Source organism: Bacteroidales bacterium MB20-C3-3, assembly GCA_035609245.1.
Lineage (GTDB): Bacteria > Bacteroidota > Bacteroidia > Bacteroidales > UBA932 > Bact-08.
Map to the genome: position 1 here is coordinate 2,075,618 of CP141202.1, position 57,671 is coordinate 2,133,288.

49 protein-coding genes and 5 tRNA genes (2 of these 54 running past the window's edge) are annotated in these 57,671 nt (G+C 40.6%); 10 read left to right on the forward strand and 44 right to left on the reverse strand.

The window, feature by feature from the left end; translation table 11 throughout:
* Positions 1-585, forward strand: the end of a protein-coding gene (locus tag U5907_09445; GenBank protein ID WRQ32799.1) for a M64 family metallopeptidase. 1,413 nt of this gene lie to the left of the window's left edge; the window shows 585 of its 1,998 coding nt (coding positions 1,414-1,998); the start codon falls outside the window, past its left edge; its stop codon occupies positions 583-585.
* 76 nt (positions 586-661) lie between these two features.
* Here the strand turns inward: U5907_09445 and rpoC are convergent, their stop codons facing one another.
* From rpoC to dxs, 16 genes are all read right to left on the reverse strand, one after another.
* The gene (gene rpoC, locus U5907_09450) at positions 662-4,921 is read right to left on the reverse strand and encodes a DNA-directed RNA polymerase subunit beta' (protein ID WRQ32800.1); all 4,260 of its coding nucleotides are present in this window, start codon (positions 4,919-4,921) and stop codon (positions 662-664) included.
* 38 nt (positions 4,922-4,959) lie between these two features.
* On the reverse strand, positions 4,960-8,778 hold the full coding sequence (gene rpoB, locus U5907_09455) for a DNA-directed RNA polymerase subunit beta (protein WRQ32801.1): 3,819 nt from the start codon (positions 8,776-8,778) through the stop codon (positions 4,960-4,962).
* 103 nt (positions 8,779-8,881) lie between these two features.
* Positions 8,882-9,256, reverse strand: a complete 375-nt coding sequence (gene rplL, locus U5907_09460; GenBank protein ID WRQ32802.1) for a 50S ribosomal protein L7/L12 — start codon at positions 9,254-9,256, stop codon at positions 8,882-8,884.
* Positions 9,257-9,293: 37 nt separating this feature from the next.
* Positions 9,294-9,818, reverse strand: a complete 525-nt coding sequence (rplJ, locus tag U5907_09465) for a 50S ribosomal protein L10 (GenBank protein WRQ32803.1) — start codon at positions 9,816-9,818, stop codon at positions 9,294-9,296.
* A gap of 12 nt (positions 9,819-9,830) precedes the next feature.
* Entirely contained in the window at positions 9,831-10,532 is a 702-nt protein-coding gene (gene rplA / locus U5907_09470; GenBank protein ID WRQ32804.1) for a 50S ribosomal protein L1, read from the reverse strand.
* Positions 10,533-10,546: 14 nt separating this feature from the next.
* Positions 10,547-10,993, reverse strand: a complete 447-nt coding sequence (rplK, locus tag U5907_09475; GenBank protein WRQ32805.1) for a 50S ribosomal protein L11 — start codon at positions 10,991-10,993, stop codon at positions 10,547-10,549.
* 13 nt (positions 10,994-11,006) lie between these two features.
* Positions 11,007-11,561, reverse strand: a complete 555-nt coding sequence (gene nusG, locus U5907_09480; protein WRQ32806.1) for a transcription termination/antitermination protein NusG — start codon at positions 11,559-11,561, stop codon at positions 11,007-11,009.
* Between the two features lie 2 nt (positions 11,562-11,563).
* Positions 11,564-11,758: a preprotein translocase subunit SecE gene (gene secE, locus U5907_09485; protein ID WRQ32807.1), complete on the reverse strand. Its 195-nt coding sequence runs from the start codon at positions 11,756-11,758 to the stop codon at positions 11,564-11,566.
* Positions 11,759-11,841: 83 nt separating this feature from the next.
* Positions 11,842-11,912, reverse strand: a tRNA-Trp gene (locus U5907_09490).
* A gap of 50 nt (positions 11,913-11,962) precedes the next feature.
* The gene (tuf, locus tag U5907_09495; GenBank protein ID WRQ32808.1) at positions 11,963-13,150 is read right to left on the reverse strand and encodes an elongation factor Tu; all 1,188 of its coding nucleotides are present in this window, start codon (positions 13,148-13,150) and stop codon (positions 11,963-11,965) included.
* A 43-nt stretch (positions 13,151-13,193) separates the two neighbouring features.
* Positions 13,194-13,265: transfer RNA gene (locus U5907_09500), tRNA-Thr, on the reverse strand.
* 8 nt (positions 13,266-13,273) lie between these two features.
* Positions 13,274-13,346 (reverse strand) — tRNA-Gly (locus U5907_09505).
* Positions 13,347-13,359: 13 nt separating this feature from the next.
* Positions 13,360-13,442, reverse strand: a tRNA-Tyr gene (locus U5907_09510).
* Between the two features lie 27 nt (positions 13,443-13,469).
* Positions 13,470-13,543: transfer RNA gene (locus U5907_09515), tRNA-Thr, on the reverse strand.
* A 106-nt stretch (positions 13,544-13,649) separates the two neighbouring features.
* Positions 13,650-14,954 carry a ferrous iron transport protein B gene (gene feoB, locus U5907_09520; GenBank protein ID WRQ32809.1) on the reverse strand — a complete coding sequence of 435 codons (1,305 nt, stop codon included), beginning with the start codon at positions 14,952-14,954 and terminating at the stop codon, positions 13,650-13,652.
* Positions 14,935-16,821 (reverse strand): 1-deoxy-D-xylulose-5-phosphate synthase, encoded by a 1,887-nt coding sequence (gene dxs, locus U5907_09525; protein ID WRQ32810.1) that lies wholly within the window; start codon positions 16,819-16,821, stop codon positions 14,935-14,937. Before dxs ends, feoB begins: the two co-directional genes overlap by 20 nt.
* A gap of 247 nt (positions 16,822-17,068) precedes the next feature.
* Here dxs and U5907_09530 point away from each other — a divergent pair, with 247 nt between their 5' ends.
* Positions 17,069-18,370, forward strand: a complete 1,302-nt coding sequence (locus U5907_09530; protein ID WRQ34096.1) for an MFS transporter — start codon at positions 17,069-17,071, stop codon at positions 18,368-18,370.
* A gap of 30 nt (positions 18,371-18,400) precedes the next feature.
* Positions 18,401-19,822 (forward strand): MFS transporter, encoded by a 1,422-nt coding sequence (locus tag U5907_09535; GenBank protein ID WRQ32811.1) that lies wholly within the window; start codon positions 18,401-18,403, stop codon positions 19,820-19,822.
* Positions 19,823-20,568: 746 nt separating this feature from the next.
* On the opposite strand, the gene U5907_09540 is transcribed toward U5907_09535, so the two are convergent.
* From U5907_09540 to lysS, 6 genes are read right to left on the reverse strand one after another with little or no spacing between them, the layout of a single operon-like run.
* Positions 20,569-21,963 (reverse strand): MFS transporter, encoded by a 1,395-nt coding sequence (locus U5907_09540; protein ID WRQ32812.1) that lies wholly within the window; start codon positions 21,961-21,963, stop codon positions 20,569-20,571.
* A 12-nt stretch (positions 21,964-21,975) separates the two neighbouring features.
* Entirely contained in the window at positions 21,976-23,244 is a 1,269-nt protein-coding gene (locus U5907_09545) for an adenylosuccinate synthase (protein ID WRQ32813.1), read from the reverse strand.
* A gap of 14 nt (positions 23,245-23,258) precedes the next feature.
* The gene (locus U5907_09550; protein WRQ32814.1) at positions 23,259-23,666 is read right to left on the reverse strand and encodes a single-stranded DNA-binding protein; all 408 of its coding nucleotides are present in this window, start codon (positions 23,664-23,666) and stop codon (positions 23,259-23,261) included.
* A gap of 37 nt (positions 23,667-23,703) precedes the next feature.
* Positions 23,704-24,459 (reverse strand): hypothetical protein, encoded by a 756-nt coding sequence (locus U5907_09555; GenBank protein WRQ32815.1) that lies wholly within the window; start codon positions 24,457-24,459, stop codon positions 23,704-23,706.
* Between the two features lie 20 nt (positions 24,460-24,479).
* Positions 24,480-25,271, reverse strand: coding sequence for an RNA methyltransferase (locus U5907_09560; protein WRQ32816.1), 792 nt, complete (start codon positions 25,269-25,271; stop codon positions 24,480-24,482).
* Positions 25,264-26,793 carry a lysine--tRNA ligase gene (lysS, locus tag U5907_09565; GenBank protein ID WRQ32817.1) on the reverse strand — a complete coding sequence of 510 codons (1,530 nt, stop codon included), beginning with the start codon at positions 26,791-26,793 and terminating at the stop codon, positions 25,264-25,266. Before lysS ends, U5907_09560 begins: the two co-directional genes overlap by 8 nt.
* A gap of 80 nt (positions 26,794-26,873) precedes the next feature.
* On the opposite strand from lysS, the gene recJ reads away from it, so the two are divergent.
* A complete protein-coding gene (gene recJ / locus U5907_09570) occupies positions 26,874-28,607 on the forward strand; it encodes a single-stranded-DNA-specific exonuclease RecJ (GenBank protein ID WRQ32818.1) in 1,734 nt (577 codons plus the stop codon).
* Here the strand turns inward: recJ and U5907_09575 are convergent.
* From U5907_09575 to U5907_09590, 4 genes are read right to left on the reverse strand one after another with little or no spacing between them, the layout of a single operon-like run.
* Positions 28,600-29,118: a shikimate kinase gene (locus tag U5907_09575; GenBank protein WRQ32819.1), complete on the reverse strand. Its 519-nt coding sequence runs from the start codon at positions 29,116-29,118 to the stop codon at positions 28,600-28,602. The genes recJ and U5907_09575 overlap by 8 nt on opposite strands.
* 6 nt (positions 29,119-29,124) lie before the next feature.
* A complete protein-coding gene (locus U5907_09580; GenBank protein WRQ32820.1) occupies positions 29,125-31,770 on the reverse strand; it encodes a DNA gyrase/topoisomerase IV subunit A in 2,646 nt (881 codons plus the stop codon).
* Positions 31,771-31,788: 18 nt separating this feature from the next.
* Complete coding sequence (gene era, locus U5907_09585) at positions 31,789-32,691, reverse strand: GTPase Era (GenBank protein WRQ32821.1); 903 nt, start codon at positions 32,689-32,691, stop codon at positions 31,789-31,791.
* A complete protein-coding gene (locus U5907_09590) occupies positions 32,684-33,826 on the reverse strand; it encodes a pseudouridine synthase (protein ID WRQ32822.1) in 1,143 nt (380 codons plus the stop codon). The genes era and U5907_09590 overlap by 8 nt, the downstream gene beginning before the upstream one ends.
* Before the next feature lie 83 nt (positions 33,827-33,909).
* Here U5907_09590 and U5907_09595 point away from each other — a divergent pair, with 83 nt between their 5' ends.
* Positions 33,910-35,187, forward strand: coding sequence for an ABC transporter permease (locus U5907_09595; protein WRQ32823.1), 1,278 nt, complete (start codon positions 33,910-33,912; stop codon positions 35,185-35,187).
* Between the two features lies 1 nt (position 35,188).
* On the opposite strand, the gene U5907_09600 is transcribed toward U5907_09595, so the two are convergent.
* The 11 genes from U5907_09600 to U5907_09650 form a co-directional block, all read right to left on the reverse strand.
* Positions 35,189-35,959, reverse strand: coding sequence for an energy transducer TonB (locus U5907_09600; GenBank protein ID WRQ32824.1), 771 nt, complete (start codon positions 35,957-35,959; stop codon positions 35,189-35,191).
* Between the two features lie 23 nt (positions 35,960-35,982).
* Entirely contained in the window at positions 35,983-36,396 is a 414-nt protein-coding gene (locus U5907_09605) for a biopolymer transporter ExbD (protein ID WRQ32825.1), read from the reverse strand.
* 8 nt (positions 36,397-36,404) lie between these two features.
* A complete protein-coding gene (locus U5907_09610) occupies positions 36,405-37,088 on the reverse strand; it encodes a MotA/TolQ/ExbB proton channel family protein (GenBank protein ID WRQ34097.1) in 684 nt (227 codons plus the stop codon).
* Between the two features lie 99 nt (positions 37,089-37,187).
* Positions 37,188-39,113, reverse strand: a complete 1,926-nt coding sequence (locus U5907_09615) for a biosynthetic peptidoglycan transglycosylase (GenBank protein ID WRQ32826.1) — start codon at positions 39,111-39,113, stop codon at positions 37,188-37,190.
* A complete protein-coding gene (locus tag U5907_09620; GenBank protein WRQ32827.1) occupies positions 39,110-40,183 on the reverse strand; it encodes a chromate transporter in 1,074 nt (357 codons plus the stop codon). The genes U5907_09615 and U5907_09620 overlap by 4 nt, the downstream gene beginning before the upstream one ends.
* A 10-nt stretch (positions 40,184-40,193) precedes the next feature.
* The gene (locus U5907_09625) at positions 40,194-42,473 is read right to left on the reverse strand and encodes a GH92 family glycosyl hydrolase (protein ID WRQ32828.1); all 2,280 of its coding nucleotides are present in this window, start codon (positions 42,471-42,473) and stop codon (positions 40,194-40,196) included.
* On the reverse strand, positions 42,470-43,282 hold the full coding sequence (locus tag U5907_09630; protein WRQ32829.1) for a 1-acyl-sn-glycerol-3-phosphate acyltransferase: 813 nt from the start codon (positions 43,280-43,282) through the stop codon (positions 42,470-42,472). Before U5907_09630 ends, U5907_09625 begins: the two co-directional genes overlap by 4 nt.
* Positions 43,283-43,293: 11 nt before the next feature.
* Positions 43,294-44,205 carry an oxidoreductase gene (locus U5907_09635; GenBank protein ID WRQ32830.1) on the reverse strand — a complete coding sequence of 304 codons (912 nt, stop codon included), beginning with the start codon at positions 44,203-44,205 and terminating at the stop codon, positions 43,294-43,296.
* Between the two features lie 2 nt (positions 44,206-44,207).
* Positions 44,208-44,906, reverse strand: coding sequence for an aspartate/glutamate racemase family protein (locus U5907_09640; GenBank protein ID WRQ32831.1), 699 nt, complete (start codon positions 44,904-44,906; stop codon positions 44,208-44,210).
* Between the two features lie 9 nt (positions 44,907-44,915).
* Complete coding sequence (locus U5907_09645; protein ID WRQ32832.1) at positions 44,916-46,568, reverse strand: hypothetical protein; 1,653 nt, start codon at positions 46,566-46,568, stop codon at positions 44,916-44,918.
* A gap of 2 nt (positions 46,569-46,570) precedes the next feature.
* A complete protein-coding gene (locus tag U5907_09650; GenBank protein ID WRQ32833.1) occupies positions 46,571-46,819 on the reverse strand; it encodes a DUF2007-related protein in 249 nt (82 codons plus the stop codon).
* Positions 46,820-46,888: 69 nt separating this feature from the next.
* Between U5907_09650 and U5907_09655 the strand changes: the two genes are divergently transcribed.
* On the forward strand, positions 46,889-48,232 hold the full coding sequence (locus U5907_09655) for an MATE family efflux transporter (protein WRQ32834.1): 1,344 nt from the start codon (positions 46,889-46,891) through the stop codon (positions 48,230-48,232).
* Positions 48,229-48,825, forward strand: coding sequence for a cytidylate kinase-like family protein (locus U5907_09660; protein ID WRQ32835.1), 597 nt, complete (start codon positions 48,229-48,231; stop codon positions 48,823-48,825). Before U5907_09655 ends, U5907_09660 begins: the two co-directional genes overlap by 4 nt.
* Before the next feature lie 4 nt (positions 48,826-48,829).
* Here the strand turns inward: U5907_09660 and U5907_09665 are convergent, their stop codons facing one another.
* The 7 genes from U5907_09665 to U5907_09695 all read right to left on the reverse strand — a co-directional run bounded on the left by U5907_09665 (position 48,830) and on the right by U5907_09695 (position 55,574).
* Complete coding sequence (locus U5907_09665) at positions 48,830-49,645, reverse strand: ion transporter (protein ID WRQ32836.1); 816 nt, start codon at positions 49,643-49,645, stop codon at positions 48,830-48,832.
* 28 nt (positions 49,646-49,673) lie between these two features.
* Positions 49,674-50,849: a cation:proton antiporter gene (locus U5907_09670; GenBank protein WRQ32837.1), complete on the reverse strand. Its 1,176-nt coding sequence runs from the start codon at positions 50,847-50,849 to the stop codon at positions 49,674-49,676.
* Positions 50,849-51,637 (reverse strand): hypothetical protein, encoded by a 789-nt coding sequence (locus tag U5907_09675; protein ID WRQ32838.1) that lies wholly within the window; start codon positions 51,635-51,637, stop codon positions 50,849-50,851. The genes U5907_09670 and U5907_09675 overlap by 1 nt, the downstream gene beginning before the upstream one ends.
* A gap of 74 nt (positions 51,638-51,711) precedes the next feature.
* The gene (locus U5907_09680) at positions 51,712-52,476 is read right to left on the reverse strand and encodes a DUF6544 family protein (GenBank protein WRQ32839.1); all 765 of its coding nucleotides are present in this window, start codon (positions 52,474-52,476) and stop codon (positions 51,712-51,714) included.
* A gap of 20 nt (positions 52,477-52,496) precedes the next feature.
* Positions 52,497-53,351 (reverse strand): mechanosensitive ion channel family protein, encoded by an 855-nt coding sequence (locus U5907_09685; protein ID WRQ32840.1) that lies wholly within the window; start codon positions 53,349-53,351, stop codon positions 52,497-52,499.
* Positions 53,351-54,952: a DUF4139 domain-containing protein gene (locus U5907_09690; GenBank protein WRQ32841.1), complete on the reverse strand. Its 1,602-nt coding sequence runs from the start codon at positions 54,950-54,952 to the stop codon at positions 53,351-53,353. Before U5907_09690 ends, U5907_09685 begins: the two co-directional genes overlap by 1 nt.
* A gap of 19 nt (positions 54,953-54,971) precedes the next feature.
* Positions 54,972-55,574 (reverse strand): MarC family protein, encoded by a 603-nt coding sequence (locus U5907_09695; protein WRQ32842.1) that lies wholly within the window; start codon positions 55,572-55,574, stop codon positions 54,972-54,974.
* Positions 55,575-55,774: 200 nt separating this feature from the next.
* On the opposite strand from U5907_09695, the gene glmS reads away from it, so the two are divergent.
* The 3 genes in view from glmS to U5907_09710 are tightly spaced (at most 17 nt apart) and all read left to right on the forward strand, a layout consistent with a single transcriptional unit that may run on beyond the window.
* Positions 55,775-56,182 (forward strand): methylaspartate mutase subunit S, encoded by a 408-nt coding sequence (glmS, locus tag U5907_09700; GenBank protein WRQ32843.1) that lies wholly within the window; start codon positions 55,775-55,777, stop codon positions 56,180-56,182.
* A gap of 2 nt (positions 56,183-56,184) precedes the next feature.
* Positions 56,185-57,567 carry a methylaspartate mutase accessory protein GlmL gene (gene glmL, locus U5907_09705; protein ID WRQ32844.1) on the forward strand — a complete coding sequence of 461 codons (1,383 nt, stop codon included), beginning with the start codon at positions 56,185-56,187 and terminating at the stop codon, positions 57,565-57,567.
* A gap of 17 nt (positions 57,568-57,584) precedes the next feature.
* Positions 57,585-57,671 carry the 5' end (the start) of a methylaspartate mutase subunit E gene (locus U5907_09710; GenBank protein WRQ32845.1) on the forward strand. The gene runs 1,365 nt beyond the window's last position, so the window shows 87 of its 1,452 coding nt (coding positions 1-87); its start codon is at positions 57,585-57,587; its stop codon lies off the right edge, out of view.

The window sequence follows — 57,671 nt, forward strand, 5'->3', positions numbered from 1 at the left end:
ATTTGCCCAAACAGCAGAGACACCAGGTCCAATTATCATTATAAAAGTATAGTGAACCACGAAGCAGGAGGACACGGTTTTGGCAGACTTGCAGATGAGTATGTAACATCTGCAAACAGGGATAAAACTATTACAGAGAGCGAGAAAACATCACTTCAGAATTGGGTGAAATATGGTTTCTACCCAAATGTTGACCTTACATCTGACCTTAACAACATTAAATGGAAACATTTTGTTGGAAAAGCAGGATACTCTGTTGCAGCGCATGAAGGTGGATTCTATTTTACTTATGGAGTATGGAGACCGGAGAGTTCCAGCTGTATGATTGATAACAGACAATACTATAATACTCCAAGCAGAGAGCATATCGTAAAACGAATTCTCAGAACTGCACATAATGCAAGGGTCTCTGAGTATGTAAACGGAGTACTTACCCCAATTCCAAATGACCCTTACAATTTAGATGAATTCGTAAGGCTTGATGTAAAGAAAACTGAAGCAGGAGCCCAGTTTTATACAAAAAGTTTTAATCCTTTAACTTTTAATCAACTGGCCCCACCGGTTATGGTAGAAGTTAAACATTAGGGTATAAGCACAAAAAAGAGGCCAACTAAAAGTAATTTTTAGTTGGCCTCTTTGTTATACAGAAAATTCAATTGAATTACTCTTTCTTGCTTCTCATAAGTTTCATATGGTCGTCCATAGAACTTACAACCATTCTGTCGAATTCCCTTGTGCCGGTACCGGCAGGAATAAGGTGTCCGCAGATGACATTCTCTTTGAGACCCTCCAGAGTATCTTTCTTTCCGAATATAGCAGCTTCGCTCAGAACCTTTGTTGTCTCCTGGAAGGAGGCGGCTGACATAAAGCTGTTTGTACGGAGAGCTGCTCTGGTAATACCTTGCAAAATCTGGTTTGATGTTGCAGGAATCGCATCTCTTGCCTCAACTGTTTTAAGGTCTCGGCGTTTGAGTGTAGAGTTCTCTTCTCTTAGTCTTCTTACGGTTACAATCATTCCCGGTTTAAGTTCTGCAGAGTCTCCGGCATCAAGAACTACCTTCTTGTCGTAAATGGTATCGTTCTCCTCCATAAACTCCCACTTGTCAACAAGTTGTTCAGGCAGGAAGCGAGTATCGCCCGGATCTACAATCTCAAGCTTTCTCATCATCTGGCGAACAATTATTTCAAAGTGTTTGTCATTGATCTTAACACCCTGCATTCTGTAAACCTCCTGAATCTCGTTCACGATATACTCCTGAACTCTTGTCGGGCCCTGAATTGCCAGAATGTCTGTAGGTGATATAGCACCTTCAGAGAGAGGCATTCCTGCCTTAACATAGTCATTCTCCTGAACAAGAATCTGTTTGGTGAGAGGAACTGTATATGTCTTCTTCTCTCCGCTCTTGGACTGGACAATAATCTCTCTGTTACCACGCTTAATCTTACCCATCAGAACCTCTCCGTCAATTTCGGTAACTACAGCAGGATTGGATGGATTACGAGCTTCAAACAGTTCGGTTACTCTAGGAAGACCTCCTGTGATGTCACCGGATTTACCGATGGCTCTCGGGATCTTGACAAGAATGTCACCGGCTTTGATTTTCTGTCCGTTTTCTACCATTATGTGTGCACCCACAGGAAGGTTGTACTGCTTAAGTTCAATCTTATCCTCAACAATTCTAATGGTTGGATTCTTAGATTTATCTCTGGATTCAATAATCACCTTCTCTTTGTGTAGTGAATACTCATCAGCAGCCTCTTCTCTGTATGTTACACCCTCAATAAGAGAGTCAAACATGGCTTTACCGTCAGTCTCAGCGATGGTTACAGCATTGTATGCATCCCATTCGCAAATTCTGTCTCCCTTCTTTACAAGGTCACCATCTTTCATAAAGAGTGTTGCTCCATAAGGGATGTTGTGATTGTAAAGAGTGATTCCGGTATTGACATCAACAATCCTCATCTCTGCGGTACGGCCTATTACAATTACCTGTTTCTCTCCAATTTGATCTGTTTTTGTCAAAGTACGCAACTCTTCTAACTCGAGTTTTCCTTCGTATCTTGCAATAATCTCATTCTCGGATGCGATACTTGATGCAGTACCTCCCACGTGGAATGTACGAAGAGTAAGCTGTGTACCGGGCTCGCCAATTGATTGGGCTGCAATAACTCCAACCACCTCTCCTCTCTCAACCATTCTTCCGGTAGCGAGGTTCCTTCCGTAACATTTAGCGCAAACACCTTTACGGGATTCGCAGGTAAGCACGGAACGGATTTCTACATGTTCAATAGGCAGTGACTGAATAAGTTCAGCGATCTCTTCTGTAATCTGCTCTCCGGCTTCAATTATCTTTTCACCTGTAAGTGGATTATAAATGTCGTGAACAGAGGTTCTTCCAAGAATTCTTTCATAGAGCGATTCTACAATTTCATCCTTGTTCTTTATAGCTGTAGCTACCAGTCCTCTTAGAGTACCGCAGTCATCTTCGTTTATTATAACATCGTGAGAGACATCCACCAGACGACGGGTAAGGTAACCTGCGTCAGCTGTTTTAAGAGCAGTATCGGCAAGACCCTTACGGGCACCGTGTGTTGAAATGAAGTACTCAAGTACAGACAACCCCTCTTTAAAGTTAGAGAGAATAGGGTTCTCAATAATCTCGGCAGATGAAGCTCCGGATTTCTGAGGCTTAGCCATCAGACCCCTCATACCTGAGAGCTGACGGATCTGCTCTTTTGATCCGCGGGCGCCTGAGTGAAGCATCATATAAACTGGGTTGAATCCCTGTTTGTCAGTTGCTATCCTCTTTTCAACAATGTTTGTCAGTTTTGAGTTTGTCCCTGTCCAGATATCAATAATCTGATTATAACGCTCATTATTGGTGATAAGACCATTATTGTATGAGAACATAATATTCTCAACCTGCTTGTATCCATCTTCAATCAGAGTCTGTTTCTCTTCCGGAACAATTACATCTTCAAGGTTGAACGATAGTCCTCCTCTGAAAGCCATTGTATATCCAATCTCTTTGATGTCATCAAGGAATTGTGCAGTTCTGGCTACACCTGAGACTTTAAGAACATTACTGATGATATCTCTAAGAGATTTTTTTGTAAGGATTTCATTTATGTAACCTACTTCCGGTGGTACAACCTGATTAAAGAGTATTCTTCCCACTGTTGTCTTTACCATATGGTAACCCAAAGATGGATCTGACATAACTTTAGGAAGTCTGACCTCAATCTCTGTATGTAGTTCCACGCTCTTCTCGTTGTATCCTATGATTACCTCTTCAGGACCATAGAATCTTCTGCCCTCTCCCTTTGCACCAGGTCTGATCTTGGTAATGTAGTACAATCCAAGAACCATGTCTTGTGAAGGTACTGTAATTGGGGCTCCATTTGCAGGGTTAAGAATATTGTGTGAACCCAGCATAAGAAGCTGAGCCTCCAGAATTGCAGCATTGCCAAGTGGTAAGTGTACAGCCATCTGGTCACCGTCAAAGTCTGCGTTGAATGCAGTACAAGATAGTGGATGGAGCTGAATTGCCTTACCCTCTATTAGTTTTGGCTGGAATGCCTGTATACCTAGTCTGTGAAGGGTAGGAGCACGGTTAAGCATAACCGGATGGCCCTTCATTACATTCTCCAGAATATCCCATATTACTGGATCTTTTCTGTCAACGATTTTCTTTGCAGACTTGACGGTTTTAACAATTCCCCGCTCAATTAGCTTACGAATAACAAATGGTTTGAAGAGCTCTGCAGCCATATCTTTTGGAAGGCCGCATTCGTGCATCTTAAGTTCCGGTCCAACAACAATTACGGAACGGGCCGAGTAGTCAACCCTCTTACCAAGGAGGTTCTGACGGAACCTTCCCTGTTTTCCTTTTAGGGAGTCAGATAGTGATTTAAGTGTACGGTTTGCCTCTGTCTTAACCGCGTTTGATTTTCTTGAATTATCAAACAGTGAGTCAACAGCCTCCTGAAGCATCCTCTTTTCGTTTCTGAGAATCACCTCCGGAGCTTTAATCTCAATGAGTCTTTTCAGACGGTTATTTCTTATAATAACCCTTCTGTACAAATCATTAAGGTCAGATGTTGCAAAACGACCTCCGTCAAGTGGAACAAGTGGTCTCAGCTCGGGTGGAATTACAGGGATTACCTTTAATACCATCCACTCAGGATTGTTAACCTCTTTTGATTCACGAAAAGCCTCAACAACACTTAATCTTTTAAGTGCTTCTGCTTTTCTTTGCTGAGATGTTTCATTCTCTGTTTTATGACGCAATTCGTATGAAAGCTCATCGAGTTTAATTCTCTCAAGCATTTTGAGGATAGCCTCTGCTCCCATTCCTGCAATGAATTTGTCAGGATTGTCATCGTCAAGCATCGAGTTCTCTTTTGGAAGCTTGTCCAGCAGTTCCATATACTCATCCTCAGTCAGGAAGTCGTTTGTACGAACTCCCTCCTGTGCAAGTATACCTGGCTGAATTACTACATACCTTTCATAGTATATAATCCCCTCCAGCTTTTTGGAAGGTATACCAAGCAGATATCCTATTTTGTTTGGAGTTGAGCGGAAGTACCATATGTGGGCCACAGGAACAGTTAGTGTTATGTGTCCCATTCTTTCGCGCCTGACCTTCTTCTCTGTAACCTCTACACCGCAACGATCGCATATAATACCGCGATAACGAATCCTCTTGTATTTTCCGCAATGACACTCATAATCCTTATATGGACCAAAAATGCGCTCACAGAAAAGTCCGTCTCTCTCCGGTTTATATGTACGATAGTTAACAGTTTCCGGTTTAAGCACTTCACCAGAAGATCTCTCCAGAATCTCCTCAGGAGATGCAAGACCAATGGAAATTTGGCTGAAATTGCTCTTTACCTTTATCTCTTTTTTGAAAGACATATTATTCTCTTTTCAAATGTTCAAATACTTAATTTAGATCAGTCAAGATTGACACTGAGTCCCAGACCGCGAAGTTCGTGCAGAAGCACATTCAGGGATTCAGGTATGCCCGGCTGAGGCATAGTCTCTCCCTTAACAATTGCTTCGTACGCTCTTGAGCGACCAGTTACATCGTCTGACTTGATTGTGAGAATTTCCTGCAGGATATTGGCAGCACCAAAAGCCTCCAGTGCCCATACCTCCATCTCTCCAAAGCGCTGTCCACCAAACTGAGCCTTACCTCCCAGCGGCTGCTGAGTAATAAGGGAGTATGGTCCTATTGATCTTGCGTGCATCTTGTCATCAACCATGTGGCCTAGTTTGAGCATGTAAATCACTCCAACTGTAGCCGGCTGGTCAAACATCTCACCTGTACCTCCGTCACGCAGATATGTTTTGCCATATTTTGGAACTCCGGCTTTATCTGTCTCTGCAGTGATTTCGTCAAGTGTTGCACCATCAAAAATAGGTGTACTGAACTTTTTGCCATTCTTCTGACCTGCCCATCCCAGAACTGTTTCGTATATCTGACCCAGATTCATACGAGATGGTACACCCAGAGGATTTAGTACGATATCCACAACTGAACCATCTTCAAGGAATGGCATATCTTCATCACGAACGACTTTGGCAACAATACCTTTGTTACCGTGTCTGCCTGCCATCTTGTCCCCTACACGAACTTTACGCTTCTTGGCAATGTAAACCTTTGCAAGCTGCATAATTCCGGTTGGAAGTTCATCTCCAATTGTGAGATTGTATTTAATTCTCTTAAGTTCAGCATCATACTCCTTATGTGCAATAAGGTAGTTGTTGATAAGTTGCTTAATAAGAGTGTTTGTGTTTTTATCTGTTGTCCATTTTGCAGGATTGATATTCTCGTATGACAGAGAATTCAATGCTTCAAATGTAAACGGCTGATCTTTTGTGATAAGTTCTACTCCGTAAAGGTCACTTACACCGTTAGATGACTTGTTGTTAAGAAGTTCCATCAATTTTGCGAGGAATGTCTGACGAAGAGCAGCTGCTTTACGCTCGAAGTTCTCCTCTGCGTGCTGAAGCTGATTCTTTGAAGTGCTTTTTCCTCTTTTGGAGTTCTCTTTTGCAACTTTTGAGAATAATCTCTTGTCTATTACGGTACCTCTTAGTGAAGGGGAGGCTTTAAGAGATGCATCTTTTACATCGCCTGCTTTGTCTCCGAATATTGCGCGGAGCAGTTTCTCTTCCGGAGAAGGGTCACTCTCGCCTTTAGGAGTAATCTTTCCAATAAGAATATCTCCCGGCTCAACATTGGCTCCGATACGGATTATACCATTTTCATCAAGATCTTTTGTTGCCTCTTCGCTCACATTTGGAATGTCAGATGTAAGTTCCTCCATACCACGCTTGGTATCACGAACCTCCATAATATATTCGTCAACATGGATAGATGTAAATACATCTTCTCTCAACAGTCTTTCAGAAACGACAATTGCATCCTCAAAGTTGTAACCCTTCCATGGCATAAAAGCAACCTTCAGGTTTCTGCCAAGAGCGAGGTCTCCGCCCTGTGTGGCATAGCCCTCAGTCATAATCTGTCCCGTTACAACCTTCTCTCCCTTTCTTACAATAGGTTTTAAGGTAATAGAGGTGTTCTGGTTTGTCTTTCTGTAAAGCGGCAGCTTATAAACTGTAACTTCAGGGTCAAAGCTTACAAATCGCTCGTTTTCAGTCATCTCATATTTGACATGAATCTCACGGGCATCAACATAAACCACCTCTCCTTTACCTCTTGCAACAATCTGAGTTCTTGAATCCTTAACTACAGGACCCTCAAGCCCTGTACCTACAATTGGTGATTCGGGGCGGATAAGCGGGACAGCCTGTCGCATCATGTTTGATCCCATCAGAGCGCGGTTTGCATCGTCATGCTCAAGGAATGGGATAAGTGATGCTGCTATTGAGGCTATCTGGTTTGGAGAGACATCCACAAGGTCAACCTTGGATTTGTCCACAACGGGATAGTCCGCCTCGTAACGGCATTTAATCCTCTCATCTGTGATAAGACCATCTTCTGCAATATGAACATTCGCCTGTGCAACCATCTTCTGCTCTTCATCCTCGGCACTCATATATACACATCCCTTGGCGGTCATGTCAACAAATCCTTCTGTCACTTTCCTGTAAGGGGTCTCAATGAAGCCCAAATCGTTAATCTTTGCGTATACACAAAGAGAGGAGATAAGGCCGATGTTCGGACCCTCAGGTGTCTCAATAGGGCACAGCCTGCCGTAGTGTGTATAGTGTACATCTCGAACCTCAAAACCTGCACGGTCTCTTGAAAGACCTCCGGGACCCAAGGCAGAGAGTCTTCTCTTGTGAGTCATTTCTGCCAGTGGATTTGTCTGATCCATAAACTGAGAGAGCTGGCTCGATCCAAAGAAGGAGTTGATTACTGAAGAGAGGGTCTTGGCATTGATAAGGTCAATAGGGTAGAAGACCTCGTTATCACGCACATTCATTCTCTCCCTTATGGTTCTTGCCATTCTTGATAAACCAACGCTAAACTGGTTGGCGAGCTGTTCGCCAACAGTTCTGATACGCCTGTTGCTCAAGTGGTCAATATCATCAACTATTGCTTTAGAGTTAATAAGTTGTATAAGGTACCTGATGATTTCAATTATATCCTGTTTGGTAAGGACTCTGGTCTCGTCAGGGATGTTGATATTAAGCTTGTGGTTAAGCCTGTATCTCCCCACCTCTCCCAGGTCATACCTTTTATCTGAGAAGAACAGCTTGTCAATAACATCTCTTGCTGTTGCCTCGTCTGCCGGTTCAGAATTTCTGAGCTGGCGGTATGTATAGTAAACGGCCTCTTTACCAGTGTTGCAGACATCTTTCTGTAGTGTGTTTGCAATAATGGCGAAGTCGTTAAGATTAACATCCTCTTTGTGAATGAGAATGGTACTTACTCCTGATTCAAGAATTTCGTCAATATGATCCTCCTCAATAGTTGTCTCTCTCTCCAGAATGACTTTAACCCTTTGAATGTAAACTACCTCTCCAGTATCTTCATCCACAAAGTCTTCGTTCCAGGTAGTGAGTACCTTGGCTGCCAATTTGCTGCCAACGCACTTCTTGAGATTTGCTTTTGTTACCTTTACTTCGTTTGCAAGGCCAAAAATGTCAAGAATCTCCTTGTCACTTTCATAGCCAATTGCGCGAAGCAGAGTTGTTACAGGAAGTTTTTTCTTTCTGTCAATATATGCATACATGACATTGTTGATGTCAGTTGCAAACTCTATCCACGATCCCTTAAACGGGATGATACGGGCAGAGTAGAGTTTAGTTCCATTGGCATGGAGACTCTGTCCAAAGAAAACGCCAGGTGAACGGTGGAGCTGAGAAACAATTACTCTCTCCGAGCCGTTGATAACGAATGTCCCCCTTGGGGTCATATATGGAATTGTTCCAAGATATACATCCTGGATCATTGTTTCAAAATCTTCGTGAGTAGGATCTGTACAATAGAGCTTCAGCTTGGCCTTGAGCGGAACGCTGTAGGTTAGCCCCCTGTCCAAACACTCTTCGATAGAGTACCTTGGAGGGTCTATGAAGTAGTCAATAAATTCAAGGACAAAACTGTTACGGGTGTCCGTAATAGGGAATATCTCCTGAAATACTTTGTAAAGACCTTCATTTTTCCTGTTTTCAGGTGTGGTGTCAAGCTGAAAGAAGTCCTTAAAGGACTTAAGCTGCACCTCCAGAAAATCGGGATAATCCAGAAGGGATTTTGAAGTCGCGAATGTAATCCGCTGATTGATATTTGTTTGCGACATTTTATTCGGATTGGTTGAAATTATGTTAAAATAACGACAAAAAGGCTTAGAGCCGTTTAGGGCTCTAAACCTGATATGAATACCCGTTTAACGGGATGTAGAGTTATTTAATCTCAACTTCTCCGCCTGCTTCTTCTAACTGAGCTTTTACTTGTTCTGCTTCCGCTTTAGATACTTTCTCCTTAATTGGTTTTGGTGAAGCATCTACAAGGTCTTTAGCCTCTTTTAGACCAAGTCCGGTAATCTCCTTAACAACTTTCACAATCTGGAGTTTTGCCTGACCAGGTGATTTAAGGATAACATCAAACTGAGTTTGTTCAGCTACTTCAGCTACTGCTGCTGCTGCCGGACCTGCTACTGCTACTGCTGCTGCTGCCGGCTCAATTCCGTACTCCTCTTTAAGAACTTTTGCCAATTCTTGTACATCTTTTACAGAGAGGTTTACTAATTCTTCTGCAAATTTTTTGATATCTGCCATGGTTGTAAATATTTAAATGATTTTTAATTTCTTATTGTTACTCTTTTTCTGATAGTGTCTTCACGATACCTGCAATTTTACCGCCACCGCTTGATTCAAGGGCAGAAATAACATTGCGGACAGGTGCCTGTAGAAGACCAATGATGTCTCCGATGAGTTCTTCACGAGACTTGATTGCTACTAATGCATCAAGTTGGTTTTCACCAACATAAGCACATTCCTGTACATAAGCTCCTTTAAGAACGGGTTTACCGTGCTTTTTACCAAACTCTTTGATAAGTTTGGCAGGTGTGTTTGCAACCTCTGTAAACATTACCGCAGAAGGACCTTCAAGTATAGGGAAGAGCAGCTCAACTTCTTCAATACCTCTTTTTTCAAGAGCTTTGCGAAGCAGGGTGTTCTTTACAACAACCAGTTTGATTTCCTTTTCGAAGCAAGTACGGCGCAATAGGGCTGTCTTCTCGGCGTTCAGGCCTGAGATGTCTGCCAGGTAGAAATTAGGTGTTTTCTCAAGTTGCGCTGCCAAGCTTTCAATAATCTGTGTTTTTTCTTCTTTTCTCATAAACCAAATTTATTATTCAGCAGCACTAAACGACTTGCTATCGATATTTATTCCGGGACTCATTGTAGAAGAGATGAATATACTCTTTACATAGGTACCTTTCAGCGCCTGAGGTTTTAGTTTGATAACTGTGTTGATGAATTCAAGTGCATTTTCTGCCAGGTGATGAGGATCAAAAGATACCTTACCAACTGAAGCGTGAATAATTCCTTGTTTGTCAACCTTAAAGTCAATCTTACCAGCCTTTACCTCTTTAACAGCCTGTGCAATATCCATTGTCACAGTACCTGTCTTAGGGTTAGGCATCAAACCACGTGGGCCTAGGATACGACCAATGGCTCCAATCTTGGCCATTACAGATGGTGTACAGATAATAACATCCACATCAGTCCAGCCGTTCTTGATCTTCTCGATATAGTCGTCTAGTCCAACATGGTCTGCACCAGCTTCCTTTGCTTCGGTCTCCTTGTCAGGAGTACAAAGTACAAGTACACGAACGGTTTTACCAGTTCCGTGAGGGAGGGAAACCACGCCGCGAACCATTTGATTGGCTTTACGGGGGTCAACGCCCAATCTCATTGCAACATCAACAGAGGCGTCAAACTTTGTAAAAGAGATCTCCTTTACAAGATTGCAAGCCTCCAGAAGTTTGTACTGCTTCAATGGATCGACCTTTGCGTATACTATTTTTTGATTTTTTGTCAGCTTACTCATTTTCGCAGAATTTTTTAAATTACATCTTCAGGAAATGTGCCAGTAACATTGATACCCATACTGCGTGCAGTTCCGGCTACCATTGACATGGCAGACTTCATAGTGAACGCGTTCATATCCGGCATCTTGTCTGTAGCTATCTCACGGATCTGCTCCCATGTCACTGATCCAACCTTCTTCCTGTTTGGTTCAGCAGAACCAGACTGGATTTTAGCGGCCTCTTTCAACTGAACAGCCACCGGTGGTTGCTTTACAATAAATGTAAATGACTTATCGCTGAAAACAGTGATAATGACAGGCAGAATTTTACCGGCCTTATCCTGGGTGCGGGCATTAAACTGCTTGCAGAAATCCATAATGTTCACCCCTTTGGAACCGAGAGCCGGTCCTACAGGAGGAGAGGGATTAGCTGCACCGCCTTTAATCTGCAATTTAATGAGTGCGGCAACTTCTTTAGCCATAATTAATGATTTTTTATTCTTTTACTACTTGAACAAAATTTAACTCCAGAAGAGTCTTCCTTCCAAAAATCTTCACCATTACCTTCACCTTCTTTTTGTCTTCGTCAATCTCTTCAACAGTTCCGTCGAAACCGTTAAATGGACCGTCTACTACTTTTACGGATTCACCAATGATGAATGGAGTGATATTCTCCTCATCCCTGTCTGCAAGCTCGTCAACCTTACCTAATATACGATTAACCTCAGACTGACGAAGCGGAACAGGGACATTGTCCTTGGATGCCTTGTCTGTCAGAAAACCTGAAACATGAGGAATGTCGCGGATTATATGCTGAATCTCGGGCGAGAGTATGGCTTCAATAAGTATATATCCCGGGAAAAATATGCGCTCCATGGATACTTTTTTACCATTTTTCACCTGGTAAATTTTCTCAGTAGGAATAAGAACCTGAAGGATTTTATCCTCAAGCTTCAAACGCTTAATTTCGCTTTCTATATACTCTTTGGCCTTTTTCTCTTTGCCTCCGGCAGCTCTTACGACATACCAATTTTTGGTAATCTCACTCATAATTAGTACAACAGATTGTAAATGGTTGTCATAATGTTCCTGAAACCAAAGTCCATAACAAAAATGACCCCGGCAAAGATAAGAGATGCAACCATAACTAATATGGCTGAACTCTGAAGCTGTTGCCATGATGGCCAGCTAACCTTGTTTACCAGTTCGGTGTACGATTCCTGAAGATACAACTTTATCTTGTTCATCTTTATTTGATTGTCGGTCTAGGCAGAGGAAGCTTTCTGCTTCGACCGGATTGTTAAAAACCGACGCGTAACCATCGGTTTTGCAGGGGCAGAGAGATTCGAACTCCCATCAACGGTTTTGGAGACCGCTATTCTACCCTTGAACTATGCCCCTAGATAAAGTTAGCCACCTTTGCAGGGTGACTAACTCTCTGTAGTTTGAAATTAGTCGATAATCTCTGTAACCTGACCTGCACCAACTGTACGGCCACCTTCGCGGATAGCGAAACGAAGACCAATGTTGAGAGCTACAGGGTAGATAAGCTCAACTGTAATTGTCACGTTGTCACCAGGCATTACCATCTTGGTTCCTTCAGGGAGCATAATCTCACCTGTAATATCCAGTGTACGGATAAAGAACTGAGGACGGTATTTGTCGTGGAATGGAGTGTGACGGCCACCTTCATCTTTCTTAAGAACATAGATCTCTGCCTTGAACTTCTTATGAGGAGTGATGGTGTTTGGTCTTGCAATAACCTGACCACGCTTGATCTCTTTTTTGTCGATACCACGGAGCAGAAGACCTACATTATCACCGGCTTCACCTCTGTCAAGTATCTTACGGAACATTTCAACACCTGTAACGGTTGATTTCTTAGGCTCTTCACCAAGTCCAATGATTTGAACCTCTTCACCGGTTTTGATAACGCCTGTTTCAATACGACCTGTAGCAACTGTACCACGGCCTGTGATTGAGAATACATCCTCAACCGGCATCAGGAATGGTTTTTCGTTTTCACGAGGAGGGACTGGAACAAAGCTGTCAACTGAAGCCATAAGTTCCATTACCTTGTCTTCCCACTGAGGATCTCCGTTAAGAGCACCTAGTGCAGAACCACGGATAACAGGAGCGTTATCGCCGTCAAAATTATAGAAGCTGAGAAGCTCACGAACCTCCATTTCAACGAGGTCAATCATCTCAGGATCGTCAACAATGTCTACTTTATTAAGGAAAACAACAATTCTAGGTACGTTTACCTGACGAGCAAGAAGGATGTGCTCACGAGTCTGAGGCATAGGACCGTCAGTTGCAGCAACAACAAGAATTGCACCGTCCATCTGAGCAGCACCTGTTACCATGTTTTTAACATAGTCAGCGTGACCAGGACAGTCAACGTGAGCATAGTGACGATGCTCAGTCTGATATTCAACGTGTGAAGTGTTGATAGTAATACCACGCTCTTTCTCTTCAGGAGCGTTGTCAATTGAATCAAATGAGCGAACTTCAGAGAGGCCTTTTCTGGCAAGCACCATGGTGATTGCAGCGGTCAGTGTGGTTTTTCCGTGGTCAACGTGGCCAATAGTGCCTATATTGACGTGCGGCTTGTCCCTTTTAAAAGTTTCTTTTGCCATAATAGTAAAATTAAATATTAATGAATTTATTACACACTTGTAGAGCCGGTGATGGGAATTGAACCCATGACCTCTTCCTTACCAAGGAAGCGCTCTACCTCTGAGCTACACTGGCTTACTATGAGCGGAAGACGAGGTTCGAACCCGCGACCCTCAGCTTGGAAGGCTGATGCTCTACCGACTGAGCTACTTCCGCAAATAAAAAAATGTGGGGAGAGCAGGATTCGAACCTACGAAGGCGTAAGCCAGCAGATTTACAGTCTGCCCCAGTTGGCCACTTTGGTATCTCCCCATAATTACAATCGTTCAAAAAACTTAGAGCCGATGGAGGGATTCGAACCCCCGACCAGCTGATTACAAATCAGCTGCTCTGGCCAACTGAGCTACATCGGCATTAATTGCTCATTCCCTTTTGATTTTAGGGACTGCAAAGATATAGGTTTTTGATTAATCTGCAAAAAAAAATGAAAAATTATTTGAAGCATATATTAAAATAGGTCTACAACAAAACAAGTAAGCCAATTCTGTAGGCAAAAAATGCTGCTATCCAGGCAACAGCAATGGTGCTGAATATTGAAATAACTGCCCATTTCCAGCTCCCGGACTCTTTTCTTATAGTGAAAGCTGTTGCAACACAAGGCATGTAGAGGAGTGAAAAAATCATAAAAGAGAGGGCGTTAGCTTTGTTGAATACTTTCTCTTCTCTAATGCGGGACATTAATGATGTATTCATTATTTCACTGCCAGATGCATCTTCTTCTGCCTGATACACTACTCCCAGTGTACTTATGATAAACTCTTTTGCTGTAATTCCTGTGACAAGACTTACAGACATCTTCCAGTCAAACCCAAGTGGCTTCATTGTAGGTTCAATTACTCTTCCAAAATGCTCCAGGTAGGAGACTCTCTCAGGATCAGGATTGTTTCTCTCTTTCAGAGGGAAGTAGTCAAGAGCCCATACAATAATAACTGCAAGCAGAACAACCGTGCTTATCTTCTTTAGATATTCAGATGCTGCGTCCCACATGCTTTTTACAGATTGTTTAAGTGATGGCTTTCTGTATGAGGGGAGGGGTATTAAGTAGTCTTTAATTCCAAAGTTGAAAAAAATCTTTTTGAAAAGAATAGCCATAACTATACCGGTAATAATACCTCCAAAATATAGCAGGCTTAGAACCATAACCTGATTTTCAGGAAAAAATATTCCAGAGAAGAGTAAAAAGGTTGGGATTCTTGCGCTGCATGGTATATAAGGTATCATTAACATTGTAAGGATGCGGTCTGATTTTCTCTCAATTGTGCGGGTAGCCATAATAGCCGGAACATTGCACCCGAATCCCATCAGCAGAGGAATAAATGAACTGCCGTGTAGACCAATTTTGTGCATATACTTATCCATTATGGTTGCTGCCCTGGGCAGGTATTCTGTCTCCTGAAGAAACGAGAGGAAGAAAAAGAGTATTAATATATTTGGCAGAAAGGCGAGAACACTGCCTACGCCCATTATTACTCCCTGACTGAGAAAATCGTTAAACCAGCCGGCAGCCATATGGTCGCGGATATATGCGGCTCCCTGATCCATGAGCCACTCTATACCCTGCTGCGGATAGGCTCCCAGTGTAAATGTTGCATAGAATATGAACCAGATTATAAATATGAATGAGAGCAGGCCCCATACCGGGTGGGTTAAGTATTTGTCAATCTCCTTGCTCCTTTTGTCCTGTTCCGGTTTGAAGTGCTTATATTTAAGGCCTTTAATAAGATTGCCTTTGATTATAGGTTTTTTATCTGTGTGATGGCTCATTCAAGATTGATTTTAAAATACCCTCCTTGTCATACCCGCACTCGGCCTTTAACTGTGGTATTGTCCCCTGCTCTATAAACTGATCGGGAATTCCGAGACCCTCAACCTTTACATTAAGTGATCTGGATGCTACAAATTCAGAAATTGCTGAGTACAAACCTCCAAGTATGGTTCCGTCCTCTACGGTAATGATTCTTTTGCATTTTGTTGCTGCTTTTAAAACAGCATCCTCGTCAAAAGGTTTAAGAAATCTTAGGTCAATATGCATCGGATTTACCCCTCTCTTCTTAGCCTCCTCAACGGCTCCGGCTGCTGCATTGCCTGTTGTGCCGATTGTAATGACCGCAATCTCCTCACCATCATTAAGCAATCTTGATGTGCCGGGAACAATCTCTTCAAAAGGCATGTTTTTCCATGGAACTCCCTCTCCGTTCCCTCTGGGATATCTGATTGTTGACATCCCCCAGGATGGGAGCTGTGCCGAATAGAGCATGTTCCTAAGCTCGGCCTCATTCATTGGTGCAGCTATTGTCATACCGGGGATACATCTCATATATGAGAGATCATATGCTCCGTGGTGAGTTGCACCATCCTCTCCTACAAGCCCTCCTCTGTCAAGGCAAAAGACAACCTTTAAATTTTGTGTGGCCACATCATGGATGACGCTGTCAAAAGCCCTTTGCATAAAGCTGGAGTATATATTGCAGTAGGGCAGGAGCCCTTTGGCAGCCATTCCTGCAGAGAATGTAACAGCATGCTGTTCTGCAATTCCTACATCAAATGACCTCTCCGGAATCTCCTTCATTACAATATTCATTGAGCATCCGGAAGGCATTGCGGGTGTTACTCCCACTATCCTTGTGTTGATTTTTGCAAGTTCCAGAAGAGTCTCTCCAAAAACATCCTGGTACCTGTCTGCAACGGCAGACCCGTTTGTCTTTCTGAGTCCAGTGTTTTTATCAAAATTACCGGGTGAGTGCCATACCACCTGATCATCCTCTGCAGGTTTGTAGCCCTTTCCTTTCTTTGTTACAATGTGAAGTAATTTAGGGCCGTCAATGTTTTTGAGCTGAGCAATTGTTGTCATAAGTTGCTCAATGTTATGACCATCTATTACACCAAAATATCTGAATCCAAGAGATTCAAATACGGAGCCGGATTTGAAAAATGCAGCCTTTGTGCTGAAAAGAAATTTTCCGGCAAGATCTCTTAGTTTTTCTGAACCGAGATATTTCCAGACTCTCTTTTTTGTTTTATTGTAAAAGTGGGAAGTTGTAAACTTGATCAGATAGTTGTGCATTGCCCCAACATTGGGATCAATGGATATTTGATTGTCGTTTAGTATTACAAGAATATTGTTTTTGTTGGCACCTGCATTGTTTAGCCCTTCATAGGCAAGACCTCCTGTTAGTGCGCCATCGCCAATTACTGCAACAACTTGTTCATCGCTTCCCTCAAGTGAGGCTGCAACAGCCATACCCAAAGCTGCAGATATTGAGGTTGACGAGTGGCCAACACCAAATGCATCATAAGGAGACTCGCTGATTTTTGGGAAGCCGCTTATCCCTTTGTATTTTCTGTTATTGATAAATGCCTCCCTTCTTCCTGTTAAAATTTTATGTGTGTAGGCCTGATGTCCTACATCCCAAATAATTTTGTCCTTAGGTGCTTTATAAAGATAGTGCAGCACAACTGTAAGCTCAACTGTTCCAAGACTCGCCCCAATATGCCCGGGATTCTCGGCACAAGATGAGATTATGAACTCTCTGATCTCCGAGCAGAGTTCTGGCAACTGATCCGGAGAGAGCCTCTTTAAATCTGAAGGTGAATCTATCTTGTTGAGATATTTCATATCGTTTAGCTCCATACATTCTATTAACAACCAACCCCCCTGTTTGTTGGAAGGGTTGCTATGAAAAACACGGCAAGTTACAACATATTTCCCATATGATAGCCGGGAAACTTTATTTTGCAAATAGGATAAAAAATCATAGTTTAGCTAATCCTTAATTAATCTAACTTATCTAAAATATTTAACTGTGGAAACAAAATCGCTTCTGTTGAAGGACAAGTTTTATGTCAGGTGGTCAGTCCTGATTCTTCTTGCCCTGATGATGTTCTTTGCCTATATGTTTGTGGATGTACTCTCTCCGCTGCAAAGTTTACTTGAGAGTGAAAGGGGATGGTCTCCTGAAAATTACGGAACTTTTGCAAGCTCAGAGTATTTCCTTAATGTATTTGCGCTTTTTTTAATTTTTGCGGGTGTAATCCTTGATAAAATTGGAGTTCGCTCTACGGCACTGCTTTCAGGAGGTCTAATGGTAATAGGAGCTTCACTGAAGTATTATGCTGTCAGTCCTGCTTTTGCAGGAACCGGTCTGGATGTTTGGCTTGGTAGCTGGTGGACTTCGTTTCCTGCCTCTGCTAAACTTGCATCTTTAGGCTTTATGATTTTTGGATGTGGAGTGGAAATGGCCGGTATTACAGTATCTAAAGGTATTGTAAAATGGTTTAAGGGGAAAGAGATGGCTCTTGCAATGGGTATTGAGATGGCCATAGCAAGACTTGGGGTATTTGCAGTATTCAGGATATCTCCCAGAATTGCCGAGAGCTATTCTGAATTAAGTGCGCCTGTTCTGTTTGTTGTTATTCTTCTTCTGATTGGTTTAATCTGTTTTACTGCATATTTCTTTTTTGATAAAAGACTTGAAAAACAACTCGGCGAGAGAGGTGATGAGCCTGAGGAGCCATTTAAAATCAGTGACCTGGGAATTTTATTTACCAGTAAAACATTCCTTATAGTATCTGGACTTTGTGTACTTTACTATTCAGCAATTTTCCCTTTCCAGAAATTTGCAGCCAATATGCTGGAGTGCAGACTCGGGATATCAAATACAGAGGCTAGCGATATATTCTCATATTTTCCTCTGGGAGCTATGGTGCTGACACCTCTGCTCGGAGGTTTCCTTGATACAAAGGGTAAGGGTGCTACTATGCTCATGCTGGGTGCTATTCTCATGACTGCTTGTCACCTTGTTTTTGCACTTACTCCGGATGCTCTCTTTACAAAGCCGGTTGCATACTCTGCTATTGTTCTTTTAGGTGTGAGTTTCTCTCTGGTGCCGGCTGCTCTTTGGCCTTCTGTACCAAAACTTGTTGAAAACAGATATCTTGGAAGTGCATATTCAGTAGTATTCTGGATCCAGAATATTGGACTTATGGTTTTCCCAATGTTAATTGGATGGGCACTGGCAAAAACAAATCAGGGGGTTATGAATCCACTTGAGTATGACTATACTGTACCAATGCTGATATTCTCATCTCTTGGAGTTTTTGCATTTATCCTTGCTATATGGCTTAAGGCAGAAGACAAGAAGAAAGGCTATGGTCTGGAGTTACCAAATATTGAAAAGTAGAACAAATAATAATTTCAAAAACAAACCCCAATGAATTCAGCAATTAAACTACTGAAAGATTCCAGGAGCGCAAGATGGATTGTACTGCTTGCTTTGTCAATCCCTATGTTTGCCTCCTATTTCTTTGATGATCTTTTTACTACTATCTCCCACATTTTTCAGAATCCCCAAATGCTTGACCTCGGATGGAGTATATCCGATTATGGTTTTTACGGCGGGGCATACTCTCTTTTGTGTGTATGGGGAGGCCTTGTTATATGCGGAATGCTCCTTGATAAATGGGGCGTCAGAATTACAGGCTCCCTCTTTGTGGGTCTTATGGTGATTGGCTCAATAATAGTAGTTTATGCTATTTCTGAGAGCTTTTCGCAAAGTGCTTTGGCATTATGGATGGGAAAATTCTTTTCAAAACCATCATTGGCACTCGCATATGCGGGATGTGCAATATTCGGCCTTGGAAGTGAAATTGCCGGAGTTGCAGTAACCCGTTCAATTGCAAAATGGTTTAAAGGAAAGGAGATGGCTCTTGCTATGGGATTACAGCTGGCATTGGCCAGACTCGGAACAGCTACAGCACTGATTGTTGTTCCCAGGCTTGTAAACATTAATCAAAGCTATGTTCCCTATTCAGAAACCAGCAAACCTGCTGTTGTTGGGCTTATTCTAATGTCTATTGCAATTGTACTGTGGGGATTCTTTGTCCTTATGGATAGCAAATTTGACAAACAGACAGCTGATGAGGCTAAAAGAAACAATACACAGACTGTAAAAGAGGATAAATTTAAATTCTCAGATATTTTCAAAATTCTGGGCAATAAACATTTTATTCTGGTTTCTCTACTTTGTGTATTCTTTTATGCATGTATTATATCATTCAGGAGGTTTGCCACAACCATAATAATTCCAAGATTTGAAATTGACAGTGAGATAGCATCTCTTATGGTCTCGCTAATTCCATTTTCAACTATGATTTTTACCCCGATATTCGGGTCTCTGGTTGATTCAAAGGGCAAGGCTACAAGATTTATGATTCTGGGCTCTTTCCTTGTGCTTGTTTCTCACCTTATAATTGCGTTTGCTCCGGGTAATCCGATATTCGGTTATGCAGGAATAGCAATAATGGGTGTGGCCTATGCACTTGTTCCAGCAGCAATGTGGCCATCTGTTCCAAAGATTATACCTGAGAAAAATCTGGGAACTGCCTATTCACTTATATACTGGATTCAGAATATGGGAATGTTGCTGGTGCCAATAGTTGTTGGAATAATCATTGCAAGAACAACAGAGTCTGTAGCAGATCCTGTTGAAGCAGGTGTGCGATCTGCTGTAAATGCAGAGTATTTCTTTATTCTGCTCTCAGTAATTGCAATAGCTGTATCGTTTATTCTTGGAAGGTCTTCTGATAAAAATCCTCAACTTGCGCTGGATGTGCCTAATAAGAAGAGAAAATAGATTTCCCTGCTGTTAGCAGTCGTTTAAGCTTTACATTTTAGTTCTCCTCCTCAGTAGTTCTTTTACATTGAGGAGGAGTTCTTTTAAACATGTAATGTTGCTGGATTCATATCTTCCCAAGTCACCCGCAGCCACTCAGGAACTTTTCTTCCTCGCTCACTTCGTTCGCTGTTGCGGAGGTTCCTTCGTGTCTAAAATCTGATCCTCATCCCTACCTGAATCACCCGCAGCCCCTCCGGAACTTTTCCTCCTCGCTCACTTTGTTCGCTGTGGCGGAGGTTCCTTCGTGTCTCGGTTGATTCAGGTAGGGAAATGGCAATCTTTTTACATAGTTTAATTAGCAGATCATCCGCAAAAAGTGCAAATTAGTTGTATATCTGCGTATTATAGAGGCGGTGGTTTGACAGGGATATTTGTTTATCTAACAGGTAGTTAGGTGTTTAGAAATTGGTTTTTTGAAAAGTTTTAAAGAAAACGATTTGCAATTACATGGTTTTTAAGCACATATACGAATATCCCTGTCAACACATTTCTCGTTCTGTTGCAGAGCGGAGGCGATTATATGGTACCGGGCGTGAAGTCCTGGCGGTTATCTGGCGGATACCCGCCCGCCCGGACTGAGTTGGCAATTCGGCAATAGATTTAAACAGATGCGCGCCAGATCCTAAAGGTTGTTACTTGTAATCAGTGTGTTACAGCGGTGTGGGTATATAGTTACGTGGGAAACTTTTACCCAAACCAGCGAACTACAGGTCAAGCTTTTTCTTCTCCATATTGGCGTGCTGTAGTCTGTAGCCCATCTTCTTGTCTGTGAATTTTAGAATAACTGACAGAATGATTGATATTGAACATATTGCTGTAAAAATGGTCATTGTTAAAGTATAATCATAACGGTTAACCGCAACTCCATCTTTTACAACAGTACCAATGATACTATACTCGTTAAGTACATACCCGACAAGTATCGGAACCACCATTAACCCAATGTTTTGTATATAATAGGTTAATGCGTAGGTAGTTCCCAGTTGTCTTTCAGGAATGATTTTTGCCAGAGAGGGCCACATTGCAGATGGGACCATTGAGAATGCAATTCCAAGTAAAACCATTAATATAATTGCTACCCACCACTGGTCCAGAAAAGGTAAAGTGAAAAGGAGATGAACTGTTGTGAGTAATACAGAGCCCCCTATCATAAGATCTGCACCATGGCCTACTTTGTCATAAATTCTCCCAAAAAGAGGTGTCAGAACAATTGCACCAAATGGGAGCAAGCTTGGTATAAGCCCCGATAGTTTGGGGTCTACTCCAAATTTGAATTCCATCATTCCGGCTGCATATTTCAGATATGGAAATACGGCAGAGTAAAATACCACGCACAATAATGCTATTAACCAGAATCCCTTGTTGTTTAATATTGCTTTAACATCTTTGAAATTAAAGCTCTCTTCACTCTTAGTCTCCTGCTCTTTTATCTGTGTATCCAGTTTTTTATCGTAAATGGTAAATATTATAAAGGAGAGCAGTCCTACAACCAGCAGAGACAATCCAAAAAGGACAGATGAGCTGACATTTCCAAAATAGGATACAATCATTGGTGATACGGCAAGTGCTGCGGCTGACCCAAGCCTGGCCAGAGAAAGTTGCATCCCCATTGCAAGAGCAAGCTCTTTCCCTTTAAACCATTTTACTATAGATTTGCTTATTGTAATACCTGCAACCTCTGAGCCAACTCCATAAATACCAAATCCAACTACAGCCCATACAACTTGCATCTTATACTCACTTCCAAAAAATGAGATTGTACTTCCCAGCAGTGATTCATTAGAGACAGCCCAGTATTTCAGAGCTATTCCACCTACCATTAATATACACGAAAGAGTTCCACTAAATCTGATCCCTTTTCTATCCAGTATTATCCCTCCAAAAATGAGCATACCAAGGAATACATTAAAAATGGAATATGATCCTGAAAACCATCCGTATTCAGATGGATTCCACTGATTGTGCCTCTCCAATATTGTCTGGAGAGGAGAGAAAACATCCGATGCAACATAGGAGGCAAACATCGTAAATGAGACCAATATAAGTACCAGCCACCTTATGGACGCTGATTCCCTAAGTTGCACAGTTTTGTTTTCCATATGTTAGTTTTGTTAATTAGAGCGTATGATTGTCTGATCTCTGTCAGGACCTACTGATATTATTCTAACAGGAACGCCAGTCTCCTTTTCAATAAATCTTACATAGTTCATGAATTCAAATGGTAGCTCGCTCTCATCTGTTATTTTGGTGAGGTCTCTCTTCCATCCTTTGAACTCTTTGTAAACCGGTTCAATTTCTGCGAATGTGTCAAATGGCACCTCGTTTGACTCTATACCGTTTACTTTATATCCTGTTGCAACCTTGACTGTTTCAAAGGTGTCCATTACATCAGACTTCATCATTATAAGCTGGTCAACGCCATTGATCATTATAGCGTATTTGAGTGCTACAAGATCCAGCCATCCGGTTCTGCGGGGGCGGCCTGTTGTTGCTCCAAATTCAAAACCCAGTTTGCGAAGTTCCTCTCCGGTTTCATCATTAAGTTCAGTTGGAAATGGTCCGCTTCCTACTCTTGTGCAGTATGCCTTGAAAATTCCTGAAACCACACCTATTTTGGATGGAGATATGCCGAGTCCTGTACAGGCTCCTGCACAAGTGGTTGTGGATGATGTTACAAAAGGATATGATCCAAAATCTACATCAAGAAGTGACCCCTGCGCCCCCTCTGCCAGAACCCTTTTATTTTCAGAGAGAAGCCCGTTAATAAGATACTCTCCGTCAACAAGATTAAAACTCTTTAGATACTCTACTGCCTCAAGCCACTCAGCCTCTCTTTCGTTAATGTCGTATTCGTAGTCAAACTGCTTTAAGAAAGATATATGCTTATTTTTAAGAGCATTGAACCGTTCAAGGAAATTGTCGGCAAGGATATCACCAACCCTTAGTCCATTCCTGCCGGTTTTATCCATATATGTAGGGCCGATCCCTTTTAGTGTGGAGCCGATTTTTGACGCCCCCTTGGAGGCCTCTGATGCTGCGTCAATTATTCTGTGAGAGGGGAGAATAAGGTGAGCCTTCTTTGAAATAGCTATTCTCTCTTTAGCCGGTACTCCGCTCTCTTCAATCTCTTCACACTCGGCTTTGAAAATAATGGGGTCAATAACTACGCCATTCCCTATAATATTTAGTGTTCCTTTGCGGAAAACTCCGGAAGGAATGGTGTGGAGGACAAATTTTTTGTCCTCAAAATGGAGGGAGTGTCCTGCGTTTGGTCCACCCTGAAATCTGGCCACAACCGGATAGCCCTTGGCCAGAACATCTACAATCTTTCCTTTCCCCTCGTCGCCCCACTGAAGGCCTAGAACAACATCAACTTTCATAAAGTTTTAATTTATTAAAATGGTAGATCCCCATCGTCCTGGGGTATAATTTCCTGTATATTAGGCTGACTCTGCTGGTTTGCATTATCATCCTGTCTTCTTCCCAAAATCTGGATTGAATCTGCGACAATCTCAACACTGTATCTTGCTTGCCCGTTTTTGTCCTCCCAGTTTCTTGAACGAAGTCTCCCCTCAATATAGAGCTGGGACCCCTTTTTTACAAACTTCTCTGCTCTCTCCGCAAGAGACCTCCAGCATACAATATTATGCCATTCAGTCAGCTCCTGTAACTCTCCGTTCTTGTCTTTGTATCTCTCAGTTGTTGCAAGTGAAAACCGTGCAAGAAGAGAGCCTCCCTCAAGATGGCGCACCTCAGGATCTTTACCGGCATTGCCGATAAGCATTACTTTATTCAATGCCATAATTTGTGATTAAACTCTTTTGCAAAGATAGCAAAATTTACCATTCAGATGCCAAGATTTCCATAGCATGGATATTCGGCTCCTCTCCTGTAAAAATTCTAAATGAAGGTATAGCCTGATGAAGCAACCAGCTGATTCCGCTGATATATTCTCCTCCGTCTCTTATAACTGATCTTTTGAGTGTAGGGTTATTGTATCTTGCTTCCAGTACAACTTTGCCTCTGAAGTTGAATGAAGAGAGTTTTAAATGCCTGACAGGGATTGCATCAACAATAATATGAGATTTTTTTGCAAACTCTTTTACGGAGTCCATCCTGCAATATCCAATTCTTTCAGCAAATGCAAAGGGCTCTCCTGTGAACTCATCCCTTGTTGATATTATAACATCAACACCCATATCTTTAAGGGCTACTGCAGCAGCTCTCCCGGCTCCTCCACATCCAAGAATAACTGCTCTCATTCCCTCTGATACATAATCTTTAAGGGAATCTTTTACTCCACAGTAATCTGTATTGAATCCGTAAATCTTTCCACTCTTGAAATATAGAAGGTTTGAGGCCCACGCTCTCTTTGAAGATCCATCCAGAGCATTTGCAAGACCAGCTGCAGTATCTTTAAATGGCGTTGTTACATTGATGGCTGTAAAACCGTTTGAAATGGCGTACTCTATTCCCTCTTTTGCGGATTTAAAATCCAGCAGTTCGTATGAGTGTTCTCCCAGCGGATAACCTGCCTTAAATAATTGCGGACTTTTACTGTGCGAAATTGACTCGCCCAATAGACCAAATTTCATCTCTCTCCTCCCTCTGTTTTTTATTTAAAATTTCTTTGTCTAAGTGCTTCATAACATAGGATTGCGGTAGAGACAGATACATTCAGAGAGTCAAGCTCTCCTCTCATTGGAATTTTAATCCTCTGATCTGCCCTCTCTCTCCAGAACTCCTTAAGCCCTTCTGCCTCTGTGCCCATTACAATTGCCAAAGGGGTAGTCATATCTGTGAGGTGATACCACTCAGAGGCCTGTAACTCGGCTGTGAAAATACGAATTTTATTCAATGTCAGCCACTCATACGCCTCTTTTGATGAGCAGGCTACCACCTGGTTGGTGAAAACTCCGCCTAAGCTTGATCTTATAGTGTTGGGGTTGAAAATGTCAGTCAATGGATCACAAACTATTACGGCATCTGCTTTTGCTGCATCTGCTGTTCTTAGTACTGCTCCCAGGTTACCCGGTTTCTCTACAGATTCAAGAACTATAATGAGAGGGTTCTCAGAGAGCTGTATCCTATCCAGTTTTAAATCATGTTGTCTTACAGTTGCAATGACTCCCTCAGTTCCTCCTCTGTATGCTACCTTTTCATAGAGTTGTGAAGTTATCTCAATGACTCTTACAGCCTGAAGGGATTTTACAAATTCTTCACTAACCATATCCCTTACCCATAAAAGGGTCTCAATTTGATATCCGGCTTTACAGGCCGCTAGAGACTCCCTTCTGCCCTCAACAATAAATAGTCCGTATTTTCTCCTCTCAGAAGATTTAGTTCCAAGAGATACAAACTCTTTAATTCTCTGGTTTTGCAGAGATGTTATAGGTTGGTCATTCATCCTTTGTTTGTTGCTTTTCCGGCCTCATTTGAGGGAAGAACAGCACATCCTGAATGGATGTTGAGTTGGTCATAAACATAGTTAACCGGTCTATACCAATACCCATTCCTGATGTTGGAGGCATTCCGTACTCGAGTGCTCTCACAAAATCCATATCTATGAACATGGCTTCGTCGTCTCCCTTGTCTTTAAGCTTTACCTGATCCTTAAACCTTTCAAGCTGATCAATAGGGTCATTTAGTTCGCTGTATGCGTTTGCGAGCTCCTTCCCGTTTACAAAGAGTTCAAATCGCTCAGTAAGCGCAGGATTTGACCTGTGTCTCTTTGTCAGGGGAGATGTCTCAACAGGATAGTCAGTTATAAAAGTTGGCTGAATGAGATGCTCTTCGCAATACTCCCCAAATATTGCATCAATAAGTTTTCCAACTCCCATGCTTTTGGAAACAGGAACATTAAGTTTTTCACAAACAGTGCGCAGTTCGTTTTCATCCATTCCGGACACATCAACTCCTGCATACTCCTTTATGGCGTCTAACATAGGAAGCCTGCGAAAAGGAGCTTTGAATTCTATCTCTTTTCCCCAAAGGGTGACATTAGTTTTATTATGCAGAGTAAGGGCAACTCTCTCTATCATCTTCTCCACGAATTCCATCATCCAGAAGTAGTCTTTGTAGGCTACATATATCTCAAGAACAGTGAACTCCGGATTATGGGTACGGTCCATACCCTCATTTCTGAAATCTTTTGCAAATTCATAAACGCCGGTATAACCTCCAACGATAAGTTTCTTAAGATATAGTTCGTTTGCAATTCTCAGATATAGAGGAATGTCAAGAGCATTGTGGTGTGTGATAAAGGGTCTGGCTGCAGCACCTCCCGGTATAGGCTGAAGAATTGGTGTCTCAACCTCCATATAACCATGCTCATTGAAGAAGCTTCTCATTGTATTCATAATCTGAGTACGCTTCATAAAAGTCTCCCTTACCTGAGGGTTTACTATGAGGTCTACATATCTCATTCTGTATCTGAGCTCCGGGTCAGAGAATTCATCGTATTTCTGACCATCTTTCTCCTTAACAATAGGGAGCACTCTTAAGGATTTACTCAGTACCGCAAGCTCTTTTGCGTGGATTGAGAGTTCTCCGGCTTGTGTAATAAATGCATATCCCTTTATACCTACAATATCACCAATGTCCAGCAGTTTTTTGAAGACTGTATTGTACATTGTCTTATCTTCATCCGGGCATATCTCATCTCTCTTTAAATAGACCTGAATCCTTCCCTTCTCATCCTGAATCTCCATAAAAGCGGCAGCTCCCATTATTCTTCTGGTCATTATTCTGCCTGCTATTGATATATCCTTTAGGTTTCCCTCTTCAGGGTTATACTGCTCCTTTATCTGGCTTGTTGTAATATTTACTTCGTAAGCGGCAGCGGGGTAGGGGTCGATGCCCAATTCCCTCATCGCCTTCAGCGAATCCCTTCTGATTATTTCCTGTTCGCTGAGTTCTGTGTAATCCATACAATTGAAGATTTTGGTAAAGTGCAAAAGTAGCTTTTTTTATCTAGTTTTTGAAATATAATAGCTATCTTTGTCAAGATATGGCACTGGATAAGCAATGGATAGTAAAGGAGCCGGGGAATCCGGCACTGGTTCGAAAACTCGCGGAAGATCTGGGAGTAGATGAAGCGCTGGCTAATTTGCTGGTTCAGAGAAATATAAAGACTTTTGCAGAGGCGAAGTCTTTTTTTCGCCCCAGTCTTGAGGAGCTTCACGATCCCTTCTTGATGAAGGACATGGATCTGGCAGTTGAAAGACTGGATATAGCTCTTAATAAAAACGAAAAAATTCTGATTTACGGGGACTACGATGTAGATGGAACAACAGCTGTTGCTCTGGTTTTTTCATTTCTCAGAAATCTTCACAAAAATCTCGGGTATTATATACCAGACAGATACAATGAGGGCTATGGTGTCTCTTACAAAGGGATTGACTGGGCTCATGAAAATGGTTATACCCTTATAATTGCACTGGATTGTGGAATCAAAGCTATTGAGAAGGTAGCGTACGCTCAGACATTGGGGATTGATTTTATAGTGTGTGACCATCACCTTCCGGACGAAAGGCTCCCGAATGCATCGGCAGTTCTGGATCCTAAAAGGTCTGATTGCTCATATCCTTTTGATGATCTATCGGGGTGCGGAGTGGGATTCAAGTTTATGCAGGCATTTGCAAAGGTAAGGAATATCGATTTTTCTGAATTGATTCCCCTGATGGACCTGCTTGTTGTGAGTATTGCCTCAGACCTTGTTCTTATGACAGGTGAGAACAGGATACTTGCTCATTTTGGTCTTAAACAGCTTAACGAAAGTCCAAGAAAAGGGCTGCTCTCTATTATAAAGCTTTCCGGTCTTGAGAAGCATATGATTACAATTGACGATATTGTATTCAAAATTGGTCCCAGAATCAATGCAGCCGGTAGAATGGAGTCAGGCAAGACAGCGGTTGACCTTCTGATAAGCAGGAATGATGACGAGGCGAGGAATATTGGTGATACTATAAATACTCATAATAATGACAGAAAGAGTATCGACAGGGAGATAACTCAGGCTGCGATAGAGATGGCTGCATCTGCAGCTGATTACCATGAGAGAAAGTCGACAGTACTTTACAATCCTTTATGGCACAAAGGTGTCCTGGGTATTGTGGCATCCCGTTTGGTTGAAACATACTATCGGCCTACAATAGTATTGACTGAATCGAATGGTTTTATAACAGGATCTGCCAGGAGTATTCCCGGTTTTGACCTTTATGAGGCTATTGAGAGTTGTTCTGATCTTCTTGAGAACTTTGGAGGGCATATGTATGCCGCCGGATTGACACTTAGAGAGAGTAACTTTGAGGAGTTTTGCACAAGATTTGAAACTTTTGTAAGAAATAAAATCACTAAGGAGCTTCTTACTCCAATAGTTAATATTGACACTTATCTTGAATTCAAACAGATCACACCTAAGTTTTTCAGAATTCTTAAACAATTTCAGCCGTTTGGCCCGGGGAATATGTCGCCGGTCTTTATCACCGAGAATGTTTATGATAATGGAAATGGCAGAAAAGTGGGATCTGATTCAGGTCACCTGAAACTCGAATTGATTCAGGAGAATGAGCCTCACAGACACATCTCAGCTATTGCCTTTAACAGGGCGGAGCACTTTGAGCACCTTAAATCCGGTAATCCTGTTGATATTTGCTATTCAATAGCTGAAAATTACTACAGAGGGATTGCCAATATACAGCTGAGGGTAAGGGATATAAGACTCAGGGAGGAGATTATATAGAACTCATAATCTCAGACAGAATTTCCCGGATATTTGTATTATCAACACTGATTGTAAGGTCGGCAGCGCTTTCGTATCCTGTTTTTCTCTGATCAAAAAGTTGTGCAATATGTAATCTGAGTTCAGAATCTGACTTCTCTTTCACAAGGGGTCTTGTCTTCTTAGCCTTGACAAGTCTTTCAGTTATTGTCTCCAATGATGCTTTCAGATAAATGCAGAATGTCCTTCTTTTAATAAGGTCTCTGTTTTTCTGAGATAAAAGGGCACCTCCACCAAGGGATAATACAAAAACTTTATCACAACATCCGTTTATTAGCTTTTCAAGATACTCCTCTTCAAGTTTTCTGAATTCTTGTTCTCCACGAGTGGAAAAGATTTCATCAATAGTTGTCCCCTCTCCCTCCTCAATTGCCAGGTCAAGATCTTTGTGCCTGCAGTAGAGATACAAAGCCAGTCTTGAGGCAATTGTGCTTTTGCCTACACCCATAAAACCTGTAAGAGTGATTATCATATTATTTTAGAACAGAGTGGGTGAATCGTTCTCAGATTCATTTCTTGTCTCCTCCTGGATATTCTCAATATTTTCAATCTCCTCTTCCTTATGAATTGGCTCTGTAAATTTTACTGATTCAACTTCAAAAGCAGTAACTCTTTTCCCTTTTGCCCTGATGCTTTTTCCGGCGATAAAGGAGTCTACATCAATTGTTTCACTTCCTCTTTTTGCGTGCCTGCCGCCAAATACAATCTCTGCCTGAGGATATCTGTCATCACATATATCCAGAAGATAGCTTCCCGGGCTTTCAGAGATAAATGAAGTTACAATATTGTCATTGGGTTCAAATGGAAACCTTTTTATGTAAAAAGCAGATTGCTCTCCATCAAAGTATATTGCAGTGTAGATTTTTTCAATATCAAGTTTCTCAACAACTTTCAAATCCCCCTGATATCTGTTGCTTAAATCAAAGTTGGTAGTGTAGTACTCTCCATTTTTACATATCGCAAGTATCCGGTCACCTGGAAGATACTCTCCCAGATACTTGCCTCTTGAGTCAGTGTTAAGTCTGTTTATATCAGTATCAAACCATATTGATACTCCTCCAAACTGGGAGACCCCTTTAGATTTAAGCTGGATTTTATGAACAGGATTTTTACTGAATACATTACCTTTTGAGCCTCTGTTTTTAATGGCGAGGGTTGAAAAGTCATATTCAATAATCAGCTTTTTGAGTTTTGGCCTTGGTTTGAGGAATACTTTAAGGATTTCTGCCTCTCCGTTGGGGTTAGCAGTAAACCATAAAATCTGTGACCCATCTTTGCCTTGTGTAAGATCGTACTCTTTATCCCTGGTAATACTGGTTACTGAGAATCTCTTTACAAAATACTCTCCGCTCTTGCCGTGACGGTAAACTGCGTTATAAATTGTTCTTTCGTCGTTCTTTTTAAAGACACCTACATGGATAATTCCCTTTCCCACAAATGCCTTATCCTGTATCTTTGTTACAATATATTTCCCATTTGACAGGAAGACAATGATATCATCAATATCTGAGCACTCGCTGACAAAATCGGCATTCTCGTCCCTGCGAAGGTCCATTCCCACAAAACCCTCCTCTTTGTTTGCATACAATTTTGCATTAACTGCAACAACTTTAGTTGCTTCAATTGTTTCAAAGTTTGTGATTGTGGTTTTCCGGGGGAACCTATCTCCGTATTTTTTCTTTAATTGCTGGTAATATTTGATTGTATGATTGTTGAGGTGCTCCAGATTGTATTTGACTTCCGACATCTCCTCTTCCATCTTTCTGATGGCTTCGTCAAGTGTTTTTATGTCAAATACTGAAATTTTACGGACCGGTTTTTCAACCAGTTTAAGAACATCCTCTTTTGTAACAGGTTTCCTGAGTATATGCTGATATTTAAGAAGTTCGGACTCAATATTGTCCAATTGCTCTTTCCAGGTTTGTGTTTTCTTCTCAAGCTCTTTGTAAATCTGATTCTCAAAGAACAACTTCTCAAGTGAAGTGTAATGCCATGAGTCCTCTAGTTCAGAAAGTCTGATTTCAAGTTCTCTTTTAAGAAGGTTTTTTGTGTATTCTGCGTTATGTTTAAGGATTTCATCAACTCCAAGAAAGCAGGGGTGATTATCTTTTATAACACAGGAATTTGGTGAAACAGATGTTTCGCAATCTGTAAATGCGTATAGCGCATCAATGGTTTTATCAGGAGAGACTTCATTATGAAGATGAACAAGAATCTCAGCACCAGATGAGGTATTGTCATCTACTTTGCGGACCTTGATTTTCCCTTTGTCATTTGCCTTAAGGATAGACTCAATTAGTTTTCCGGTTGTTTGTCCAAATGGAATCTCTGTAATGGCAAGAGTCTTTTTATCCAGTTTGGATATTTTTGCTCTTACTTTTATTACTCCGCCTCTGAGGCCCTGATTATATTTTGTACAATCTGCAAGTCCTCCTGTTGGAAAGTCCGGCAGAATAGTAAACTCTTTGTTGTTAAGATATGCTATACAGCTGTCAATAAGCTCGTTAATGTTATGAGGGAGGATTTTTGAGGCTAGGCCAACAGCAATTCCCTCCACCCCCTGTGCCAGGAGTAGTGGAAATTTAACCGGTAAATTAACAGGTTCCTGGTTTCTTCCATCATATGATGACATCCACTCAGTGGTTTTATTATTAAAAACCACTTCGTTGGCAAATTTACTGAGTCTTGCCTCTATATATCTTGGAGCTGCCGCACTATCACCAGTAAGAGTGTTACCCCAGTTACCCTGACAATCTACAAGAAGATCTTTCTGACCAAGCTGAACCAATGCATCACCAATTGAGGCGTCTCCGTGAGGGTGAAATTGCATCGTGTGGCCTATGATATTTGCAACTTTATTGTACCTTCCGTCATCCATCCTTTTCATAGAGTGGAGTATTCTTCTTTGTACAGGTTTCAAACCATCATTAATATGAGGAACCGCCCTCTCAAGAATAACATAAGAGGCATAATCGAGGAACCAGTCTTTGTACATACCTGTTAGTTTGTACTTTTTGTCTCCCTCGTTTATGAGTTTGTCATATTTACTATTCTCTGATTGTTCGGAAAGGTCGTCTGATTCCTCCTGAAGTTCGGGTTCGTAGTCAAGGTCGGGGATACTCATTCTGGTAATTGGGTTTTTCTAATCTTGTATGTAACCAAACTGTTTAAGCTTTCTCTTGTCTTCTCTCCAGTCCGGGTTTACCTTTACAAATATCTGCAAAAAAACCTTTTTTTCAAAAAAGGATTCCATATCCTTTCGTGCTAAAGTGCCCACTTTTTTAATTGCCGATCCTCCCTTTCCAATGATAATCCCTTTTTGAGAATCTCTCATTACATTTATCACAGCCTCAATCGAATAGAGTTCCGGCCCCTCTGTAAAGGTATCAATTGTTACCTCTGTTGAGTATGGAATCTCTTTATCATATGTAAGAAGAATTTTTTCTCTTATAATTTCTGAAGCAAAGAATCTGAGATTTCTGTCTGTGAATAAATCTTTATCGTACCATGCTGGACTCTCGGGAACAAGTTCAAGTATTCTGTTTAAAAGAGGTGACACATTGAATTTCTCCTGTGCTGAGACCGGGAAAATCTCAGCTCTTGGAACTAACTCCCTCCACTTTTCATAAAGGGTTTCAAGCTCTGCCTGATTGGAGAGGTCTATCTTGTTTATTACCAGAATGACAGGTGAGGAGACTCTATTTAGCTTCTCTATATATTCCTCATTTTTAGTACTTTTCTCTACCACATCGGTAACATAGAGGATAACATCTGCATCTCCTATTGCGGTCTCAACAAAGTTCATCATACTCTCCTGCAGCTTATAGCTGGGCCTGAGTATGCCAGGGGTATCCGAGAAGACTAGCTGATAATCCTCCCCGTTTACAATACCCATAATTCTGTGTCTTGTTGTCTGAGCTTTTGCAGTAACTATTGAAAGCTTCTCTCCAACTAGGGCATTCATAAGAGTAGATTTGCCAACATTTGGGTTACCAATAATGTTGACAAATCCAGACTTGTGAATTTTTAAAGAGTCGTTATTCATAAGAGCCCATTTTGAGCATTGAGACTTCGTTTTCTGTTAAAAAACGCCATTGCCCCCTGCGCAGATTCTTTTTTGTAAGTCCTGCGAAGTATACTCTGTCAAGCCTTTTGACTTTATATCCAAGATGTTCAAATATTCTTCTTACAACTCTGTTTCTGCCTGAATGAATCTCAAGCCCTACCTGGCTATTATCTTCATCAACATATGACAGTGAGTCTGCGTGAATCTCTCCGTCCTCAAGTTCCAGCCCTTCTAGTATTTGATCGAAATGGGGCTTGGAAAGGTTCTTGTCAAGAACAACATGGTAGATCTTTTTCCTGTTGTACGAAGGGTGTGTCAGTTTGTCTGCCATCTCTCCGTCGTTTGTAAGAAGAAGGACTCCGGTTGTCTGCTTGTCAAGTCTTCCTACCGGGTATACCCTTTGAGGACATTTTCCTGCAACCAGCTCCATAACAGTCTTCTCTGCGTTTGGATCAGAGAGAGTTGTTACAAAATCTTTTGGCTTGTTCATTACGATGTAAACTTTCTCCTCTCCCTTTAGCCTTTCGCCATTGAACCTGATGTCATCTGCAGGATTAACGCGTACTCCTAGCTGATTAATAATAACTCCATTTACCGTAACAAGTCCTGCTGTTATATACTCATCGGCCTCTCTTCTTGAGCAGATGCCTGAATTTGCAATGAATTTGTTAAGTCTTACCAATCCATCCTCTCTCTTTTTAGTAGCAGGTTTCTTTTTGATTATTCTGGTAGGTTTATCAAATGATGGTCTGCCGTAAGATGGTCTGTCGTAAGATGATCTTTCATAAGATGGTCTGTCACCGGAGGTCCTTCTTGATGATGGCCTTCCAAATGATGGTCTCTCTTCTGATGATTTGCTGTAAGAAGGCCTGCCTGAGGAGGGCCTTCCGGATGATGACCTTCCAAATGAAGGCCTGTCGCTCGATGGTCTGCCATAAGATGGCTTTCCGTAAGACGGCCTGTCAGAAGACGGTGTTTCAGATTTTCTGTAAGGTCTTGCATCACTGCGACCTCTTGATGGTGACCCTGCGGACCTCCCGGCTCCCGCTTCTGATGGGCCTCTTCTGCCTGGAGCTCCCGCTCCGGCACTCTTTTTTAGTTCAAATTTTCTCATTGATATAGAATTCGGGTGCAAATTTATGTTATTAAGATAGATTTTCCTACTTTTACAAACTTATTCAGCAACTTCCTGTAATTATGAACGGCCTAAAGGCGCTTCTGGCGCGAAAATTTGGAATTAATCCTCTGATGAGGGAGAACCTAATTGTATCTCTTCGTTCAATCAAGAGTACACGCCTTCGTTCATCTCTTACAATACTCATAATAGCTATTGGTATTACCTCTTTAGTTGGTATTCTTACTGCTACAGACTCTCTTAAAGCCCTTATGACTGAGAATTTTGGGAAAATGGGTGCAAACTCTTTTTCTGTCAGATCTACCTTTTCAGAGGTTGATAATGCAGGCAGAAGACCAAGGGTTTTAAACAGACGAAATATTTCATATGCTCAGGCGAGGAGTTTTGCAGAGAACTACAAGATTCCTTCAATTATTTCTATATCTGCTACAGCTGTTGGAAACGCAACAATTAAATACGCTTCCAATAAAACAAATCCTAATATCAGAGTTACTGCAACGGATGAACATAACCTTGCATTTTCAGGAGCTACTATTGCAAAGGGAAGAAACTTCAGTAAACATGATATTGAATCGGGCTCTTTTACCTGCCTCATTGGTTCCGGTGTTGAAACAGCTCTTTTTAAGGGTATAAACCCTGTTGGAAAAATAATAAGTGTTGGTGCTGCAAGGTATGAGGTAATAGGAACTATAGCTAATCAGGGAAGCTCTTTTGGAGGAGGACCCGATAATCAGGTATGGATTCCTGTTACTAATGCAAGAGGAGTCTTTTTGTCAGATAACTCTTTCTATCTGATTAATATCATCCCAAGAGAGGGGGTTAATCAGGAGAGGGCAATTGAGGCTGCTGAGCAACTGTTCAGATCTATAAGACGCCTTAGTCCGGTTGATGCTTCTGACTTCAGGGTGACCAAGTCCGACGCCTTCCTTGAGGACATAATGCAAATAATGAGCTATGTTACGATAGCTGCATTTATTATAGGAATAATTACCCTTCTGGGTGCGGCAGTAGGGCTGATGAATATTATGTTAGTCTCTGTTAAAGAGAGAACCAGAGAGATTGGTACAAGAAAGGCTTTGGGAGCAAACTCAAAAACTATTAAACAGCAGTTTCTGTTTGAATCTGTTGTTATTGGTCAGATAGGGGGATTAATGGGCATTCTGCTTGGAATTTTAATTGGTAATCTGACTGCACTAATTATGAAAAGCCCTTTTGTAATGCCTTGGCTCTGGATGTTTATGGGTGTTATGGTCTGTCTTATTGTTAGTGTGCTCTCCGGTTATCTGCCGGCGGTAAAGGCATCCAAACTTGATCCTATTGAGGCTCTCAGATACGAGTAGCCTATTTTAATCTGAAAATATATGTTATTGTTCCCTCCTGGACAACAGGAGCAGATGAGCTTAAGTTGAACTTAGCCTTTAGAGCGGCTCTTTTTGATGCCTCCCAAAGTGTCCTGTTCTGAACCGTTGTGCCGGGAGCTCCCGGTGATGCATCAATAACTGTCCCGTATTGGTCTACCATAATTTTAACAACAACTCTCCCTGATGCGTTAACTGAATAATCCGGTTCAGGAAGATTCCCCATAAGACTCCTTCCGGCCAGTCTGGCTGATGGCTCTCCATCTGTTGATCCAATCTGAGTATTCCCCTCTGCATGGCCGGCAGAAAGGCTCTCGCTTATCTGTTTTGATACTTGGGGGTCTGTAGAGTTTTGATTCTGGGCGCTTGGGAATAGAGCTCTTTTGTCAATTGGTTTTGGCTTAGGGGGCTCATAATGTTCCACATCCCCAGATTCTCCGGATGATGCCTCGGCACCAGTGTTTGCTCTGCTCCCTTTAATTGCTGATTCCGAACGCTGAACTAATTTCACCTCCTGGTCAGGATTTGGATTTTCAACTCTGGGCTCGTGCCCACTCTTTACCTGAATGGGCCTTGGAGGCTCCATCTCCAGATCAACCTCAATTCCCAGTTCTGCGGGAGGTGGATAAATAACTTTAAACCCGGATGAGAAAAGAATTGTCATAGCTGCTATATGAACGGCCAAAGTAAGACCAGCACCAATTATCTTGGCTCTGGCCTCCTGTGGGGTATCGTTTTTAGGCACCTTGGACATCTCTTCCTTTATAATAATTATTTCTATTCTGCAGCTGTTGCAAGAATTATTTTGTATTGATTCCTTTTTGCAATATTCATGACATTAACGACCTGTTCCATTGGAACACTTTTGTCAACATGGAGGGAAATAGTTGGATCTTCTCTGTCCATCAGCTCCTGCTGAATCATAGCCTCAATGTCGTTAAATGCCACAGGAGTGTTTTTACCGTTTAAATGATAGGAAAAAGTGTTTGACGGTAAATAGTGTTTTATTGATATACTAACCATGGGCTTTGCAGAGACCTGATTAGTGCTTTTTGGCAGTAACAGTTTGAGAGCATTTGGATTAACAAGGGTAGATGTAACAAGGAAGAATACAAGCAGCAAAAAGACAATGTCTGTCATTGATGACATACTGAATGTAGAATCTACTTTAGAACGACGCTTAATTGACATTTTATTTACTATTTGCCTGCAGGTTCATGCAGGAGATCCATAAATTCAATGGTATTGCTCTCCATTTTATAAACGATATTGTCGATTCTGGCGACAAGGTAATTGTATCCAAAATATGCGATAATACCAACAATCAGACCGGCAACAGTGGTTACCATAGCTGTGTAAATACCTCCAGAAAGAAGGGTGATGTCGACATTGCTGCCTGCTTGTGACATATTATAAAAAGCCTGAATCATTCCAATAACAGTTCCAAGGAATCCAATCATAGGAGCGCCTCCGGCAATTGTTGCAAGCATAGGAAGACCCTTCTCGAGTCTTGCAACCTCAACATTGCCCATATTCTCAACAGCAGTCTGAATATCATTCAGTGGCCTGCCTATTCTTTCGATCCCCTTCTCAATTAGTCTGGCAATAGGAGTCTCCTGAGACTGACATAGGTTTATAGCTGCTTTGATTTTACCTTCGTGAATATAGTCGTGAATATTCCTCATGAAATTTTCATCTATCTGAGATGCTTTTCTGATTGCCCACCATCTCTCTCCAAAAATATAAATTGTCAGAATAGATAGTATTAGCAGTGGAATCATTATCCATCCACCTTTCAGAGCCATTTCAATAAGTGAAAATGATAGCTCCTCTTTAACGGGAAGAACTGCTTGAACTGCAACTTCTGCGGCATCTTGTGCCATTGCTGCCAAAACTGGAAAGGTCATATTTTAGTTATTTTATAATGTAGTTCACAAAAATACAACAATTGGGCCATTTATAATGGCCCAATTGCAAAAAAACTATTTGCTTTCTGAGATCATTGATTTTGCCTTATCAGAGAGATTGATAATTGGCTTAACAGATGCCTCTTCAGATTCAGTTATTATCTCTTTTACCTTTAGCCTCTCTGCAAGAAGTCTGTAATAGCCCACCATATCCTCTTTCAAAGAAAAATCCGGGTTGAAATTTCTAAAAGCCCTCTTTGGAGCAGGGATAATACTCGCAAGAAAAATGGACTCGTTAATATTTAGCTGGTGAGGCTCTTTATTAAACCAAAAGAGAGATGCTTCTCTAACTCCGTAAATTCCCGGCCCCCACTCAATAATATTCAGATAGACTTCAAACATCCTCTCTTTAGAGACCAGCCTGTTATTTTCTATAAGCCATACAATAAGAATCTCTTCAAATTTTCTCGCTAATGTTTTATGACGGTTAAGATAAACATTCTTTACGAGCTGCATTGTGATTGAACTTCCTCCTCTGGCAAATCTTCCTTTTTTTAAATTTTCTGTTATTGCACCTCTTATCCCTTCAGGAACAAAACCATTGTGATAAAAGAATCCACCATCCTCTGACTGGAGCACAGCCATTTGAAGATATGGCGATATCCTTCCAAGTGGTGTGAAATTGGGATTTGATTCCCCAACAGTAAAACTTCTTACGGGTTGCCCCTTTTCGTAAACTGTATGCAAAAAATCACCGGTCATTAGCCTAAGGTCTGCCCTCCCCATCTTTCTGATCATAAAATCTCTTTTATTAAGGCTCGATTCCAGTTTTAGACTGTCAACATTATTAAAATCAACTAGAAGAAGAAATCTGTAATCCATATAACCTGAAGTTTCAATGTTTTCCAGATTTAGAAATAACCCTTTTGGAAGAGATGAAAATAGCTCGTCAGCATTTAGGTTCTCTTTTATAAGTAATGCCGTTAATATCCAGTTTTCTCTCTTTTCTGCTCTCATGAAGGGAGAAAATGAGAGGGCATTAATGGTTATTACTGATGAGGAATCCAATTCAGCATAATTGGCTCCTATATTTACATTATAATCAATAATTCCCTTTTTTAATACAACCTCTTCCGGAGAGATATCCGGATGAAAGAGAGATATTGATGATGCCGATGCGTTCCCTGAAAAAATTATTTTCTCATTTTCTCGCAGCGTTGATTTTATGTTCAGGGAGAGAGTGTCAAATAAAAGTTTTGCCCCCCATCTGAACTCCAGAAAGGGGACTTTAAACATTGTACTCTCTTTTGGTGTGAATATTGCCGATACGCTTCTCTCTTCATCGTTCAGAGTTCCTGTTGCCCTTAAATGCTCCTTTCTCCCGTTTTCATCTGCTGTTATCAACGAAGTATATTTGTCATTTTCAACAGTAGACTCTGTTAATCTTATATCGAGTTTATAATCATTATTAATATATGTAAGATAAACATCTTTTAAAACAGCATCTGATGGCATCAAGTCCAGAAACAGGTTATAAAGAGAAACTGCTATTTTTGAGTAATCAATGGTTATTAAGGATCTTTTTTCATCTGATTTAATGTTCTCCTTTTTAGCAATAGAGTCAGAATTTATTTTGTAAAGAAAGTCAAAGTTAGATGTTGAGTCCCTCTTTACGAATGTAAGCCCCCCTCTCTCAATTTCCAGATATTTTAGGTCCGGTCTTAGAATGATTAGTCTCCAGGGATTGAGCCTTGCAATAATTTTGTCCGCTTTTAAGAGTGTGTCTCCCCCTTCTGGCACAACAGAGAGTCCCATAATCTTAACTCCGGATAATCCGGAGAGGCTTAAATCATCATAGTTGATTTCTATTCTGAGACGGCCTTCAATTCTTTTGATTTTTCTCTCTGCTGCAAATTCAATAATAAAACCTCTCAGGAGAATTAATAATAGTAGAGTAATAAGCAGCGCTCCGCCAAAAATGATTTTCTTGTTTTTTTTCATATAAAATAGAGAAGGTAACCGGCTAAAGCCCCTCCCAACACTATAAACGCACTGTTTAATTTTTTAAAATAAAGAAGAGAGGACATTGAAAGAACTGCAATAATTGTGCTCTTCCAGTCCGTCAGAGCGTCCATTCCCATTTTTATACATACAGTAATAATTACAGCCACCGAGGCTGCATTTACTGCTTCAAGAAAGGCCGAGAAAATTTTTGATTTTTTGAGCCTCGGTAAAAGAGGATTAAGAAGGGCAACAAAAAGGAAAGAGGGTAGGAAGATACCTAGTGTAGCAAGGAGAGAACCGGTTATACCTCCCATTTGCCATCCAATAAATGTGGCTGTGGAGAGGACAGGGCCGGGTGTGAATTGACCGGCTGCTACGGAGTCAATAAGCACCTCTCTGGAGAGTAGGCCTGTTGCAACAAGTTCGGCATCAAGAAATGCAAAGAGGACATATCCGCTTCCGTACAGCAGAGCACCGGTCTTAAAGAATAGCAAAAAAATCTGCAATCCGGGAACTATCGAAAGAGTCTTCTCTTTGGCACTCTTTCCAAAATATAAGAGGACTCCTGCTGCGCCTGCTGCAAAAAGGGCGTAAATTTCGTTAATTCCAAAAAGGGTGGCTATTAGAACAGCTAATCCAAGGAAAATTAAAGTTATGTTTTTGAATGCTTTTTTTCCAAGAGGTATTGCAGCATTAGCTATGATTGCAATTACAGCCGGCTTAATCCCGTAAATATATTTCTCAGCATCAGGTAATGTACCATATAATTGATATAACCATGCAATTATTCCGGTTATTAAAACGGCAGGTGCGATAAAAGAAGCTCCTGCAACAAACAGCCCTTTCCATCCTCTCTGTTCATAGCCGCAATGCATAGTCATCTCTGTAGAATTGGGGCCGGGAATGAGATTGGTAGCGCCTACTAAATCAAGAAAATGTTGGTGTGACATCCACCCTCTTTTTCTTACAACCTCGTCCTCCATCATAGCAATATGTGCAGCAGGACCACCAAATGATATTGATCCCAGTTTAAGGAAAAGAAGAGATATCTCCTTAAGTGATGTCATAGTGCGTTTTTTAATGTGGCTTGCTGCTCATCTCAAATACCATCAGACCTCCACGCATTATATCATAGTGGGAGATAAATGGAAAATCCAGCGTTTCACCATTAAGTATAACCCTTTTTACATACACATTGTTCACGGAGTTATTTGTGGTCTCAATCCTGAACTTGTTTCCGTTTTCAAGATTGATTGTAGCAGATATGAGCAACGGGCTTCCCAGATAATAAAAAGTACTACCCGGAGCAACAGGGTAAAATCCCATAGAACTGAAAATGTACCAGGCGCTCATCTGCCCACAATCGTCATTTCCACTCAGTCCATCAGGATAAGGTTTATATTTTGTATCTAAAATATTTCTGATATGCCTCTCTCCCTTCCATTTGTCGTCAGTAAGGTTGTAGAGATATGCGACATGGTGAGATGGTTCATTACCATGAACGTAGGAGCCTATAATTCCATCTCTGGTAATATCTTCAGTCTTTTCAAAATATTTGTCCGGAAGGTGCATTGAAAAAAGAGTATCCAGGTAGTTTGCGAATCTCTTTTTACCACCCATCAGTTTAACAAGTTCATCCGGGGCATGAGGTACATAAAGGGAGTAATTCCATGCATTTCCTTCAATAAATCCCTGTCCGTGAGTGTCAAGAGGATCAAACTCTTTTTTGAAACTTCCGTCTGATAATTTTGGCCTCATAAAGCCGCTCTCTTTGTCAAAGAGATTTTTGAAATACCTTGAACGAATTATAAATTCATTAAAAACTCCTGCGTTTCCAACTTTCTCCGCCATCATGGCAATTGCCCAGTCATCGTAAGCATATTCCAAAGTTTTTGAAACAGAGTTGCCACTCTTGTCTTCAGGTACATATCCCCTGGTAATGTACTCTTCCAGGCCATCATAGTATTTGTTCTTTGCTGTGGCTACAGAGGCTGTAACCGCCTTTTCGTAGTCAAATCCTGTTATGTTTTTTACCATGGCATCTGCAATCAGAGAAACGGAGTGATAACCAATCATACACCAGTTTTCATTAGCGTGGTGTGACCATACAGGTAACATTTTATGAACGCTCTGGTCGTAATGTGCAAGCATTGAGTTCATAATGTCAGAGTTTCTCTTATGTTGAATTATATTAAAAAGAGGGTGTAAGGCTCTGTATGTATCCCATAATGAAAGTGTTGTGTAGTTTGTGTGTTTCTCTGCCTTGTAAACATTCTGGTCAATACCCCTGTACTCTCCATTCACATCCATATACTCTGTTGTGCCGATAAATGCGTGATAGAGTGAAGTGTAGAAGTTAATAAGGTCATCTTCTCTCTCTGTCTCTACCTCAATCTTTCCAAGCTCTCGCTCCCAAATATCAGAAGCTCTCTTTCTGTAAAGATTAAAATCTTTGTGTGGCGCCTCCTGTTCAAGGTTCAAAAGGGCATTTCTGGTACTTACAGGTGAAAGTGCAACTCTAAGCAAAATCACCTCCCCCTCATCTGTATTAAAATCAAAATAGGCTCTAAGCTGAGGAGCTGCCATCTCCGGGAAATTGCTCTCCTGGTTGAACTTTCTCCAGAATCCTTTATAAATCTGTTCTCCGGAAAAGGATTTGTAGCCGTAGTTTTTAAAGGGTTTTGAAAATTTTATTGCAAAATACTGAGTACGGGTTCTTCCCCAGCCGTTGGTCTGTCTGTATCCTGTTATTGTTGTCTCATTTTCTACTCTGAGAAACGTCCATATGTTCTTTCCCGGATAGTTGTATATGCCATGAACAAGATCTAATATCACATGTGCATTATCTGATTTTGGAAAGGTGTATTTATGAATGCCTACTCTGGTTGTAGCAGTAAGTTCTGCTTTAATCCCGTAGTCATCAAGCATAACACTGTAATACCCGGGTTCGGCCGTTTCGTTTTTATGGTTGAAAAGCGACCTGAAGCCATCTTTGTGTTTTTCAGCTCTCCCAGGGTTTAATTGTAATATACCTGTGGTAGGCATAATGAGAACATCCCCAAGATCAGAGTGGCCTGTACCGCTAAAATGTGTGTGGCTAAATCCAACAATTGTTGAGTCACTATATTGATAGCCCGCGCAGTATTTATAAACATCCTTGTTGTAGGTCCCGTTAACTGAATAGCTAATAGTATCTGTATCAGGACTCAATTGAACCATTCCAAACGGAAGTGTTGCACCCGGATAGGTGTGCCCCATTTTCTCAGTACCTATGAACGGATTTACATATCCGGTAAGTCGCTTATCAGATTCGCCCTGAAACAAAAACAGTGCAGCTGCCAGTATTAAAAAATTCATTCTCCAAGATTATATGTTATGGCTCTTACCTCCTGAGCCCATTCATAAGCAGATTTTGATTTGTCAAAGGTCTCCCAGGAAATTGGTTTCCCTATTGTTACCTTGATTGTCTTGCCCTTTTTCAGGAAAATTTCGTGAGGAAGAAGCATTAATTCTATATTTGCTTCAATACCAAAGAACTTTCTTACATTATTAATTCTGTAAAACAGCTTTGAATTTGTTCCGTGAAAGTGAAAGGGAACGATATCTCTTTTGTGTGCAATGGCTTTGGTAATAAAGCTTTTTTGCCAGGGAAGATCCTGGATTTTCCCGTGATGCCTTCTTGATACAATACCGGCAGGAAAGTGAGTAATCGCAACATCCATTGCGTATGTCTCTTCAATTGCTTTCAGGTATGCCTTGGAAGATCCGTCAAAGACATTCACGGCTACTACAAAGTCGTTTAGCTGGGGAATGAACCTGAAAGAGTCATTTGCTATGGCCTTTAGCGTTCCGTATTTTCCCGATACAATACTTGTGAGAACAAGTCCGTCAGCGAAACCAAATGGATGGTTTGCAGCAAAAAAGCACTTTCTGCTTTCGGGCAGATTCTCTAACCCCTCTGCCTCTATTTTTATCTGAAACTCCTCCAGGAGAGCTTTGAGAAATTCGGCACCACTGAGATGAGAATATTTATTTAGGATTATGTTTAGCTCATCCTCATGGACAATCCTGCTCAGTATTCGGATAATCCAACCGGGGAGATGTTTGAGAAAGCCTTTTTTTCTCTCTCTAAGTGCTTTCTCAATATCAATGTATTTTTTTATCATCAGGGTCTTTATTAAATTGCTATACCTGTTATCTCTGTTGAAATATTAAATAGTTTTTCAGCAACTGATTCTTTGTAATATCTGTTCATATCGTTTGAAACGGCCGGGTATCCTCTCCAGTTATCCCAACCATCAGGACCAATTAGTTCACCTCCTTTAAGATTTGGTTCTGTTGCTGCAAACAGGGTAGGGAGCGCCCCCATATGCGCAGGTTGTCCCACCAGTCTGAATCCCCAAGAAAGAATTCCCGGAGATGGTTTGCCGGAACCTCTGGAGGTAAGATTTGTAGCAGAAACTCCGGGATGACATACAATGCTTTTAGTCTGGCATGGTCTCCCTTTTAAAATAATATCCAGCCTCTTTCCAAAAAGGAGGTTGGCATACTTGCTCTGACTGTAAAACTTAAATGCTCCGTATCCTTTTTTTGCATCCAGGTTGTCATAGTGAATTTTGCCCCCTCTTGCCGCTATACTGCTTACAGTGACTACTCTTGAACCGGGTATATCTTTCATCAGAGGTAAAAGTAGTCCTGTGAGAGCAAAATGGGCAAGGTGATTTGTTCCAAATTGAAGTTCGTATCCCTGTTTGGTAAGTTTAAGGGGAGGAACCATTACTCCGGCATTATTGATTAAAATATCAAGCCTTGAATATTTAAGCGCGAATGTCTCTGCAAATTTTTTTACACTCTCCAAATCAGAAAGTTCAATGTGCATTACTTCAATAATAGCTTTAGGGTATACTTCTTTAATCTCTCTTGCAGCTGACTCTCCTTTCTCCAGATTTCTTACTGCAATAATAACATTTGCCCCTTTAGAGGATAAAACCCTGGCCGCTTCAAGTCCTATACCGCTTGAGCCTCCTGTAATAATTATAGTTTTTCCTTCCAGTGAACCAATATTCTCTGTCGTCCAATTGTTTTTCATTGTTAATTATCTTTTATTGCGAAGTCAACGGCTTTGTATGCATGAATTTTAGTTGTGTCAAAAATGGGAATATCAACATCACCTTCTCTTATTAAAAGAGGAATTTCTGTACAACCCAGTATTACCCCCTCAGCACCCTGTTCCTTAAGGCTGTTTATAATTACCTTAAATCTATCCCTTGACTCTTCTGAAATAATACCTTTTATGAGCTCTTGGTAAATAATTCCATGAATAATGTCTCTGTCACCGGAATCTGGAACAATAACATTAATATCATAATTCTCTTCTATTTCCCTCTTGTAGAAATCTTTCTCCATAGTGAATTTTGTACCAAGCAGAGCAACTTTCGTAAGTTCGTATAAAGATATTGCCTCTGCAGTGGCGTGGGCTATGTGCAAAAATGGTACCGATATACTTTTTTCTATAGCATCTTTGCACAGGTGCATTGTATTAGTGCAAAGAACTATTATATCTGCACCTGCCTTTTGACACCTGACGGCAGCATCGGCCATAAGCCTATCTAGTTTATCCCACTCCTCTTTATGCTGAAGTTTAACTATTTCATCAAAATCAACAGTGTACATTACACTTTTGCAGGAGTAATCGCCGCCAAGGAGTTCACGTACTCTTTTGTTTACAAGCTGATAATAGACAACAGATGACTCCCAGCTCATTCCTCCAATCATTCCAATAGTTTTCATACTTTATTTCTAGTTTTCTCTAACAGGATTAAGCTTTAGATTGACCGTAACCTTTGTGTCATATAACGGGCTGCCTTTTATTTTTTTATAACTGCCTTTCAGAGAAAGAGAGAGAGTACCCGTTGGATTTAGCAGATATCTTTCTAATGCATCACTATCTGCTATCTCAAGGGGAACTACTAATTCCTCTTCAGACACAGTTCTGTAATTATAGTCAAAGCCAGTGCCAATTGTAGTTTTAGGGGATAAATTTTCTGAAAAACTCTCCATTTCGCCATCAGAGTTTCTTCTTTGTCCTGTTGATTTACCCCTTGTAGCATATTCTCCTCCCTGAAAAAGCATCTTAGAGTTACTCCCTATACCAACTACCAGACACCATTTTCTGGAGAGAGCCGGCAGAATGGTTCCGTCAGCAGACCTGTTTACCAAAGCAGTTATTGTAACATTTGTACTGCAACCTGATCCGGATGCTATAGTTGAGGACTTTTCATCCATTCTTAATTTACCTTCATATTTATTGTAACCAGTATAGTCAGATATGTACTGAAGTGCCCCTTCGCTATGGCCTGTTACTATTTCATATTTGCCCAGCTCTTCAATAATTCTGTTGTATAGTTGCATATTATTAAGAGTATTTTCAATTCGGGATCTTATAATAGTCATTTTAATACTTGACGATGCTGTGGTTTTACTTATGTGTCTTGCAATGAGATCCTCTTTACTGCCCCAGTCCTCAGTAGTGCTCTCTGAGATGGCTATTGTCCCTGTTAGTTCTGTAACAGGTTTTCTTACCTTAATAAAGATTGATGGATAGAGAGTGGCACTCTGTCTCTTCTCTCCGGGTGTCTCATAATTTACAGAAGACTCTATTCTGTATTCGCACTCTTCATCTGGAGCGACATGTGCAATGTGTGCTATCCCTTTATAATCAGTTATAATCTCCTTGGGGAGTATCTCCCCTTTATAACCTTTCAGTGGAATAACCATCCCTTTTATTGGTTCTCCGTCAGGATCCCTTACCTCTATTTGTATTTGTTTAACCTCTTTTGGTTTTAGATATATCGTTTCTCCCTGTGAAAACTCAGACGGCTTAATCTCTGCGCAAATTGGTTTATGTTTATCAGGGTTTTTCACCCTCCCCTTTTTCTCATACTCAGTTATAACATCAATGAGTGGTCTTGAGCCTTTTTCTGTTGATCCTAAATTCAGTGCGGCAAACATTCCTCCCATCATGGCTTCGTCCTCTCCCTCAATGATAGTACTTCCTTTTGCGACTAGTTCTCTTGTATTAGCTGAAACGAGATAAAGCTCAATTTTGAATCTGTTATCACCTATAGACCAGAGCCTTCCCCAGAGCTGATATTCATTGGGCCTGTCTGCCTGAAGATAGGAGGGTTTCTCCCAGGGTTCTGCCAATATTCTTGTTGGCTGGAATTTAAGTTCAAAAAAATCATTTGAAGCTACAGAGTTCATTAAAAGCTGATTGATATAGCCTTTGCTGGCCATATAGAGTCTTCTGTCTGAATCAGGAACCTCTACCTGAATATCGTAACAGTATACTATTCTGCTGCACCTCTCTTTAGCAATTGATTGTTTGGAAAAGGATAGTGATAAAATAGTCAGTACACTTAATGCAACGAATATTTTGATCAACCCTTTCATAACTAATCCTCCTCTTTTAGATTCTCATTGTATTCGTCTACAATAGCCATTGCTCTCTCTTTAAACTCTTCCGAAACAATAACTTTAACAGCTCCAACTCCCCCGGGAGATGTTCCAAACGGTAGAATGGTGCCAATAATTTCATTCTTTAGAAAAGATGGTATGCCCTCGTTTTCCAATAGATTTCTGACCATTTCGGCCTGCCAGCCGGTACCGGCAAATACTTCAGCACTATTAGTTTTGTCTTCCATAACTATACTCTTTATTTTTATCAAATGTAAACATTCTTTCCTTACCTGCATAATGTGTAACTTTGCAGAATGGAAAGGAAAGGTTTGCCTACATCGCTTGGCACAGAGAGTGTGTGGAAATTATTGCTACAGTACGCAATACCATCTGTTATTGCAATGACTGCATCCTCACTTTATAACATAACTGACAGCATTTTTATCGGGCAGGGGGTTGGTGCTTTGGCTATATCAGGGTTAGCCATATCCTTCCCGCTGATGAATCTCTCTGCAGCATTTGGTACCCTGGTGGGAGCGGGCGCAGCCAATCTTATATCTTTGAGGCTTGGACAAAAAGACTACACTAGTGCAAACAAAATTTTAGGCAATGTGGTCTCTTTGACAACTATACTTGGTGTATCTTATACATTGGGAATACTCTTTTTTCTTGACCCCATTTTGATTTTTTTTGGAGCCAGCAGTGATACTTTGCCATTCGCTAAGGAGTATATGCTTATCATAACTTTGGGCAATGTTGTCACTCACATGTACTTTGGTCTGAATGCACTTATGAGGTCCAGCGGATTTCCAGCTAAATCAATGTATGCAACTATTGCTTCAGTGTTGATTAATGCTGTACTAACTCCAATTTTTATATACGGACTTGATATGGGGATAAGAGGTGCTGCTGTTGCAACAGTTCTATCTCAGATAATTCTATTAACATGGCAGGTTAAATTTTTCTCTGACAAGAGTAATTTTTTGCATTTTAAGAGGGAGCATTTAAAAATTGACAGCAAAATTGTAAAAGATACAATGTCAATAGGGCTGGCTCCATTTCTGATGAATGCGGTGTCTAGTGTTATTGTTATTCTCATTAATCACGCACTTGTTAAACATGGTGGGGACCTTGCCGTGGGAGCCTATGGAATAATGAACAGAATTGCAATGCTTTTTGGAATGGTTGTAATGGGGCTGAATATGGGGATGCAGCCTATTGCAGGATACAATTACGGGGCAGGTTTGTATCACAGGGTAAATAAAGTTCTTAAGCACACAATTGTTCTGGCAACAATTGTTATTTCTATTGGTTTTCTTATTGGAGAGTTAATTCCCAGACAAGCCGCACAACTGTTCACAAGCGACGAAAAACTTTTAGATTTGACTGTTCAGGGGATGAGAATTGCCTTTGCGGCATTCCCTATAATCGGCTTTCAAATGGTATCGTCAAATTTTTTCCAGAGTATTGGAAAGCCCGGGAAGGCTATATATATGTCACTCTCCAGACAGGTGATTTTCCTGATTCCTGCTGTGTTGATTCTTCCAAATTTTTTTGGGATAGCCGGTGTCTGGATGAGTCTTCCTGTTGCTGATACCCTTGCGGCTGTGAATTCTGCATTTTTGCTGGCAATACATTTTAAAAAAAATAAATCATGAAAGATCATTTTTGCATAACCATTGGAAGAGAGCTTGGCAGTGGAGGCAGAAGGATTGGCGAGCTTGTTGCTGCTAAGTTGGGAATATCTTTCTACGACAAAGAGCTGCTAAGTTTAGCATCAAAAGAGAGTGGCCTTGAGAAGGGCTTTTTTGAAAAAGCCGATGAGAGACAGGCGTGGTCTCTTTTTGGGATAACGGAGTACTACTCACTGAACCCTTTGAGCGGAGAGTCACTTTTTGTAATTCAAAGCGATGTAATTAAAACCTTGTCAGAGGAAAAATCTTGTCTTTTTGTGGGAAGATGTGCCGATTATGTGTTAAAGGACTATTCAAGAAGGCTTGATGTTTTTATTACAGCAGATGAGGTTGACAGAGTCTCTGCTATATCAGATAAAATGGATATATCCAGAGAGAAGGCAAAGTCTGTTATTGAAAAGACTGACAAACAAAGAAGGTCCTATTATAACTATTTCACTAATAAACATTGGGGTAATGCAAACTCTTACCATATCTGTATAAACTCATCATTAATGGGTGCAGAGGCAACTGCGAATTTTATTTGCGAAATAGCAAAAAAGAGGTTTGGGGTTTAACAGATCAACTGTTGAGAGTCTCCTCTCTCTCCTTTACTGATGAACCACATTTGCTACAGTAGTTGTGGTTCTGTTCAAGCACATTCCCGCAATTTTCACAAAGTCTCTTCTTAGTCTCGCTCCGGGACATCTCTACTGTCAATATTCCGGTAGGTACAGCAATTATGGAATAACCCATAAGCATTATAAGTGAAGATATTATCTTCCCAACAACAGTCACCGGAACAATATCCCCGTATCCTACAGTAGTAATTGTGATTATTGCCCAGTATATACTTTGGGGTATACTGGTAAAGCCATTATTTCCCCCCTCAACAACATACATAATTGATCCAAGAACAATTACAAGGGCTAAAATTACAGAAAGGAATATACTGATTTTAAAAAAACTAGTCTTAAGGGCCCTTATCAGGTAGAGGGCCTCTGAGTAGAATTTCATTAATCTTAAAACCCTGAAAATCCTGAGGAGTCTTAGGACGCGAACAACCAGAAGATACTGGTAACCAAAGAATATAAGGCTGGTATATGTAGGCAAAATAGCAATTATGTCTACTATTCCCCAGAAGCTAAAGATGTACTTGTATGGTTTGGGTGAAATATAAATCCTCAAAATATATTCTGCTGTAAAAAGAATTGTAAAAAGCCACTCCAGAATATAAAATATTAGGTTAAGTGCAGGATGGAGATCCGGGAGGCTGTCCAAGATGGCTATGGTAATACTTGCAATTATTGTCCAAATAAGGGCTATGTCAAATCTTCTTCCCCTTTTTGTATCACTATGGAATATTACTCTGAATAAATCTACCTTGTTAATTTCCATTATGTTTGATTGTTATTCAATAGGTTCTTCAAGTATCTGAGTTCACTTTTTTAACGGTTGCTGTCCCCAGAATCATAAGGGCTGAGGAAATCACTATTATCTGAAGTATTAAATTTTCAGTAATGAATGGGATTTTATTGGCAGTGGTAATTGACATAAAAAGAAGAATTGTTATTAATCCTCTTGGGACAATAAAAAGAAGAGGGAATAATTTGTTGCCGGTAATTTTTAATTGAAAAGCTCTGATGGTAAGAATTATGAAAACTATAAAGAATGCAAGTTTCAGAGTCCCGGGATCAAGAATCTCTGAAGTCTCTATCATAAACCCAAATACCAGAAAAAAGAGGGATCTTATCAGAAAGGTAGCCTCTGCATTTATCTCTTTGAATCTTGTTACCTCCTTCTCTATTGAGCCAAAGAAAAATTTTGATATCAGCGGTAATTTAGTTAGTCTCTGAAGGTTGGCTATTGTAAGGCCAAAAATCAGAATAAATATTAGCGCAGGAAGATGATAAAGTTCTGCAAGCGAATAAATAAGCATTATAAGTAGAATGATGGGGATAAATTTTATTTGATGCCTCATTCTTCCCAACAGGTATGATAAACCGGCAGAAGCAGCAACAGAGATGAATATCATAAAGATTATCTGTGCAATAAAAAAGGTTACTGATCCAATAGAGAAGGAGCTGCTGTAGGCCAGATATGAAAATATTACTACGCCTAATATGTCTGAAAAACTTGTGTCATAAACTACAAACTCCCTGTTCTCTCTGCACATAGATCGTGTACTCGGAATTGCTATGGCACTGCTGATTATGCTGAACGGGACAGCGTAAAGCAATGCGCTCCTGAAATCTGCAGCACCAAGTTTCATAAATAGAAAAGAGAGTAGCACAGAAAGAAAAATTACTGAAAAGAGAGACCCAATCAACGGTTGTGCGATTGATCTTAATTTGCCTTTTTCAATTTCAAGTTCAAGTGTCCCATCCAGGACTATGAGTATAAGTCCTATTGTTCCTAACAGGGGCAATGAAAAAGATATATCCGGAATTGAAATTTTGAATATATGTGATATCTCCTTGAGAAGCCACCCCAGAACGAGCAAAAGAATTACTGACGGAATCTTTGTTCTGGATGATGTTACATCAAAAAGATACGCGATTAACAGAAGAACGCAGAATGTTATGATAATTGCGGAGGTCATTATTCGTTCTGGTTTTGCTTCTCCGGAACTCTTCTTACAAGGATATAAATTATATATGCTGCCTGAATAGCAATTGAAGCCCATGCTGTTGCTATTATTTCAGGATATATTGGATCAGATGCCTCTCGTTTGATGATTATTCCGTAGAAGGCCCAAATTACTACAAAGGCATAGAAGATATCAGATCTTTTGTACATCATTGATGCTGACAGGAAGGTCCCGATTCCAAGCATAATAATTGTCCATGTGCTTTCAGAGAGACCAAAGCCGCTCCAGTTCCATTGTACAAGAAGAGCGGTAATATTTGCAATAGTTGCAACAGAGATCCAACCAAGATATACACTAAAAGGGAGTTTTATAGCAAATCGGGACCAGAAATCTTGGATTCTCTCTCTTTCCATTCTTTTAACTATGTATATAAGAGTAAGCAGCAGCAGCAACATTATTATTACTGAAAGGAGGACCAGCCTGTAGTGCCAGGCAATAATCCACAATGAATTAAAAACACAAGTTAGGGCAAACGCCCAGCTTGCAAGTGGTGAGAGCAGATATTTTGATGCTTTCTTATTTAAAGATGCTGTTACCTGAGTAATGATAAATATCAGGAGAAGCAGATAGATAATACCCCATATTGAAAAAGTAACACCGGCCGGTACAAATAGATTTGGATAGAGATCTGAGAGTTCTCCGGTTGTAAACCCGTTGATTGGTAGCGCATTTGCCAGCCCGTTTATTGCAATCATTGCAGTAAAGAGCAAAATGTTCATTATTGTAGTGACAGTTTTCATAGTCCAGATATTTATTTAAACGGAAAGTTATAACTTATTCCTGCAGAAACATAATACATTTGGTTGTTTAATCATTATAACAGAGGGTTAAGAATTATATCATCAAGATTAAGTGTTATGTATGTAAAGTCCCCATCGGGCCTTTCATAAATTGCCTCCGCCCTCTTTGGGAGTGTTAGCCCGTGAAATGTTCCGTACTCGCTGACAGGAGTTCTCCAGGGAAGGAGTCTGTAACTTTTTCCGCCGATTAATTCATATCTATCTTCGCTTCTGAAGTCAATTAGCCTGCCATCTTTATGAAAAGTGAGCTTTGCAGAAATAGTTGAGGGGCCTTTAAACCTGGCCATTACATTATAATCGTCTATAATATCCCACTCAATATTGGGGTCAGTCAATGTACAAGGGGCAAGCATACACATATCATTAAAAAATGTAACAGTTTCGCTCTGATCCATCTCTGTGCCCTCCGTGTCAATTAAAGAAAATAAACCAAGAAGTTTTATTTTCATTGTTGCTTTGCCATTTTTTAATGAGTGGAGTCCATATGCAGGTATGCCTGACTTTATTGCTTTTATGTAGAAGAAACGCTCATATAAATCTGTAAAGTTGTATTGTTCAGATTTAAATTTCATCCATGGTTCGTCAGGATTCCCGCGAATTTTGCCACTTGTCTTCATGAAAAAGTGACTTGCAACTGGACGGCCAACTGCTCCGGTAAAGTTTATATATTTTGCCACAACAGGTGGAATCTGTTTCAAATCAGACTCTTTTAAAATTTCATTTGGTCTTTGGATTCTGTTTAATCCTTCCAATACTGATTTATTGTATTGCTTTTTCACACCTGAGATTTTTGAACAATTTATTTTTGCTGATGAATTACAATCTGAGGGAATGGTATATCAATACCCTCTTTGTCAAAAGCTGTTTTTAACCTTTTTCGCAGCTCCCCTGAAACAGCCCACTGCATACTAGGTTTAGTATCTCCAAGTATTTTAAGGTCCACTGAAGAATCTGAAAGACTATCAAGTCTTAAAAATCTTGGTGCAGATATTATATGCTCTTTCCATTCCAGTTCATTTGCCATCTCTTCACCAACTTTATTAATAATCTCGATAGCTTTATCAATGCTAGAACTATAGGAGATTCCAATATTAATATTAACTCGAGAGAAAAACTTTGACATATTTGAGACAATTGTAATTTCCCCATTTGGTATATGATGTACTGTGCCATCCAGGTCTCTTAATGTGGTCATCCTTAGGGTTATGTCTTCAACTGTGCCCGCTTTGTCGTTAATACTCACCACATCTCCAACCCTGAATTGGTTTTCAATAATTATAAAGAGTCCTGTAATTATATCTCTGATCAAATACTGTCCTCCAAATCCAATTGCGATACCGGCTATCCCGGCTCCGGCCAAAATTGGGGCTATCTTAATTCCAATTTCAGACATAATCATAAGTACAGCAATGAAAATCAGTAATACTCTAATGATGCCTTTAAAGATTCTTACCAGAGTATCCTCTCTTTTTTTCTCAGCTTCTGGTGAAACCTGACTATTTGAGGTCACCGCAATTCTAACACTTCTGCTAATTATTCTCCCTAATACTTTATTAAGAAAAAACGCACCCACAGCAACAATCAATATGTTTATGCCATGTGATAAGAGCCAGGGTAAAAAGTTTTCAAGCCACTTAGTTATCTGTTCACTCATTATTTAACTATTGTTTTGTTTTTTGGATATTTAATTATGTAATTCAAATCTATCTGTTTGTTTGCTGCAGGCAGAAGAGAGAATCTCCATCGAATCTCTCCGGTAAGAGGGTCAAGATTTCCTCCGGATATATTTTGCGCATTCACCTCTATCTCTTCGTTTGATGAGAGCGGAAGCTGATCTTTAATTTCAATATCAATTGCTACATTCTTATTGTTCCTTACAACAATTTTCCAGCCTGATTCATCCTCTCTTTTGGTCCCGATAAATCTCTTTGATGTAAAGTCAGTTGTCTGTTCTCTTATAACAGAGATGCCGGGATCTCTTCCAAATGACAACTCCAGGGTATCTGAATAGTTCTCTGTGTCAATAAATGTAGTTCCCACAAATCTGCCTTCAAAAAATATACTTGCCTCACCACTTAACAGAGTGTATTTTTCACGATCTGGAATTCTTGCAACCAGGAATGCATCTTTGTCAAGTTTGGGAACAGCATAGTAGTTGTAAATTGCAGGCATCTCATAGCTGCCAAGGTCTACAGTGTAACTCTCCCCATCTGAGTTGATTGTATATTTGTTAACCGCTTCAAACTCAATTGATGTTTGTTTTTCATTTATAACAGAATGGGAGTATGCAACAGGAGGAGCAACCATCTCTTTTTTGGCTCCTGAGGCTACAATGACCTCTTCAAGCATTAAAGCGTCATTCATGCTTCTGAATTGAGGATACCTTATGTAGTATGGTTCTAAGATAGGGAGCACGCCTGAAGATCTTGGATTTGATGAAGATAATCTAAGTGTTACATTCTCCCAGTTTTCTCCTGTTCTCTGAGATACAATAGCTTTATAGTTAAGCTTTACAGGTTTGTCTGTGCTTTCAGAACGGATATCATATACCGGTCTCCAGCTTGCGTTCTCGGTCAGATATGATAGTTTTAACTTATATAAAGCTGATTTTGGTGAACTAACCTTTACAATAATTTCTCCTGCTGCCTTGATCTCTCCGCTTTTCATTATACCAATTTGTCTCTGTATTGAGTCTTTAATGCTGATCAATTCATTAAGGGCCTTTGTTTTTAATAGCTCCTTCTGTTTAAGAGAGGCTATCTTGCCACTGTAAAACTCAGATAGCTGCTGAAGAGAGGTTATGGTTAATGAGGAATTTCCACCTGAGATCTGTCTGTTTGCCCTTAGAAAATCCAGGTCTTCATTTATAACAGAGATAGATGTTTTCTCTGCTGTAATTTTTTCTTCAGTTTCTGAGAGTCTTTTCTCAAGTCTCATCAAATCTTCACTACTCTCTGACCCTGTGAGGAAATTGTCTCTAAGGCTCACGGAGAGAATTGTGAGATTGTTATCTGCTATAAATTGGATACTGTTTTTAACAATATTTCCTGATAGTTTTGAGAACTTTAGTGTGGTTACTCCCTTTGATATTTCAGCACTTGACTCTCTGGTAATTTCAGAGCTGTTGCTGAATAGAGTAATTTCGGTAATCTTTGAATTTACAGATTTTGTGACACCCATTTCTGTCTGTGAAAAAATATCTGCAGAGAGAAACATAGTGGTCATGGTAATGATTATAATTAGCTTCTTTTTCATTTTTTGATTTGTTAATTTGTTAACCTATAAATCCTCTGAGACCATTGAGGACCATTTGAATCCCAATGGTTGCAACAATAAGGCCAAATATCCTGACAAGCGGATTTAAGAGATTGAACCTTTCAAGAAATCTCCCGATTTGTGCAGCGTATATCATAAAGATCAGGTTTATTCCTAAAGAGAGGACAATAGCTATTATTGTTGAGATGTGACCATAATCTGCGGGGAAAGTTACTGCTGCTGTGATGGTAGCGGGACCTGCTATCATAGGAAGTGCAATTGGAACTGCGGATATCTCTCTAAGACTAAGTTGTTTTTCAATATTTATAAATGTCCCTTTTTGTAGTCCGTTCAGTCCATTATAAAAAAGAACGACGCCACAAGTTACCTGGAATGCGTAAATCTCAATTCTGAAAACATCATGGAGAATTGCCTGGCCTGAAAAGAGAAAAATTAAAAGGATTAAAAGAGCAGTGATGGTTGCTTTTACAGATATAAATCTTGTGGATTTGATATCAAACTGTTTTTGCAGAGATGTAACTACAAATACCTTTTGAAAAGGATTTACAAGAGCTATCATTGCAATAAAACAGTTGATTATTAAGTTGAAAGAGAGATCCATTTTTTTTAGTGAAATTTATTTTGTTATTACCTCTAAATTAGTCATTTTTCTCTACTCATATGTTGTTTAGAAATTTCTATAAAAATATTTTTAAAAAAATAATATAAGGCACATAATTTGCATAGTAGATGCAATACTTTTTCTTTCACATTGTAAGCAAAAAGTAATAAATTATAACTTATTATTACTCAAAAGGTGCTATGAATAAAAAAACTATTGTAACCGGGGTTATTGGAGCGGATGTTCACGCAGTGGGCAATAAAATTCTTGCCTTTGCACTTGAGCAGGCCGGATATAATGTTGTAAACCTGGGTGTGATGGTATCTCAGGAGGAGTACATTGAGGCTGCTCTTGAAACAAATGCTGACGCAATTCTTGTTTCATCTCTATACGGACACGGAGAGATAGACTGTAATGGTTTAAGGGAGAAGTGCAATGAGGCAGGCCTTAAAAACATCCCTTTACTGGCAGGCGGAAACCTTGTTGTTGGGAAACAGGATTTTGCAGAGGTAGAGAAGAGGTTTATGGAGATGGGATTCACAAAGGTGTATCCTCCGGGAACTCAGCCGGAAACAACACTTGAAGATTTAAAATTAATGCTGGGATAGAGATGATCTACCTCACTGCAGATATTGGCAGCACATACACTAAACTAGTCGCGATTGACACATTGAGCGGCAGTATTATCGGAACGGCGTGCGCCTTCACTACCATTGAAACCGATGTTAGGGAGGGTTTCTACGCCGCTCTTAATAAACTGGAGAGCTCTGCCGGTAAATTGGCATACGACCAGTTACTCTGCTGCAGCAGTGCTGCCGGTGGGTTAAAGATGGTTGCGCTTGGGCTTGTTCCGGAATTGACTGCAAAAGCAGCCAGATTAGCAGCATCCAGTGCCGGAGCCAAAGTTGTAAAAACATACTCATTTGAAATTTCCAAAGCCGAGCAGCTGGAAATTGAGAACATTTCTCCTGATCTTGTCTTGCTTTGCGGAGGAACAGATGGCGGGAATAAAGAGGTTATAACTGCCAATGCCAAGAGGTTGTGTGACATTCAGGGTAATTTTGCAATTGTTATAGCCGGTAACAAAAGTGCCTCTCATGAATTACAGGAGATTTTTGAAAATTCCGGAAAGGAGTTTGTCATTACAGAGAATGTGATGCCGGAGTTCAATAAACTTAATATTGAACCTGCCAGAAAAAGGATAGAGGAGCTCTTTATAAGCAGAATTATTGATGCAAAAGGTCTCTCTTCCCTGCAAAAGATGTGCAGCCATGAGATTATACCCACACCGCTAGCTGTAATGAGGGCGTGTGAGCTTCTGAGCAAAGGTGCTGATGAAGAGTCCGGAATAGGAGATTTGCTGGCAGTTGATCTTGGAGGAGCAACAACAGATATATATTCTATGAGTGATGGACATCCATCTCTGGATAACATGCTCTCCAAAGGGCTGCCCGAGCCATACGCAAAAAGGAGTGTTGAGGGAGACCTTGGCATGAGATACAGTTTAAGCTCACTTAAAGATGTTACTGATGTGAAGATTATCTCTGCTTATGCCGATGTTTCAAAAGAGGAGGCAGAGAGCTGGATATCCAGATGTTTGTCTAATCCGGATATAGTTGCAGAACCCGGCACACCTCAGCAGAGGGTGGAGGAGGCAGTTGCAAGAATTGCTGTGGAGGTAGCAACAGAGAGACATTCAGGGATTGTCGAGAGTGTTTATACCCCTCTTGGACAGATGTTTGCCCTTACCGGAAAGGATTTGTCTGAGGTGCCTGCTGTAATTGGAATAGGTGGAGCAATAATTAACAGTCAGAATCCTACCTCAATTCTTGAAGGTGCCAGGTATAACACCCAAAGATATATGTATGCAAAGCCAAGAAACCCCAGATACATGGTTGATGCTAAATATATATTTGCATCAATGGGGCTGCTGAGTAATGCAAATAAGTCCCTTGCCCTTAGAATAATAAAGAAAGAGTTAAAAAATATATAATAAACAGAGTTTAAAAGATGGAAATCAAAAACAAGAGGATTTCGGACGACCAGTTTTTTGCTGAACGCAAAGAGGTGTTAAAGCAATGGCCTACCGGTCAGGGA

Coding starts and splice junctions, on each gene's coding strand:
- rpoC (WRQ32800.1), bottom strand. CDS start 4,921: ATGTCTTTCAAAAAAGAGATAAAGGTAAAGAGCAATTTCAGCCAAATT.
- U5907_09615 (WRQ32826.1), bottom strand. CDS start 39,113: ATGAAAAAAAACAAGAAAATCATTTTTGGCGGAGCGCTGCTTATTACT.
- U5907_09535 (WRQ32811.1), top strand. CDS start 18,401: ATGAATTCAGCAATTAAACTACTGAAAGATTCCAGGAGCGCAAGATGG.
- U5907_09540 (WRQ32812.1), bottom strand. CDS start 21,963: ATGGAAAACAAAACTGTGCAACTTAGGGAATCAGCGTCCATAAGGTGG.
- U5907_09660 (WRQ32835.1), top strand. CDS start 48,229: ATGAAAGATCATTTTTGCATAACCATTGGAAGAGAGCTTGGCAGTGGA.
- U5907_09605 (WRQ32825.1), bottom strand. CDS start 36,396: ATGTCAATTAAGCGTCGTTCTAAAGTAGATTCTACATTCAGTATGTCA.
- U5907_09640 (WRQ32831.1), bottom strand. CDS start 44,906: ATGAAAACTATTGGAATGATTGGAGGAATGAGCTGGGAGTCATCTGTT.
- U5907_09595 (WRQ32823.1), top strand. CDS start 33,910: ATGAACGGCCTAAAGGCGCTTCTGGCGCGAAAATTTGGAATTAATCCT.
- secE (WRQ32807.1), bottom strand. CDS start 11,758: ATGAACAAGATAAAGTTGTATCTTCAGGAATCGTACACCGAACTGGTA.
- U5907_09630 (WRQ32829.1), bottom strand. CDS start 43,282: ATGATAAAAAAATACATTGATATTGAGAAAGCACTTAGAGAGAGAAAA.
- rplJ (WRQ32803.1), bottom strand. CDS start 9,818: ATGAGAAAAGAAGAAAAAACACAGATTATTGAAAGCTTGGCAGCGCAA.
- U5907_09655 (WRQ32834.1), top strand. CDS start 46,889: ATGGAAAGGAAAGGTTTGCCTACATCGCTTGGCACAGAGAGTGTGTGG.
- tuf (WRQ32808.1), bottom strand. CDS start 13,150: ATGGCAAAAGAAACTTTTAAAAGGGACAAGCCGCACGTCAATATAGGC.
- U5907_09545 (WRQ32813.1), bottom strand. CDS start 23,244: ATGAAAGTTGATGTTGTTCTAGGCCTTCAGTGGGGCGACGAGGGGAAA.
- rpoB (WRQ32801.1), bottom strand. CDS start 8,778: ATGTCGCAAACAAATATCAATCAGCGGATTACATTCGCGACTTCAAAA.
- U5907_09550 (WRQ32814.1), bottom strand. CDS start 23,666: ATGGCATTGAATAAAGTAATGCTTATCGGCAATGCCGGTAAAGATCCT.
- U5907_09560 (WRQ32816.1), bottom strand. CDS start 25,271: ATGAATGACCAACCTATAACATCTCTGCAAAACCAGAGAATTAAAGAG.
- U5907_09580 (WRQ32820.1), bottom strand. CDS start 31,770: ATGAGTATCCCCGACCTTGACTACGAACCCGAACTTCAGGAGGAATCA.
- U5907_09690 (WRQ32841.1), bottom strand. CDS start 54,952: ATGAAAAAGAAGCTAATTATAATCATTACCATGACCACTATGTTTCTC.
- era (WRQ32821.1), bottom strand. CDS start 32,691: ATGAATAACGACTCTTTAAAAATTCACAAGTCTGGATTTGTCAACATT.
- nusG (WRQ32806.1), bottom strand. CDS start 11,561: ATGAGTGAGATTACCAAAAATTGGTATGTCGTAAGAGCTGCCGGAGGC.
- U5907_09620 (WRQ32827.1), bottom strand. CDS start 40,183: ATGACATCACTTAAGGAGATATCTCTTCTTTTCCTTAAACTGGGATCA.
- U5907_09575 (WRQ32819.1), bottom strand. CDS start 29,118: ATGATAATCACTCTTACAGGTTTTATGGGTGTAGGCAAAAGCACAATT.
- U5907_09645 (WRQ32832.1), bottom strand. CDS start 46,568: ATGAAAGGGTTGATCAAAATATTCGTTGCATTAAGTGTACTGACTATT.
- recJ (WRQ32818.1), top strand. CDS start 26,874: ATGGCACTGGATAAGCAATGGATAGTAAAGGAGCCGGGGAATCCGGCA.
- feoB (WRQ32809.1), bottom strand. CDS start 14,954: ATGAGCCATCACACAGATAAAAAACCTATAATCAAAGGCAATCTTATT.
- lysS (WRQ32817.1), bottom strand. CDS start 26,793: ATGGATTACACAGAACTCAGCGAACAGGAAATAATCAGAAGGGATTCG.
- U5907_09590 (WRQ32822.1), bottom strand. CDS start 33,826: ATGAGAAAATTTGAACTAAAAAAGAGTGCCGGAGCGGGAGCTCCAGGC.
- U5907_09650 (WRQ32833.1), bottom strand. CDS start 46,819: ATGGAAGACAAAACTAATAGTGCTGAAGTATTTGCCGGTACCGGCTGG.
- U5907_09625 (WRQ32828.1), bottom strand. CDS start 42,473: ATGAATTTTTTAATACTGGCAGCTGCACTGTTTTTGTTTCAGGGCGAA.
- U5907_09670 (WRQ32837.1), bottom strand. CDS start 50,849: ATGACCTCCGCAATTATCATAACATTCTGCGTTCTTCTGTTAATCGCG.
- U5907_09675 (WRQ32838.1), bottom strand. CDS start 51,637: ATGAAAACTGTCACTACAATAATGAACATTTTGCTCTTTACTGCAATG.
- U5907_09530 (WRQ34096.1), top strand. CDS start 17,069: ATGTTCTTTGCCTATATGTTTGTGGATGTACTCTCTCCGCTGCAAAGT.
- rplK (WRQ32805.1), bottom strand. CDS start 10,993: ATGGCTAAAGAAGTTGCCGCACTCATTAAATTGCAGATTAAAGGCGGT.
- U5907_09695 (WRQ32842.1), bottom strand. CDS start 55,574: ATGGATCTCTCTTTCAACTTAATAATCAACTGTTTTATTGCAATGATA.
- glmL (WRQ32844.1), top strand. CDS start 56,185: ATGATCTACCTCACTGCAGATATTGGCAGCACATACACTAAACTAGTC.
- U5907_09665 (WRQ32836.1), bottom strand. CDS start 49,645: ATGGAAATTAACAAGGTAGATTTATTCAGAGTAATATTCCATAGTGAT.
- rplA (WRQ32804.1), bottom strand. CDS start 10,532: ATGAGTAAGCTGACAAAAAATCAAAAAATAGTATACGCAAAGGTCGAT.
- rplL (WRQ32802.1), bottom strand. CDS start 9,256: ATGGCAGATATCAAAAAATTTGCAGAAGAATTAGTAAACCTCTCTGTA.
- U5907_09635 (WRQ32830.1), bottom strand. CDS start 44,205: ATGAAAAACAATTGGACGACAGAGAATATTGGTTCACTGGAAGGAAAA.
- U5907_09600 (WRQ32824.1), bottom strand. CDS start 35,959: ATGTCCAAGGTGCCTAAAAACGATACCCCACAGGAGGCCAGAGCCAAG.
- U5907_09610 (WRQ34097.1), bottom strand. CDS start 37,088: ATGGCACAAGATGCCGCAGAAGTTGCAGTTCAAGCAGTTCTTCCCGTT.
- U5907_09555 (WRQ32815.1), bottom strand. CDS start 24,459: ATGAAATTTGGTCTATTGGGCGAGTCAATTTCGCACAGTAAAAGTCCG.
- dxs (WRQ32810.1), bottom strand. CDS start 16,821: ATGGAGCTAAACGATATGAAATATCTCAACAAGATAGATTCACCTTCA.
- U5907_09685 (WRQ32840.1), bottom strand. CDS start 53,351: ATGAGTGAACAGATAACTAAGTGGCTTGAAAACTTTTTACCCTGGCTC.
- glmS (WRQ32843.1), top strand. CDS start 55,775: ATGAATAAAAAAACTATTGTAACCGGGGTTATTGGAGCGGATGTTCAC.